General features: G+C 56.7%; 50 protein-coding genes and 4 pseudogenes (2 of these 54 only partly in view). 39 read left to right on the top strand and 15 right to left on the bottom strand.

Annotated features, from left to right (window positions below):
• Together GOW16_RS14205 and GOW16_RS14200 are read left to right on the top strand one after the other, a co-directional pair.
• Positions 1 to 584: the 3' portion of an EamA family transporter gene (locus tag GOW16_RS14205; protein WP_170416099.1), read on the top strand. It extends 304 nt beyond the left edge of the window; 584 of the gene's 888 nt are visible here — the last part of the coding sequence; the start codon falls outside the window, past its left edge; its stop codon occupies positions 582 to 584.
• 12 nt (positions 585 to 596) lie between these two features.
• A complete protein-coding gene (locus tag GOW16_RS14200) occupies positions 597 to 1,238 on the top strand; it encodes an NAD(P)-dependent oxidoreductase (protein WP_170416097.1) in 642 nt (213 codons plus the stop codon).
• Positions 1,239 to 1,528: 290 nt separating this feature from the next.
• Here the strand turns inward: GOW16_RS14200 and GOW16_RS14195 are convergent, their stop codons facing one another.
• Entirely contained in the window at positions 1,529 to 2,443 is a 915-nt protein-coding gene (locus GOW16_RS14195) for a substrate-binding domain-containing protein (RefSeq protein ID WP_170416095.1), read from the bottom strand.
• Positions 2,444 to 3,198: 755 nt separating this feature from the next.
• On the opposite strand from GOW16_RS14195, the gene GOW16_RS14190 reads away from it, so the two are divergent.
• From GOW16_RS14190 to GOW16_RS14175, 4 genes and pseudogenes are all read left to right on the top strand, one after another.
• Positions 3,199 to 3,381 carry a hypothetical protein gene (locus GOW16_RS14190; RefSeq protein WP_170416093.1) on the top strand — a complete coding sequence of 61 codons (183 nt, stop codon included), beginning with the start codon at positions 3,199 to 3,201 and terminating at the stop codon, positions 3,379 to 3,381.
• A gap of 15 nt (positions 3,382 to 3,396) precedes the next feature.
• A pseudogene (locus GOW16_RS14185) lies at positions 3,397 to 3,819 on the top strand (PfkB family carbohydrate kinase); the annotation flags it as partial.
• 3 nt (positions 3,820 to 3,822) lie between these two features.
• Positions 3,823 to 4,890 carry a methylglyoxal synthase gene (locus GOW16_RS14180; RefSeq protein ID WP_170416089.1) on the top strand — a complete coding sequence of 356 codons (1,068 nt, stop codon included), beginning with the start codon at positions 3,823 to 3,825 and terminating at the stop codon, positions 4,888 to 4,890.
• Between the two features lie 220 nt (positions 4,891 to 5,110).
• A complete protein-coding gene (locus GOW16_RS14175; RefSeq protein ID WP_170416087.1) occupies positions 5,111 to 5,281 on the top strand; it encodes a hypothetical protein in 171 nt (56 codons plus the stop codon).
• Positions 5,282 to 5,514: 233 nt separating this feature from the next.
• Here GOW16_RS14175 and GOW16_RS14170 read toward each other — a convergent pair whose 3' ends face one another.
• The 4 genes and pseudogenes from GOW16_RS14170 to GOW16_RS22995 form a co-directional block, all read right to left on the bottom strand.
• On the bottom strand, positions 5,515 to 5,868 hold the full coding sequence (locus GOW16_RS14170) for a VOC family protein (protein ID WP_170416085.1): 354 nt from the start codon (positions 5,866 to 5,868) through the stop codon (positions 5,515 to 5,517).
• A 279-nt stretch (positions 5,869 to 6,147) separates the two neighbouring features.
• Entirely contained in the window at positions 6,148 to 6,903 is a 756-nt protein-coding gene (locus GOW16_RS14165; RefSeq protein ID WP_170416083.1) for a truncated hemoglobin, read from the bottom strand.
• A 55-nt stretch (positions 6,904 to 6,958) separates the two neighbouring features.
• The gene (locus GOW16_RS14160) at positions 6,959 to 7,924 is read right to left on the bottom strand and encodes an NAD(P)/FAD-dependent oxidoreductase (protein WP_368039911.1); all 966 of its coding nucleotides are present in this window, start codon (positions 7,922 to 7,924) and stop codon (positions 6,959 to 6,961) included.
• Positions 7,901 to 8,050, bottom strand: a pseudogene (locus tag GOW16_RS22995) (FAD-dependent oxidoreductase); the annotation flags it as partial. The pseudogene GOW16_RS22995 and the gene GOW16_RS14160, both read right to left, overlap by 24 nt.
• Before the next feature lie 71 nt (positions 8,051 to 8,121).
• On the opposite strand from GOW16_RS22995, the gene GOW16_RS14155 reads away from it, so the two are divergent.
• Positions 8,122 to 8,457: a winged helix-turn-helix transcriptional regulator gene (locus tag GOW16_RS14155; protein WP_170416079.1), complete on the top strand. Its 336-nt coding sequence runs from the start codon at positions 8,122 to 8,124 to the stop codon at positions 8,455 to 8,457.
• Positions 8,458 to 8,692: 235 nt separating this feature from the next.
• Here GOW16_RS14155 and GOW16_RS14150 read toward each other — a convergent pair whose 3' ends face one another.
• Both GOW16_RS14150 and GOW16_RS14145 read right to left on the bottom strand, forming a co-directional pair.
• Positions 8,693 to 10,363, bottom strand: a complete 1,671-nt coding sequence (locus tag GOW16_RS14150) for a hypothetical protein (protein WP_170416077.1) — start codon at positions 10,361 to 10,363, stop codon at positions 8,693 to 8,695.
• Between the two features lie 534 nt (positions 10,364 to 10,897).
• Entirely contained in the window at positions 10,898 to 11,842 is a 945-nt protein-coding gene (locus GOW16_RS14145) for a LysR family transcriptional regulator (RefSeq protein WP_170416075.1), read from the bottom strand.
• A gap of 56 nt (positions 11,843 to 11,898) precedes the next feature.
• Here GOW16_RS14145 and GOW16_RS14140 point away from each other — a divergent pair, with 56 nt between their 5' ends.
• The 7 genes from GOW16_RS14140 (at position 11,899) to GOW16_RS14110 (ending at position 17,841) form a co-directional block, all read left to right on the top strand.
• A complete protein-coding gene (locus tag GOW16_RS14140) occupies positions 11,899 to 12,627 on the top strand; it encodes a TSUP family transporter (RefSeq protein ID WP_170416073.1) in 729 nt (242 codons plus the stop codon).
• Between the two features lie 6 nt (positions 12,628 to 12,633).
• Positions 12,634 to 13,656, top strand: coding sequence for a D-cysteine desulfhydrase family protein (locus GOW16_RS14135; RefSeq protein ID WP_170416071.1), 1,023 nt, complete (start codon positions 12,634 to 12,636; stop codon positions 13,654 to 13,656).
• A gap of 68 nt (positions 13,657 to 13,724) precedes the next feature.
• A complete protein-coding gene (locus tag GOW16_RS14130; RefSeq protein ID WP_170416069.1) occupies positions 13,725 to 14,687 on the top strand; it encodes a TAXI family TRAP transporter solute-binding subunit in 963 nt (320 codons plus the stop codon).
• 340 nt (positions 14,688 to 15,027) lie between these two features.
• The gene (locus GOW16_RS14125) at positions 15,028 to 15,354 is read left to right on the top strand and encodes a hypothetical protein (protein WP_170416067.1); all 327 of its coding nucleotides are present in this window, start codon (positions 15,028 to 15,030) and stop codon (positions 15,352 to 15,354) included.
• A gap of 243 nt (positions 15,355 to 15,597) precedes the next feature.
• A complete protein-coding gene (locus GOW16_RS14120) occupies positions 15,598 to 16,464 on the top strand; it encodes an alpha/beta fold hydrolase (RefSeq protein ID WP_170416065.1) in 867 nt (288 codons plus the stop codon).
• An 847-nt stretch (positions 16,465 to 17,311) separates the two neighbouring features.
• Positions 17,312 to 17,542, top strand: coding sequence for a type II toxin-antitoxin system CcdA family antitoxin (locus GOW16_RS14115; RefSeq protein ID WP_170416063.1), 231 nt, complete (start codon positions 17,312 to 17,314; stop codon positions 17,540 to 17,542).
• Positions 17,542 to 17,841, top strand: a complete 300-nt coding sequence (locus GOW16_RS14110) for a CcdB family protein (RefSeq protein ID WP_170416061.1) — start codon at positions 17,542 to 17,544, stop codon at positions 17,839 to 17,841. The genes GOW16_RS14115 and GOW16_RS14110 overlap by 1 nt, the downstream gene beginning before the upstream one ends.
• A 472-nt stretch (positions 17,842 to 18,313) precedes the next feature.
• On the opposite strand, the gene GOW16_RS14105 is transcribed toward GOW16_RS14110, so the two are convergent.
• The 4 genes and pseudogenes from GOW16_RS14105 to GOW16_RS14090 all read right to left on the bottom strand — a co-directional run bounded on the left by GOW16_RS14105 (position 18,314) and on the right by GOW16_RS14090 (position 22,160).
• Positions 18,314 to 18,892: a hypothetical protein gene (locus GOW16_RS14105; RefSeq protein WP_170416058.1), complete on the bottom strand. Its 579-nt coding sequence runs from the start codon at positions 18,890 to 18,892 to the stop codon at positions 18,314 to 18,316.
• A 291-nt stretch (positions 18,893 to 19,183) separates the two neighbouring features.
• A complete protein-coding gene (locus tag GOW16_RS14100; RefSeq protein WP_170416056.1) occupies positions 19,184 to 20,737 on the bottom strand; it encodes a zinc ribbon domain-containing protein in 1,554 nt (517 codons plus the stop codon).
• Between the two features lie 414 nt (positions 20,738 to 21,151).
• A pseudogene (locus tag GOW16_RS14095) lies at positions 21,152 to 21,265 on the bottom strand (IS5/IS1182 family transposase); the annotation flags it as partial.
• Positions 21,266 to 21,293: 28 nt separating this feature from the next.
• Positions 21,294 to 22,160, bottom strand: a complete 867-nt coding sequence (locus GOW16_RS14090) for a LysR substrate-binding domain-containing protein (protein ID WP_170416054.1) — start codon at positions 22,158 to 22,160, stop codon at positions 21,294 to 21,296.
• Between the two features lie 107 nt (positions 22,161 to 22,267).
• Between GOW16_RS14090 and GOW16_RS14085 the strand changes: the two genes are divergently transcribed.
• The 6 genes from GOW16_RS14085 to tcuA are packed head-to-tail and all read left to right on the top strand — an operon-like array spanning position 22,268 to position 33,090.
• A complete protein-coding gene (locus GOW16_RS14085; protein ID WP_170416052.1) occupies positions 22,268 to 23,809 on the top strand; it encodes a trimethylamine methyltransferase family protein in 1,542 nt (513 codons plus the stop codon).
• Entirely contained in the window at positions 23,806 to 25,095 is a 1,290-nt protein-coding gene (locus tag GOW16_RS14080) for an aspartate aminotransferase family protein (RefSeq protein WP_170416050.1), read from the top strand. Before GOW16_RS14085 ends, GOW16_RS14080 begins: the two co-directional genes overlap by 4 nt.
• Positions 25,092 to 27,488: a GcvT family protein gene (locus tag GOW16_RS14075; RefSeq protein ID WP_170416048.1), complete on the top strand. Its 2,397-nt coding sequence runs from the start codon at positions 25,092 to 25,094 to the stop codon at positions 27,486 to 27,488. Before GOW16_RS14080 ends, GOW16_RS14075 begins: the two co-directional genes overlap by 4 nt.
• Positions 27,488 to 29,899 carry an FAD-dependent oxidoreductase gene (locus GOW16_RS14070; protein WP_170416046.1) on the top strand — a complete coding sequence of 804 codons (2,412 nt, stop codon included), beginning with the start codon at positions 27,488 to 27,490 and terminating at the stop codon, positions 29,897 to 29,899. Before GOW16_RS14075 ends, GOW16_RS14070 begins: the two co-directional genes overlap by 1 nt.
• A gap of 40 nt (positions 29,900 to 29,939) precedes the next feature.
• The gene (locus GOW16_RS14065; RefSeq protein WP_170416044.1) at positions 29,940 to 31,610 is read left to right on the top strand and encodes a thiamine pyrophosphate-binding protein; all 1,671 of its coding nucleotides are present in this window, start codon (positions 29,940 to 29,942) and stop codon (positions 31,608 to 31,610) included.
• A gap of 4 nt (positions 31,611 to 31,614) precedes the next feature.
• Positions 31,615 to 33,090, top strand: coding sequence for an FAD-dependent tricarballylate dehydrogenase TcuA (gene tcuA / locus GOW16_RS14060; RefSeq protein ID WP_170416042.1), 1,476 nt, complete (start codon positions 31,615 to 31,617; stop codon positions 33,088 to 33,090).
• A 1,054-nt stretch (positions 33,091 to 34,144) separates the two neighbouring features.
• Here the strand turns inward: tcuA and GOW16_RS14055 are convergent.
• Positions 34,145 to 34,573 (bottom strand): Rrf2 family transcriptional regulator, encoded by a 429-nt coding sequence (locus tag GOW16_RS14055; protein WP_170416041.1) that lies wholly within the window; start codon positions 34,571 to 34,573, stop codon positions 34,145 to 34,147.
• A gap of 212 nt (positions 34,574 to 34,785) precedes the next feature.
• Here GOW16_RS14055 and GOW16_RS14050 point away from each other — a divergent pair, with 212 nt between their 5' ends.
• From GOW16_RS14050 to GOW16_RS22805, 19 genes and pseudogenes are all read left to right on the top strand, one after another.
• Positions 34,786 to 35,322, top strand: coding sequence for a DUF2478 domain-containing protein (locus GOW16_RS14050; RefSeq protein ID WP_170416040.1), 537 nt, complete (start codon positions 34,786 to 34,788; stop codon positions 35,320 to 35,322).
• Positions 35,323 to 35,799: a hemerythrin domain-containing protein gene (locus tag GOW16_RS14045; RefSeq protein ID WP_170416038.1), complete on the top strand. Its 477-nt coding sequence runs from the start codon at positions 35,323 to 35,325 to the stop codon at positions 35,797 to 35,799.
• A 197-nt stretch (positions 35,800 to 35,996) separates the two neighbouring features.
• Positions 35,997 to 36,506 carry a ubiquinone anaerobic biosynthesis accessory factor UbiT gene (gene ubiT / locus GOW16_RS14040; protein WP_170416036.1) on the top strand — a complete coding sequence of 170 codons (510 nt, stop codon included), beginning with the start codon at positions 35,997 to 35,999 and terminating at the stop codon, positions 36,504 to 36,506.
• A 17-nt stretch (positions 36,507 to 36,523) separates the two neighbouring features.
• Complete coding sequence (ubiU, locus tag GOW16_RS14035; RefSeq protein WP_170416034.1) at positions 36,524 to 37,522, top strand: ubiquinone anaerobic biosynthesis protein UbiU; 999 nt, start codon at positions 36,524 to 36,526, stop codon at positions 37,520 to 37,522.
• A 5-nt stretch (positions 37,523 to 37,527) separates the two neighbouring features.
• Positions 37,528 to 38,439, top strand: coding sequence for a ubiquinone anaerobic biosynthesis protein UbiV (gene ubiV, locus GOW16_RS14030; RefSeq protein ID WP_254429776.1), 912 nt, complete (start codon positions 37,528 to 37,530; stop codon positions 38,437 to 38,439).
• A gap of 20 nt (positions 38,440 to 38,459) precedes the next feature.
• On the top strand, positions 38,460 to 39,770 hold the full coding sequence (locus tag GOW16_RS14025) for an NnrS family protein (RefSeq protein ID WP_170416030.1): 1,311 nt from the start codon (positions 38,460 to 38,462) through the stop codon (positions 39,768 to 39,770).
• Between the two features lie 368 nt (positions 39,771 to 40,138).
• Positions 40,139 to 40,348, top strand: coding sequence for a DUF1127 domain-containing protein (locus tag GOW16_RS22990; RefSeq protein WP_170416028.1), 210 nt, complete (start codon positions 40,139 to 40,141; stop codon positions 40,346 to 40,348).
• A 114-nt stretch (positions 40,349 to 40,462) separates the two neighbouring features.
• Positions 40,463 to 40,678: a hypothetical protein gene (locus tag GOW16_RS14015; protein ID WP_170416026.1), complete on the top strand. Its 216-nt coding sequence runs from the start codon at positions 40,463 to 40,465 to the stop codon at positions 40,676 to 40,678.
• A gap of 1,098 nt (positions 40,679 to 41,776) precedes the next feature.
• Positions 41,777 to 42,793: a substrate-binding domain-containing protein gene (locus GOW16_RS14010; protein ID WP_170416024.1), complete on the top strand. Its 1,017-nt coding sequence runs from the start codon at positions 41,777 to 41,779 to the stop codon at positions 42,791 to 42,793.
• A 74-nt stretch (positions 42,794 to 42,867) separates the two neighbouring features.
• Positions 42,868 to 44,388: a sugar ABC transporter ATP-binding protein gene (locus GOW16_RS14005; protein ID WP_170416022.1), complete on the top strand. Its 1,521-nt coding sequence runs from the start codon at positions 42,868 to 42,870 to the stop codon at positions 44,386 to 44,388.
• A 14-nt stretch (positions 44,389 to 44,402) separates the two neighbouring features.
• Positions 44,403 to 45,398 carry an ABC transporter permease gene (locus tag GOW16_RS14000; protein ID WP_170416020.1) on the top strand — a complete coding sequence of 332 codons (996 nt, stop codon included), beginning with the start codon at positions 44,403 to 44,405 and terminating at the stop codon, positions 45,396 to 45,398.
• A 3-nt stretch (positions 45,399 to 45,401) separates the two neighbouring features.
• Positions 45,402 to 46,382, top strand: coding sequence for a sugar-binding transcriptional regulator (locus GOW16_RS13995; RefSeq protein ID WP_170416017.1), 981 nt, complete (start codon positions 45,402 to 45,404; stop codon positions 46,380 to 46,382).
• Positions 46,372 to 47,367 carry an aldo/keto reductase gene (locus tag GOW16_RS13990; protein WP_170416015.1) on the top strand — a complete coding sequence of 332 codons (996 nt, stop codon included), beginning with the start codon at positions 46,372 to 46,374 and terminating at the stop codon, positions 47,365 to 47,367. Before GOW16_RS13995 ends, GOW16_RS13990 begins: the two co-directional genes overlap by 11 nt.
• A 61-nt stretch (positions 47,368 to 47,428) precedes the next feature.
• Positions 47,429 to 49,168, top strand: a complete 1,740-nt coding sequence (locus GOW16_RS13985) for a glycerol-3-phosphate dehydrogenase/oxidase (protein ID WP_170416013.1) — start codon at positions 47,429 to 47,431, stop codon at positions 49,166 to 49,168.
• Complete coding sequence (locus tag GOW16_RS13980) at positions 49,141 to 49,983, top strand: class I fructose-bisphosphate aldolase (protein ID WP_170416011.1); 843 nt, start codon at positions 49,141 to 49,143, stop codon at positions 49,981 to 49,983. The genes GOW16_RS13985 and GOW16_RS13980 overlap by 28 nt, the downstream gene beginning before the upstream one ends.
• Positions 49,976 to 51,493, top strand: a complete 1,518-nt coding sequence (locus GOW16_RS13975; protein ID WP_170416009.1) for an FGGY-family carbohydrate kinase — start codon at positions 49,976 to 49,978, stop codon at positions 51,491 to 51,493. The genes GOW16_RS13980 and GOW16_RS13975 overlap by 8 nt, the downstream gene beginning before the upstream one ends.
• Positions 51,494 to 51,540: 47 nt before the next feature.
• On the top strand, positions 51,541 to 53,166 hold the full coding sequence (locus tag GOW16_RS13970; RefSeq protein ID WP_170416007.1) for a GMC family oxidoreductase: 1,626 nt from the start codon (positions 51,541 to 51,543) through the stop codon (positions 53,164 to 53,166).
• A gap of 131 nt (positions 53,167 to 53,297) precedes the next feature.
• Positions 53,298 to 53,940 (top strand): annotated as a pseudogene (locus GOW16_RS13965) (IS6 family transposase).
• A 281-nt stretch (positions 53,941 to 54,221) separates the two neighbouring features.
• The gene (locus GOW16_RS22805; protein WP_368039907.1) at positions 54,222 to 54,623 is read left to right on the top strand and encodes an AAA family ATPase; all 402 of its coding nucleotides are present in this window, start codon (positions 54,222 to 54,224) and stop codon (positions 54,621 to 54,623) included.
• A gap of 495 nt (positions 54,624 to 55,118) precedes the next feature.
• On the opposite strand, the gene GOW16_RS13955 is transcribed toward GOW16_RS22805, so the two are convergent.
• The 3 genes in view from GOW16_RS13955 to GOW16_RS13945 are tightly spaced (each overlapping or abutting the next) and all read right to left on the bottom strand, a layout consistent with a single transcriptional unit that may run on beyond the window.
• On the bottom strand, positions 55,119 to 56,060 hold the full coding sequence (locus GOW16_RS13955; protein WP_170416005.1) for an ABC transporter permease: 942 nt from the start codon (positions 56,058 to 56,060) through the stop codon (positions 55,119 to 55,121).
• A complete protein-coding gene (locus GOW16_RS13950) occupies positions 56,057 to 57,100 on the bottom strand; it encodes an ABC transporter permease (RefSeq protein WP_170416003.1) in 1,044 nt (347 codons plus the stop codon). The genes GOW16_RS13955 and GOW16_RS13950 overlap by 4 nt, the downstream gene beginning before the upstream one ends.
• Positions 57,090 to 57,671: the final stretch of an ABC transporter ATP-binding protein gene (locus GOW16_RS13945; protein WP_170416001.1), read on the bottom strand. The gene runs 939 nt beyond the window's last position; the window shows 582 of its 1,521 coding nt (coding positions 940–1,521); its start codon lies off the right edge, out of view — the gene reads right to left on this strand; its stop codon occupies positions 57,090 to 57,092. Before GOW16_RS13945 ends, GOW16_RS13950 begins: the two co-directional genes overlap by 11 nt.

Genomic DNA, 57,671 nt, shown 5'->3' with positions numbered 1-57,671 from the left:
TATTCCTCGCCGCACTGCTGCTCGGCACTGCAATCCGAGGCGCATCCGTGCTGGCCGCCCTGATCGGTATCCTTGGTGTCGGGCTGCTCGTCTTGGGGTCAGGCATATCGCTTGATCCGGTCGGCATGATTGCGGGGGTAGGTGGTGCAGCTTCGATGGCGGCAGGCACAGTCCTGACCCGGAAATGGCACCCTCCTGTGCCGCTTCTGACCTTCACCGCCTGGCAACTGACTGCTGGCGGTCTGTTGCTGGTACTTTTGGCCATCCTCATCGAACCTCCGCTTCCGCCATTGGATGCACGAAACCTCTCCGGCATCCTTTACCTTGCTCTCATCGGGGCTGCGCTCACCTATATCCTGTGGTTCCGCGGCATCTCTCGGATAGAGCCAGGTGCCGTCTCGGCGCTTGGTTTTCTGAGCCCGCTCTCCGCCGTCCTGATCGGCTGGGCATTGCTGGGTCAGGCGCTGACACAGATGCAGATCACTGGGGCCGCGCTTGTTTTTGCGGCAATCTGGCTTGGTCAAAGGGCCGGGCGCGCCCGTGCGCCCAACCTTCCGAAACATCCCATCCGCAATCCAGCATAAAGGAGAACTCCAATGAAACTCATTGTATTTGGTGCCACCGGCGATGTCGGTTCTCGCGTCGTAACAGAAGCGCTCGCACGCGGGCATCACGTAACCGCAGCCGTCCGAAACGAAGCAGCGCTTGCCAAATTGCCGGAGGGAGTCAGACCAGTCATCGCAGACGCGACAGACCCAGCAGCTCTCGCCGCCGCAATGGAATCGCAGGACCTGGCGATCAGCGCATTGCGCTCTCCGCCCGGGCTCGAAGGCGAGATCGTCGCTCTGACACGTTCGATCCTCAATGCTGCGTCACGCACGGGCATTCGGGTGATCATCGTTGGCGGCGCCGCGCGACTCCATCTGCCAAACGGCAGTCCACATACGGTTTTGTCAGACCCCGATTTCTTACCAGAAAACATCGTTCCGATTGCCCGCGCATCGATGGCGCAATGGGAACTCTGCGCCTCTGAAACATCGGCAAACTGGACCTATGCTAGCCCGTCCGCCCTCTTGCAGCCCGGCCCCCGCCAAGGCGCGTTCAGAACCGGTACGGACACGCTGCTCGTTGATGAAGCTGGAAAATCGGAGATATCGATGGAGGACTTTGCTGTTGCGCTGGTAGATGAAGCACAAACAGCCAAGTTCCCGCGCGCCGCATTCACGGTCGGTTACTAACACTCGTCTCAGACCGCTATGGAAAGGATGTTGAGCTAGCTGACTAGCAGGCCGGGCGTTGCCTCAAGGACTAATCCACCGACCCAAGGCATGGGTCACTGCAAGGCCGACGCAGCTTCTTTCGCGACGCGGTCCTGCGCCTGGCCTAAATTCCGCTCTCAGGTGTAAAACGTCCGTTTTGAGGAAGCTGCACTGCAGAGTTGTGCAGATTGATGGATGTCTCCTTCGGGCCGTCTTCAGTTTTCTTTTAATGGGGCAGGGCCTGGTCGCGTATGACTGATGATTGACAATCAACCTTTGAAGGCTTCGGCTGTGACAAGTTTTGCCGGTACGTATATTGTTTGTTGTCGTGGGGTTTCACCCGCCAGCAACCGAGCTACCACATCTGCGGTTTTCTTCCCCATCACCTTAAAATTCTGCTCTACAGTTGCCTCGAAGTTACTTCCTTTGGCGATCGCTTGACGAGCTTGCGGGTTCGCATCAATGCCAGTGATCACGATACCCTCGTTGCTGCGGCCAGCCGCCTCGATTGCCTCTAGTGCGCCTAAGGCTGGCTGATCCCACGCTGCCCAAACGGCTGAAACACTGCCCAGCTCTGGATTCGCAGCAAGTACAGTCGCCATTTTTGCACGGCTATCTGTAATGGCCCCATCACTGATATCCGGCGTGATCCGTTCGATAACGTCAATATCCGGGTAATTGTCAAAGACGGCGTCGGCGATTACGCCCCGAACCTGTACGGGTGGAAACTGATCGTAGGTAAACATGACCACGTTGCCTGTACCTTCAATTCTGCTGGCGATATATGCAGCGGTCTCCGCGGCCATTGAGTAACCATTGGATGTGATATTGGCTGCTATGAGCGGATGGCTCCCTGCATCCATGCCGACAACGGGTATTTTCGCCTCTGACGCTTTGCGCAGCCCTGGGCCGACCTGCGACGGATCGACATTTATGACAATTGCATCAACATCCTGCTCAACTGCGTTTTCCATTTCGTGGATGACACCCGCGACATCTCCGTCAGTGTGTACCACGTCAACATCCCACCCAAACCCATCGGCACGTGTATTGAAACTGTCAACATAGGACTGTGTTCCCGGCTGAGAGAGGTAGGGTGTAATCAGGGCAATGTTCTGCCCATAAGCTGGTGAAAAGACGCAGAGCGCCATTGATGCGCCAACCAAACTGCTTCGAAAAGCCATAGAATTACCCCGCACTGCAAAGGACAACCAGAAAACTCAAAAATGTTACCTGTCTGAGGGCGCTAAAGGTTTCGTGGGAGTCAGACGCTAGTTTGATTTCACACTCTAAGTTTAGAACCTGGTCGCGAAGGCGCGAACAAAATCACTCTTTGAAACACCTACTGGCTTAAAAATGTCTACTGATTGAAAGGCCATGATAGTCACTCTCTGCAAGTCATCAAAACTGAATTAAAGATAGACCCCGGCACGGTGATTATGGTTTCGGGCACATTAAATTGCTTTAATCATATTCTAGGTAAACGGTGATCTAATTCCGCGGTTTGGAACCGCTGATTACACATGATGCTGAAGGTTCGCTTTTCGGTAGCAGCTATGTCGCAACCATGGCCCTGCTAACGATTGCTTTGAGAAAGCCGCACCACTGAAATGAGGGAGGGCGTTCCAAGTCTGATTTGGGCCACAGCTCTGTTGCTTTTGTTATTTTGCCGCAGACGCACGCTGCATCGCATTTGACGTTATTTCCAAGTTAAGGCTGACTGGTATCAACCCCATCGGCGACAGCGAGGAAAGAACGTGGCGCGCATCATGATCCTATCTAGCTTCGTGACCATCGGTCACGTTGGCTTGTCTGCAGGACAGCCCGTGTGTCAAAGATTGGGCGTGGACGTCACCGCTGTGCCTACGGTTATTCTGTCAAATCACCCCGGCTGGCCGGACGTGGCGCGTGCTCCAGTCGCGGCGGAGCATATAGTGCCATGGCCGAAGCGCTGAGTTCGAACGGTTGGCTCGCTGATCACCAGGCGGTGCTGGTGGGGTATATGCCCACCATCGAGCATGTTGATGCAGCAGCGGCTTTGGTAAAACGGATTCGCGCGGGTGCGGATAAACCCCGTATCGTGGTTGATCCCATTCTGGGAGATTGGCCAAAGGGCCTTTAAGTATCGGAAGACGTCGCGCAGGCGGTTCGGGACAGGCTTGTGCCGCTGGCAGATACGGTGACACCCAATCTGTTTGAGCTCGAATGGCTGTCGCAGCGGAAATGCAGGACCGTCGACGACGCGAAAAGGGCTGTTCAGGCCTTGGGCGTTCAAACGGTTCATGTCACCTCGGCCCCACTGGGGTCGGAAAAAACGGGTGTCCTGTCATTGTCCGATGGAGACATTCACGAGTATTGCACGCCCCGATATCCGGACGTGCCGCATGGCGTTGGTGATGTCTTGGCTGCCCTGATTGCAGCGGATGTGCCGGTTGGGCAGGCACTGGGCCATGTGCACGCCCTTGCACGATTTTCCCAAGGTCAGGAACACTTGAATATCGTTGGCGCGTCTGCAGATTGGGTATTTGCACCGGCAATAGCTGCATCAAGGAAGGACTAGGTAATGGCGTTCAACTTCATCCTGATGCTGACCGAGAACGACCGCACCATTCCGGACGCCCACATGCGTCTGGAACAAGCGCTGGAAGGGGGCGCACGCCATATCGGGTTCAAGGATGTGGGTCTGCCGCTAGAAGATTTGCGTGGGTTGGCGCAGACCATTCGTGCAGCAGGCGGAAGGTCCTATCTTGAAGTCGTCAGCCTTGACGAAGAAAGTGAACTGGCGTCGGCCCGCGCCGCCGTGAGATTGGACGTCGATTGTCTTCTCGGAGGGACAAGGGCATCGGCGGTCACGGAAGTGACCCGCGATCACCCTCTGCGCTACTACCCGTTTCCCGGGCGGATCACGGGTCATCCCAGTGTGCTTGAAGGTCCCGTAAGTGACATCGTTGCATCCGCCCGCGCGTTGGCCGATCTCGAGCATGTGCACGGGCTGGATCTGCTGGCCTATCGGTTTTCTGGTGATGTCCCTGCCCTGATGCGGCAAGTGGTACAGGCCGTTGCCAAGCCAGTGATTGTGGCCGGTAGCATTGATAGCGAGGCCAAGATCGGTGCAGTCGCGGAATCCGGTGCGCAAGGTTTCACGGTCGGCACGGCAGCTTTCGCCGGCGCTTTTCAGACCGATGCAAGCTTTGTCGATCAGGTCCGTTCGATCCTCGCCATAACCACAAGTGCTCAGGCGTTCTCGACGGCTCCGCGCAGATTTGCACTGGTGGCCCATGATGACCGGAAGTCACATCTTCGCGCTTGGGTGCTGCGCCACAGAACGGCTTTGGCAGGGCACCGACTGATTTGCACTGGCGATACCGGCGCGCTTATTGCCAACACCTGCCCGGAATTGAACGTCCGACGCCTGCAGCGCGGATCCAGAGGGGGTGACCAGCAACTTGGGGCACTCGTCGCGACCGGAGAGCTGGACGCGGTGATTTTCTTTGCCGACCCAATGGCGCCTCATGGCTATGATGTTGACCTGCAAGCTTTGACCCGGCTTACCATAATGCATGACATCCCAATGGCACTGAGCGCTGCGGCGGCAGATCTTCTTGTTATAGCTTTTCTTGCTCACAGCTGAAAATTCAGAATTCGGATTGGACAGGTCAGGGACGGCTTGCGAAACTGTTAAGGCACCTGTTTCCCGCAAACCCGGTGCGGGTATTCTCAGATCAAACTCCTGTTTGGGATGCTGCGGTGGTCCGTCCGACCAGATTTACATTAAGCAAACTTAATTCCAGCACAGTATTTGCTGCCAAGAACCAACCCCACATGGGGCTCACCTAATAGGAGTGAGTACCATGAAACATGCTGCTGCACTGGGTATCGTTGCCCTGAACTTAGCTTTTCTAAGCGGTCCGGCTTTCGCGGACTGCTATTTCGGGACCGACGCACTGACGGGAATGGATACAATCATCTGTGAGACAGAAGGCGGCCTGTCCAGCTGGGGTACCATGATCGCCGAAGCCTGATGTTGGTTCCGGGAGCGGCATTGGCCGAACCTGACCAAAGTACGAGCTCCTTCAATAGAGCCACTTTGGTAACAAGCTTCTGTTCCATTTAGGTGGTTCAACACGCTCTGGGCAAAGCAGGTCAGTGGGTTCAAGCGAAACTCTTTAACAGTCTGCAAAATGAATGGAAGGACTGATCCCTTTTGAGACATTCGCGCGCTTGCTAGTATTTGGAAGCAGCAGGAGTGAACTGTTTACGCATCAGCACCGAAACAGAGGACGTTGTCGTCGGGATCCGTAACCTCAAATTCACGCATCTCGTAGACAGTCGTCCATACGTCTTTCGACAAAGTGCCGCCAGAATTGCGGATTTCCTGAGATAGGCTGTCGATATCATCCACATGGAAGTAAGCACGCCAATGATCGTACTGGGTATCAGCCCCTTTGTGACCATTGACGAAAATGACAGCCCCATCGCGCTTGAAGATTCCAAATTTGGCAGGTTCACCGCCCTCTTCAACACAGGTGAACCCAAGTACTTCGGTGTAGAATGCATGGGCCCTCGGATAGTTTCCGGTCCGCACGACCGGTGTTGCTGAACGGATCATGGCACATTTCCTTTTTTCAGAGTATGCACGTGGGCGATACGTCGATAGTGCCCTGAATGGATATTCTAATGAAATCGTTGATTCGGTTTCAGTGTTGGGTTGGTTGGGTGGACTCCGTAGTAACATTCAGTGAATGTGATCCGAAGCACCGACAGCAAATTTGTCCGCTACTGCCGTCAGTATCCCCAGTTGAAATGCTGCACCGCGCACGAAGATCGGCAATGCGGGCGCAACCGCAGCATCAGTTGGCAAAGCTCAAGGACCGGTTAGGGACCGATATCACATCATCAGCGCCTTGCCGACAAGCGCTTGCTTGTCCGGGTATTGCGAGACGTCGACGCCACGCTCTGCCAGCGCATCGCTCAGTTCTTGCTCGCTCAAACCTTCGATTGCTTCAGTCGTCATCTTCATGAAGTTGATCCGGCGCTTCAGCGGGCCGTTCGTTTCACCAAAGATGTGCCGATCTTCGAAAGCGAACTCAACGGCGTACTTGGTCATGAAAAAGGCGAGGAACGTGTTAAGGCTCGTCCGCACGCGCGGATCATCCGTCATCAGATCCGCAGAAGCATCCAACGTCAGGCGCATCAGGCTGACCCATCGCTCCGCACCCTTGTCGTTCATCAAAGCCATGGCGTTGTGCGTGTGATGAAAGCTCAATCGAAGCTCGGCACCATGGTAGTAGGGGCCGCCGCCCATGACGTCGATCCACATTGAGGCTTGGGTCGCAACATGATGGTTCAGCCCACCGACCCGTTCGAAGACAGATGCGAACCAAGGCTCATCTGCAAAGACCCGTTCATAGAAACGAGCGACGATGCCGACAATGGCGTCTTGTCCGAGGATCGAGAAAAGCTGCCAAAACTGGATTGGCTTTGAAGTGTCACCTGATGCGGTCAGCGAAACGACTTCTGCCATGCGGTGTGCTTCGGACGGCAGCAGTCCTTTTTCGATCGCCGATTTGATATAGACCTGCTGAATGCGCTCGCTCATAAAGCCGTGGCGCGTCGGAAATTTGGGAAGATCAACGCGTGTCATTGGATGATGTCCTCAATCGCTCTCACTGCGGTTGGATTGGTTCCGGCCAATTTGCCTAGCGCCCGAACGCCTTGCGGTATTTCGGAATGAAGAGGTTCTTTCCCTTCATCTGGCGGGTGACCCAATCGCCAACCGTCGCAAACAGCCAACTGTTTCCGTTTTTTGGACCTAAGGGGAGAAGGATCGGGGCCTTCTTCCAAGGCGTATAAGGCTTTTGTTCTTCGATTGCATGCCCGCTCAACGCCCTTTTCAAGGTCTTGATCAGCCACGGGTTCTGCCGGGAGATGGCGACAATAGTCATACCATCGCCGACGTCTGCAATGTCACCTGCGATGAAAACGTTCGGATGCTCGGAGGGGCGCAGCCACTTGTCTGTTTTGATCCGACCAGTGGGTGCAATGGTCACCCTAGGCAACGTTCTCGCCAGAGCTGCATTTGGCCTGGATCCGATCACGGGGAAAACCAGATCGGCATTAATAACCCGGCCATCGGTCAATTGGACTGATCCGGCATAGGGCATATCCAACTTTTGCAGGTTCTCCGCCCGTTGACCCAGCACGACGTTCACACCAGCACGTTCAAGCTTGCGTTTCAGCTGCGCGCCCAGCTTGTCAGGATACATTGGAAACAGTGACATGTCAGACGACACCAACGTGATGATCTTGTCAGGCTGTGCCGCGGCGATTTCGCCAGCCAGCTCGGTGCCAACAGCGCCCGCCCCTACGATCAACACTGATTTGGCGGTGGCCAGTTTTGCACTGACGTCCGCGTTGATCTTGCGAAAGTCCTCAATGCTGTCGCCAGCCGGTTTGAACGGCGCCGAATGGGACGATCCAGTAGCCAGTACGATGTAGTCGGCGGGATAGACGGTGCCGTCCTCCAGCGTGACCTCGGACTGGGTCACCGCCGTTGCGCGGCCACGAACGACCCGGCCATGCGCCAGCAAACGGTCGTATGGCAGGATGATCTGATCCAGCAGATCAGGCTGCAACAGCGCGCGAATGGCCGCTGGTGGCTGCACGAAAGCTTCGCGCTGTTCGATTAGCGTGATATCAGCGTGTTCATCCAATGCCTTGGCGACCTCAAATCCGACATATCCTCCGCCTACAATTACGACTTTCTTCTGGGTCATCCTGTTCCTCGTTGCATTCCGTTGGTCTGAGCCGTAGTTAGAAGCACAAGATCAAGACAACAAGTACGGTCACTTAGGATACTGTAATGGCGCCACTCGAACCGGATGAAAACTGCCTGATTGAGCCATTGATCGAGGCGATCTCAGGCAAGTGGAAACTGCTAATCATCTATTGGCTGGCGCAGGAAACATCTCGATTCAATCAGCTCCAGCGCAACCTTGGCAGCATCACGCACCGCACACTGACCCGCCAACTTACCGAGTTGCAAGACGCGGGCTTTGTGTCACGCAAAGACTTCAAGACCATCCCGCCGCATGTGGAATACAGCCTGACCGCATTGGGGCAAAGCCTGATCCCGGTGTTGCAGAAGATGCATGAATGGGCGGCAGAGAATGCGGACAAGCTAGCCCAACAGAACTGACGGCATTGTGAGTCATTGAATGCATGCGCCCTTAATGGTTGGGCGTTCTGTTCGTCCAACCGACGTCGCACCGACTGGATAGGGGTACTTACACGATCGTCCGCTTTCGTGATGTTGCATCGCGGCGTTAACGGCTTTGGCCGAAGGCAGCTAAGGGCCGGAACAGAATACGAATATTAACGAAGGGGCTCATCAGTTTGACCCGCTGACGGCGTAAGAGGCCCGGTCCAGGACTTCATACAGTGTCAACGTTGCCTTCCTCCTCGATCTGCCAGCTCAAACGTTGGAACGCGCGCCGCGCTTTTGCGATCTGTTCTTCAGTTCCCATCTCCTCGTAGATCCTGATCGCGGTTTGCATGGTTTTCACGGCCTCTTTGAAACCGGCAATTCGATCTTCTTCCCTATTGTGGATCACCTGATCCGCTCGGATTTCGCCGATCAGCAGTGTTGCCTCGGCCCATCCCAGGGGATCCGCTTCTACAGCGCGCAATTCAATTACGCTGTTTGCAAAGGCCATCGCCGAATTAAGCAGTTCAGCACCCCCCGTGCCAAGCCTGTAAATCGCTTCGTTCCAGAGAAGCTTTGCCGCGAGATAGCGCGCGCGGGCCAGTTCGGCGGGATGATCGCCCATTACGAGTTGTTCTTCACTTTCAGCGACCAGGTCGATCGCCTTCTGGCACATCGTCGCCCGTTCGGTGTGGTCTGCGCGAACGGATTTTCGGTCCAGCAGATCGGCAAGGTCCAGCTTCACCAGCGCCAACTCGAACTGGGCATCCAACTGTTCATAGAGCTTGCGAGCAATCGAGAGGAGTTCTTCGGCCTGTTGCAGAAAGGGATCGGCGTCGGCATCAAGGGTGAACTGAGCGGCCTGCAGATTGAGCCATCCCGCCGTCGCCCGCGCCGTTGCCGCGCTGTGAAAATCGGACAACACGTCCGCAGCAATGATCTGAGCGGAAATCAGGTCTTCTTCTGCTGCCTTGAATTGATCTTGCCCGTCCAAATGCCCCAGGGCCGCATAGAATTTAGCGTGTATCGTGCCCCGATGCAGGAAAAGACGGGCGGTAACGTCGGCCGGCAGTTCGGCTGCCGCTTCACTGAGCAAAGGGTCGATGATGCGCGTCCCGTAGAGGTACCCGTCGGTGCCGTAACGATCGCCATAAGCCATAAGCGCAAGTGCATAATTCGAGCGCCTCATGGCGGCGTCATGTTCATCAACCATCGCCATGCCATTTGCGGTGCTTTCGAAAAGTCGGAACGCCTCCTGCGGTTGAGAGTTCAGGAGATGCACCATCGCTTCGGGCTCCGCAATGTTGGCGCGGAATTCCAGGGTTTTGCGCAGAGAGTTGTCTTCAAGCACTTTCCTTGCCTCTCTCAAAAGAAAAAGCGCCGCGGAAAGATTCATCTGACTCAACGCGGTCTGGGCGTGCTCCAGATAGGATTGCACGACCGGATCGGTATCATCGACGTCATCTAGTGTCGCCTGAACCTGATCGCACTCCTGGGCTTTGTGGATGATATCCGCGATAAGCTTACTGCGCGGGGCGGTGTCCGCGTCGGGCAGCTTGAAAGCCGCCGCCAGAATTCGAAATTCGGCGTCGGCGGCATTTTTGACCGTGTCGACGACAGCGTCGAGGCTGCCATGTTTCCGAACAAGCTCAGCCAGGTCGCGTTGAATGGCCTGTGTGCCTGACAACATTTGGGCGTAGATCGCGGGTTTAATCTGTTCGACAAAATCCGGATCGGCGAGAAGTGGTTTTAACGCCGCCGAGGTCAGCAGAACAAAGAGATCGCGCATGGATTTGTGTTCGGGATCCTCAAGTTGCTCGACCATGTGCAAGGCTAGAGTATCGGCGTTAAGGGCGCTGCCAGAGATATCCGTAGCTTTCGGAGCGGAAAGCTCGAGCATCTGGGCATATAGGACTGCCGCGTCAGGCGGCGCATCGGCCGCAAATCCTTCCAACGCGCTTTCCGCACTTGAGATCATCTTGTCCGTAAAGTTCTTGAGCGTCGTTTTGTCGGCCCTTGTCAGCGAAGCCTTGACGTCGTTGATCTCAAACCCGAGCTTAACCGCGCCGCCAACTGACGGTGCAACCAAAAACCCTGCGCAAAGAGCGAGCGCATTGTAGGCAGTCTCGATATCTTTGGACCGAAGTGACAGCAAATATTTGTCTTTCTGTACCTCTGTTCGCTTGGACGACTGTGAGTGAGAGAGTTTGGTTCGATGCTATCATATAATGGTCGTTGCACTATGCGGAATCCCTTGGGATATGTTGCTATGAGAATCTGCTTCAGCCGCGCTGATCTAAACCGCCGGACAAACAAATGCCGGACCTGGGTTCTGCAAATCTGCGCAACTTTCGAACGGCAGCTAAGCAGATGCCACGCCGCAGCGACCGCACGGTTGGTCAGTGTCCAGTTAGGGCCGTCTTTACTCCTGTAGTTAATGGGACTGACCCCGGTGCTCTTTCAGTTCATTCGTAAATCTCTGCAATCCAGGAATGTCATTTGATGCGGAAAAGGTGATCATTCGGACCGGCCAACTAAGGTCCGAAGTTAAAGGCACGACGGAAACATCGTCTGCTTGCAACGCAGCCAAAATATCTTTGTCGACGATTGCGCGGCCTGCGCCCTGAGCGACCATGCGCACCAAAGCAGATTGCGTCTGAACTTCGGCTCTTACCTGAAACGAAACCTCACAGCTATCGAACATTATCTCCACTGCGCGGCGAAACGGGCTACGAGGCGTCAGCATGATTTGAGGAACCTCGGCGAGTTCGGCAGCCGACATTCTACGCGCATCGGCCAGCGGGTCATCGCGGGGAACAATCACCACGGGTTGCAGGTCGGCCAGCCGCGTGCAAGCCAGATTTGGGTCGCCGGGGTCAGACGATACAATGGCGCAATCCACCCGTCCTTCGTGCAACGCGGCCATCCCGGCCCTCTCGTCCAGGACATCGACATCCACCCTTAGGGCCGCGAGTTCCGCCATGAGTTTGCCGGCCGCAACCGCAACGCGGGTATCGGCCACCGCCGGAACGGTTGCCACACGCAAATGCCCTCCTGTGCCAGAGGCGATCTGAATTGCGGCCTCCCGGATACGTCCCAAACCCTGATAGTGTTTCAGAACTGTCTGCTGCAGACTGTGCGCCGCAGAGGTTGGCTCGAACTTACGTCCCGATCGATCGAACAGGGGCACGCCCATTTCTGCCTCAAGTTCAGCGACCACACGGCTTACGGCGGGCTGAGATATGTGCAGGGCATTAGCCGCCTTTCGCGTGGACCGGTGTCGGTAGGCCATCTGAAAAAGCTCAATTTGTCGGGCAGTTATACGCATATAGGTCGATAACATATACGTATCAACAAATACAATAAGATGATTTTTCATTAAGATTGTCTGGCGTTACCGTTCCGTGCATGAACTGCCAAGTAATGGATCGAAACGTGCCTGCTGACTTACTGATCTTGCTGCTTGCCATTTTAACAGGTGCGGCGATTCAGGTTGGGGTCGGGATTGGGTTCAGCATCGTCGCAGCGCCTGTGATGATGGTGTTGCTGGGGACGACCACAGCTGTTCCGGTTTTGCTCATGTTGAACACGCTCGTTTCGCTTGTCGCGTCGAATAGGCGGGTGTGGGTGAAGAATAAGGCACTGATCCGGAATGCGGTGATTGGGTGCCTGGCGGGCATAGCTCTCGGTCTCTTGATTTACCCCTATCTGTCGGAACGCTTGGTTTTGGTCCTGACCGGCGTTCTTTTACTTGTCGGAGTTGCGACTTCGTTGTTGCCGCAGGAAAACAGGGTCGGCCCACAGGGGTTTCAGGCAATTTCGGGCCTGTCTGGCCTTGCCACCGTATGGGCCGCGACCCCCGGTCCTTTGATGATTCTGGGCTTTCTGGCATTGGGCCGAACCCCGCACGAAGCGCGTAGGTTGGTACAGCCTGTGGCATTGATCGCATATGGTTCAGCCTTTGCGTTGCACTGCCTGTCGGACTGGGCGGCCTTTGCCAGCGCTCCGTGGCTTTGGCCGTTTGTTGCGGCCACGATTGCGGGCAGTCTGCTGGGGCACCTGATCGGCCCGCTGCTGCCACAGCAGGCCATTACCCACGCCATTCGGTTGATCTCGATTCTCGCGTGCGCGGCCCTGTTCCGCCGTGCCTATTTGGTTGGATGACAAGTGATGACTGAACAAAAGAAACTCGACCGGAAGCTGTCTAAGTTCCCGCGCGCCCGATTGATGACTGAAGTCACGCCGGTCGAAAGGTTGGATCGCCTGTCAGACCGCCTTGGTATTGACCTCTGGCTTAAGCGCGACGACCTGACCGGGCTTAGCTTTGGCGGCAACAAGACGCGTCAGTTGGAGTTCTATTTTGGCGAAGCGGTACAACAACGGGCTGATACCGTTCTGATAACCGGAGCAGTACAATCAAACTTTGTGCGCACAGCGGCCGCGGCGGCCGCCCGTCTCGGGATGAAGTCTGTTCTGCAGTTGGAAGAGCGGGTGCCGGGGATGGGAGAGCAATATTACCATTCAGGTAATGTCCTGCTGGCCAAAATTCTGGGCGCAGAACACATGCGCTTTCCGGTAGGCGAAGATGAAGTCGGTGCGGACAATGCCCTGCATGAGAGGGCGGCTCAGTTGGTTGCTGCCGGCCACCGGCCTTATGTCATCCATCTTGGTATCGACCACCCGCCCTTGGGGGCATTGGGCTATGTGCAGGGGGGTGCGGAACTGAGCGCGCAAATCAGCGACTTTGATGCCGCAGTCGTGCCTTCGGGCAGCGGCTCAACCCATGGCGGGTTTCTCACGGGCCTACGGCTGTCCGGGATGCCCGCGCCCGTCTATGGAATCTGTGTGCGTCGCAATCAAAAACAACAAAACGCGCGCATGGAGAAAGTCCTCAGTAAACTGGCTGACTTGATGGGATTCGACCCGGCGATTGTCATGAACGACATCGATGTCTGGGATGGTGCGCTCGCGCCGGGGTACGGACGGGTCGGGGAAGGAACGCGTGATGCCCTGAACCTCATGGCGCGTACCGAAGGCATATTTTTGGACCCGGTCTACTCGGCCAAGACCTTTGCCGGCCTCATTGGGCTGCTAGACGTGGGCGTGATCCGAAAGGGCCAAAAGGTCGTCATGCTGCACACTGGTGGGCTTCCGGCGCTGTTTGGATATCAGGAAGTTATTGGGTCGGTCTGAAGAAGCTGGATGTGATGAAATCACACTAGTCACTAAACGAATAAATGTACTTTAGAAGGGAGGAAACGATGAAAAAGAATATGATCTTAGCTTCCGCTGCCGCACTGGCACTCGGAGTTGCTGCGGCGCAGGCAGAAGAGTTTGTCACAATCGGCACAGGTGGTGTGACCGGGGTTTACTATCCCACCGGCGGATCAATCTGTCGTCTGATGAACAAAAACCGCAAGGAAACCGGCGTACGTTGCACGGTCGAATCCACTGGCGGTTCGGTCTATAACATCAACACGATCCGTGAAGGTGAGCTGGAATTCGGCGTTGCCCAGTCCGATTGGCAGTTTCACGCATTGAATGGCACCTCTAAGTTTGAAGAATCCGGGCCTTTCGAAGACCTGCGTGCAGTGTTTTCCGTCCACGCGGAACCGTTCAACGTGATGGTCCGCGCGGACTCGGGGATTGAACATTTTGACGATCTGGCGGGCAAGCGGGTCAACATCGGCAATCCCGGCTCTGGCCAGCGTGGCACCATGGAGGTGCTTATGGACGCCAAAGGCTGGACAAAGGACACGTTCGCCCTTGCCGCCGAGTTGAAGTCAGCCGAGCAATCCAGCGCTTTGTGCGACAACCAGATCGACGCGTTCATTATCACGGCTGGCCATCCCTCGGGTAATCTGACCGAGGCCGCCACCACATGCGATGCGAAGCTGGTGCCAGTGACGGGTGAAGCAGTAACGGGCTTGATCGACAACAACGCCTATTATCGTTCGGCCACAATACCCGGCGGCATGTATCGTGGCACCGATAACAACGTCGAGACCTTTGGGGTCGGTGCAACACTCGTGACGTCAGCCGACGTATCTGATGCGGCGGTCTATGCATTGGTGTCAGCCATCTTCGAGAATTTCGACGATTTTCGCACCTTTCATCCGGCCTTTGCCAACCTGACCAAAGAAGAAATGGTCACGGCTGGTCTTTCAGCGCCAATCCATCCCGGCGCGCTGAAATACTATCAGGAAAAAGGGCTGTTGGAATAAGCAGGGATATCTTCGGCAACTGTTGCCCAATCCATGTCGGGGCCGCGTTGATGCAGCGTTGGTCAAGTGGCCCCACATAGACAACGTCATTCCCAAAAAGAGGAATGATTTGGGTGCAAACGCAGCCAAAGCGGCCGAAGCAATCAAGAAAGCAAAAAAAAACGCTGCGAGTGCCAATAAGGCTTCATTGACGATGCAGAAAACGAAAGAGCAGACTTCCATCTGTCCCCAACACTTTGGCGACGGACATGAGGGCAACACGGCGGATTCTTCTCCTCCGACACTCACGAGCAAAGGTGGCCCACAACCAGTTTACCTATCAAACAGAAGGATCAACACGATGAAATCTCTAATCTCTGCGGCACTGGCTTTTGCGGCATTGGCCATTCATTCACCGGCTCAGGCGGAAGATCTGGAATTCCTGCTCTACAACGACAGCAGTGCCGACCTGGTAGAATTCAACGTCTCCCCCGCATCGTCCGACGATTGGGAAGCAAACCTTTTGGCGGGTGGCTATCTCGCCCCTGGATATGAAATTGGCGTGGATATCGCAGACGGGCTGACGACCTGTGTCTATGATATCCGTGGCGTCTTTGCCGATGGTTCCGAAGCCGAAGATTATTCGCTGAACCTATGTGATCTGGGTGAGTATACATTCTCCGACTAGGTGTGAATGCAAACATAACGGCGAAAGCTCCAAGAAGTTGGAGCTTTCGATAAGCTCTTGATCAGATTGTCACCAATCAGGTTGTCCAATCTGGATTGAGCCCAAACTGACCTCCGCGTTTCACTATGTGGACCAAAGAATAAGGTACCTAATAAATTAGAACGGTTCGCGCACCTGAATCTAATCTTTGCCAGCACTCCAATGAACTCACAACCCAAAGTTATTTCGTATTAGGAGAACAACGTGACCAAACACATAACTCTCAGAGATGGTAGAACGCTCGCATTCAGCACTTACGGCGACCCAGACGGAACACCAGTGATTTTTAGCCATGGGTTTTCCGACTCTCACGTCATTCGTCAACCCGACGACAACCTGACCGCTTCGCTTGGTGTGCGCTGGATTGCAGCAGACCAGCCCGGTGTCGGAGGGTCGAGTCCGAAGAAGGATCGGAAAATGGTCGACTGGGGCGCCGATATGGAGGACCTGGCTGACCATCTTGGCCTCGAGACATTTAACGTAGCCGGCCATTCCGGAGGCGGACCCCACGCATTGGCGGTGGCATTTCACATGCCCGAACGGGTGCGCAAGGTCGCGCTCGCTTCTCCTGTGGCGCCATTCGATGAGCCCGGCGTTACCAAAATGCTGGTACTGAAGGATCTGAAGACCATCGCGAAACTGCGCTATCTGACCTTATTGATACGATGGGCAGAGCGTATGGGCGCCAAAAGTGCTTTGAAGGATATCCCATCGTATGTGGAGTCTGTTGTTGATCAAATGCCCAACGAGGCAAAGACAATACTCCGCAATCCTGAGCAGCAAGCCTTGTTCGAAGAAAACTTTCGCCTTGGTTATCTGCAACACGAGGAAGGAGTTTTCGAAATGACAATGGCTCTGTGGGACTGGGGATTTTCGCCAAGGGAGATCCAGCAACCCGTGGAGATGTTTTATGGGACTGCGGACGATATCATCTCACCGGAAATGCCACGACACCTTTGCTCTGAGCTTCCCAGCTGTACAGCGCACGAGTGGGAGGGCGCAGGACATTATGGGTTTGTGGATCGCGAGCGGTGGACCGAATTTGTCGGCGCGGTTGCCAGTTTGTCTTAACAAGTTGAAGGCAGCAATGTCCGCGTCATGTTTGTCTGACAAGGGTGCGGCGAAAGAGCGGTTTCGGTCCTGGCCAAAGTACGGCTGGTGAATGACCGGATTGGCGGCACAGGCCGCACAGCAACGGCGATCGTGCCACAACTGCGAGTAAATGCTACGTCAGCGAATTTGCAAAAACAAATGTCGGGAAAGTCCGCACATTAGACATTCGTCACGATTGAACGAACCTAACCAGCGTCAATGTCAAAAGTTTGCAACAGAACCTTCGGCACATGTGCGGATTCAAATCTTTCGTATCCACGCCCCCGATACTGGACGGCATTGTGGCCGTGAACATGATCCGAAAACAGCAACTCGATTTGCCTTGGACCTCTGGGATTCGCCAATCTGCTGAAATCGCCGGAAAGGTGTGTCCAACGAGTGGTTGTTCCCGTTCTCTCCAAAATTACGCGACACAACCATCGGTTCGGCAGCAGCTGGAGTCTAAAACCCATTTCTTTAATAGAAAGCTACGTAATTTTCCCATTTACTTCCAGTGATGTGCGGGCGTTTCAGTTGCAAATTGGCGCACCCCAGGTAATCTGGTTAGAGGCGGGGTTCTACTTATAGGGGAATTACGCTGCTTAGGCTTTCACATCTGAGAGTCAGTCCGGTGTCAGGCAATTTCGAGCCGTTCCTCGGAACAATCACCTTCGATCCATTACGCCAACTGGAAAATGATAACTCCAATCGGGCGTTGCAGCTGGCCGGCCTCCACGAAGCATGCCCTACACTCTTACTTTATGCATGCGCATATTTGACGCGCATATCTTATGGCGGTATCCTGCGTGCATAGGGAAAGTAAAAAATGAACGCTCAAACGCGAAAACCCACAAACTTGTCACTCGATAGCGCATTGCTGTCCGAGGCCAAAGCGCTCAAGGTGAACCTGTCTCGCGCGGCCGAAGAGGGCGTGCGTGCGGCGGTCACAGCGGCAAAGTCTGAGCGCTGGAAAGCAGAAAACGCCTCTGCACTCAGAAGCTCCAATTCTTATGTCGAGCGGCATGGTCTTCCACTGGAACGCTTCAGGCAGTTCTAATGCCAAAATACGACGTCTTCCCAAACCCATCCGGCGCAGGCTTTCTTCTGGATGTCCAGACTGATCTCCTGAGCGATCTGAATACGCGTGTTGTTGTACCGCTGCTGCCGAAATCGAGGGCACCAAAACCGGCGGCACGTCTTAACCCGGTTTTTAACATCGACGGTGAACCGGTCGTCATGGTCACCCAGTTTATGGCGGCAGTTCCCGTTGGAATTCTCAAGTCGCAGGTTTCCAATTTGGGTGATGATTTTGATCGGATCACTGTTGCGGTCGACATGCTGATGCAAGGGTTCTAGAGAAACCGACCCGTATCATTTTGTAACTTCTTCAGCCAAGGTCGTATTTTGGATCGTACGAAATTTGCTTACCAACCGTTCACCATTTCGATTTTAAGTGACTGATACGCGGACATGGGCTGCAATTCAGCGATGGTCGTGCTGCAAGAGCAAATGAATGTTGCGTCAGCAATAGCCGCACCTGCACAAGTCCGCTCTGTCCGCGTCTCGTTCATTACCTGACAAAACCTCGCTGCGTCTGGCGCGAATGGCCGTTCCTTACACCGAATTGCCGTGCTCAAGATGATGCACCTGCAGAAAAATCGGCGCGGTGTGCGCTCGCAGTGCAAAATTCCGAGGTCTCCTGAGGGCTCAGTGCGGGCATTGACGGAACACCTACTTGAGCCTTTCCTTCACATCGCCGACGACTGCGAGGCTCTGAGGTGCCCTCAGAGCTGCTTTGGTATTCCAGCCCGTACACGGAACCGAGCATTCAGTCCGCCGCTGCAAACAAAATGTCTGGCAAAGGCCAAACACTTCCGTCTTCAACAAATGTAATAGTCTGGCCGGAAATTCCCTTTCCTAACCGCATTGTTACGTCAGAGGAACTACCAGCACCGCCTTCCGTGTCCAGCGCCTCAACAAATTCCAACAGGTTGTTGCCAATCGCCCTCCACTTCTTTTGCGATTCAACAAAATCCAACTCAGTTTTGTCGTCTGTTGACCCGTTTTCTATCTTATCTAGTAGCTCCAGCCGACGAGCATCTTCTTCGCTAAAAAGTACCAAGAGCGAAAGAAGCCGGTTTTTCTTGGACAAGAATTTGATTTCCTTGCTTTGCGCCTCACTAACCTTAGCGAGCGACTCCAGTTCGGCATTAACTTCACTTATTTGGCCGTTCAATTCGCGGTAATCGAACGCTGCTTGTTGGTCTTTTACCCAGTAGCCGAAATACCAAGCGCCACAAACTACCGCCGCGAAGGATACTATCGAACCCCACAACTGAGTAGGCTTCATCGCCTGAATGAGATCAGCTAATGACAATTCGCCAGGTTGAAGACCGTTAGTCGACATTTGAATTCCTATTTGGCAACTGAATATTAGAATGCGGAAAACTTAAACGACTCAAGCTGACAAGTCGAATTTGACGTCGACACCTTCAGCTCCTACTGCGAGAATCTACGCTAGCTCCTCAGAACTGCTAGGTATAACTCCAGCGGTTCGAACAGCCCCAACCCCTGCTCTTGAAACTCTGGTCGGCAGTTAATCACATCTATGACCGCTACACGCTGTTTGCAACTTGCCACAAGTGCAATACTCAGGCCACCAATGAAGGTCAGCTCAGGGCTCCTTCGAACCAAGTCGCTATTGGTCAATCACATGGCCACACATGCTACAAAAGCGGGCATCAGGAGGCAGATTCTGCTCTCCACAAATGTCGCAGGTTAACTCCACCTTCGATCCTACAAAACCCTCTTCTAGGTCCTGCACAAAAAAGCCTCTGACAGCAGGTATAATAAGGCCTAAGACAACAGACGGTACTTGTTGCGTTATCGGTAGACGTGTTTCTATGAATTGTTCGGGTAAAGAAAGGTATGGGGCCACAATTGCGAGTCCAACGGAAGCTCCTAAGTAGACGAACTCACGCCATGAACGTGTATGCAAGATGAAAAGAAACCAAGATGCGGCGAGTAGGATGCATACAGAAACAAACGCTGCTTCGGCTTGTTCGAGCAAAGGTAATTCAAGCGGAGATTGCGTTCTAAACGAATAGAACATTTCGGGAATTGGGTAGCCACCAAAACTCCCGAAAACTATGACGTAAGCCTGAAAAAAAAGCCAACCTACTGAATAGGCTACAGGCAGAAGCAAATTCACGGATACTATCGAAACCGCGGAAGTTTGCATTGCCATACGGCGCACAAAGCGCAGTTCAGCGGCTTGCACTCGCTTACCGGTCAGCATCGAAGCTGACACTACCGGCAAGTATATTGCCAGACTCAAAAATACAAAAACAAGAGATGAACTCGAATAGCTGTACAACCAATACACCAAGACTGAGATAGCTATCGCCGAGCTAGCCATCACATCGTATTGTCGCACGAGAAGGTATTCAATAAATCCTATTAAGTTATAAACACGCAATTTTTTTCGGGGATAGCTTCTTCGAATTGGAAGATTAAGTATTGTCGGGCTCAGGAACCAATGTGTGATCGTGGACCCCAAAAAGTACTGCGCGGGAATACTAATCACAACGACAACAAGTCCGAAAAGCAAGCGCTCAAATGAGCCCAACATGCTGAGCCAAGACCAGCTATTGGCGGACCACATATTCAGCCCAACGAGCGTGAAAACGGAAAAACCAATCAAAAAAAACTCAAGAAAAGGAATCTTTCCGCCAACAGCTCTAGAGCCTGCCGCCATCAGAATCAGGATGGAGAAGAAGAGCGTTGGCACATATGCCACCCTGAACTGTCCCTCCAAAAAGTAGTCGGCCGACGCGAGAATGGCGACCATGAGTGGCGCAAAAAGAGCCACGACGACGCCACGAGATGCTATTCCGTGCACGTTCTGTCTGTGCAAAACACCCCAAGAAACGTGAACCCCCATTGAAACGGATTTCTCTAGGTCCACTCGAATTCGTCTTATGAACGGAGTCGTGAGGCACAAAGCGCCGATCAGGAGAGTACCCGCTATTAATATCCCCACCGCTTTAGGCGGAATCGTCAACGCTGTGCGATGCAGAACCCATAGGAGTGCGAGTGGCAAAAAACTCAAAACAGGGAAAATACAAAGTTGTTTCAAGGAGCCTGGACCTCTAAAGAGGTTTATTTGACTTGAAACCTGAAAGATATCTTCATGCTTTTTCATTCGCTTATAGAGTTTCTGCTTTCTGTCTGGTTTAATCACAATTGCCATTGGAGGGCTTGAACTGAGCGGCTGGGTGTAATTGTTATTGCAAAGTTGACGTTTGGTACACCACAGCGATTACTCCCTCTGAAATTTCTTAGCGATCATTAACGACTCGCCGGAAATTGGCGGCAGTGAACTCAATATGCTTAGTGCTATGTCACACATCCATGACTGCTTTGCTCCAGAACCCTGCCGGATGCGCTCGCCATGCTCAACTACCCAAGAATGACCGTTATGGGCTCTACGCACCAGTTCGGGCACGTCGTAGAGAAAGTCGGCAGTGAGCCCACAGCGGAAGGCTCAGATTTTGCGCTGCGTGCGCACGCAGCATGAAACTCGTTGCATCTGCTTGCTTCACAATGCTGCGCAGCGGCGGAGAAACTGGCCATCCTAGGCCATTGGACCATATTTCTTTCTAGGTTACGCCAACAAATGGCGCATCCAGATGCGGATTGATGCGATGTCGACGAAGCCGAGGTAGCTTTCTGCGGTTTCGTCATAACGACTGGCGACATGGCGGGGATTCTTCCGCTTTACGACAGTGCCAACACAAGCTTGCCTTTCATGCACCGCCCGTCAGCCATTCAACAACTCGACGCACTTCTGCTCGGTGCGCAAGGCCACCGCGCATTTCGACAAAATATCCATGAGTCGGGGAGATGTCCTCGTCAAAGAGGCGGACAACACGACCGTCAGCAAGATCCTGGTCAATAAGAGGCAGCCAGCCGATCACCACGCCCTGTCCATCAGCGGCACCTCTCAGCAAGGTGTTGGCGTCCTGAAAAATTGGCCCCCGCAGAGGCGAGTCGACAGCGACATTCATCGCCGTAAACCAATCCAGCCACCCCCAGTGATTTCTTTGATGCAGCAATGGCAAACGCTTCAGATCGTCTGGGTGGCAAATGGCGGGATGCGTTTCGATGAAAGCCTTAGAGGCAATGGCCGCAGGGCTGAGTTCGAGCAGTTTGATTGCCTTGGGGTCCGATCCTTCAATGCGGTCCCAACGTATGACGATGTCGATGGTTTCATTGGCATAAGCACCCGGTTCGAAGGATGGGAGAAATTCGAGTTCGATATTCGGGTGAGCTTGCCAGAATTCGCTTATCCGCGGCATCAACCAACGTGCCGTGAAAATTGGGCCCACAGCCAGGCGCACAACCTTGCGTGAATCACGGTGGAGCGTTCGAACAGCATCATCAAGTATCCCAAATGCCTGGACTGTGGCCTCTGACAGTCTTGCGCCGTCTTCGGTCAGGACGACATCCCGTCCACTGCGAACGAAGAGCTTCGTGCCCAGCTGATCCTCAAGACCGCGTACATGATGGCTGATCGCGGTCGCCGTCACCGACAGGTGTTCAGCCGCTGCTCGAAAACTGCCGTGCTGAGCAGCGGCGTCAAAGGCGCGGAGAGCTGGTAACGAAGGTTTCATGACAATCATTCATTAGTTTTACTCATCTTTTGATGAAAAAGGTGCCTTTGTAAACTGGCCTTCTAGTTGCGAATGTTCAGCCAAGGAAACACAATACTCATGAGTTCATGGTTGAAGCCCGCCGCCGAGGTCGCAAAGATCGCTTAAAGCAACCCACCGGGGACGAGGTGGTTCACCCCGTGTGGCCCGGTGTCCTTGGTGGACGCCTAAAACCGTTGTTGCCCGATGAGGTGAAGCTGGTTGAAGAAGCGGCGTTTTCGCTACTGGCGACGCTGGGCCTGAGCCAGGCCATTCCGTCGATGATCGAAAAAGTCACCGAAGCCGGTGGTTCCTACACCAAGGAAGGGCGGTTGCTCTTTCCTGAAAAGCTCGTCCGATGGGCGATTGATGGGGCTCGGCGTGGATTTACGCTTTGTGGTCAGACACCCGACCGCGATCTGAAAATCGAAGGGGCTCGGGTCCATATGTCGACGGGTGGCGCGGCCCCCGGCGTGTTTGATCTGGACACGCATGCTTACCGCGACAGCACTTTGCAAGACCTTTACGATGCCGCCCGCATCGTGGACCGGATGGACAATATCCATCATTTCAGCCGGTCCGTTGTTGCGCGTGACATTGAAGATAACGCGGTGATGGATCTCAACACGGCTTACGCCTGTTTGGCTGGGACGACCAAACATGTCTCGATCTCGATCACCGAGCCGCAGAATGTGCAGGCTATCGCAGACCTCTGCTATGCCATCGCCGGAAGCGAACAAGCCTTCCGCGACCGCCCCTTTATGACGGTCATGGTCTGTCATGTAGTGCCACCGATGCGCTTTGCCGAAGAAGCCTGCGAGGTGCTGGAACGTGCGGTACTGGCAGGCTTTCCCGTGCAACTCATCAGCGCGGGTCAGGCTGGTGCGACAAGCCCTGCCACAGTCGCCGGTTCGCTCGTGCAGGCTGTGGCCGAGACGTTGGCGGGACTGGTCTTTGCGCGGTTGGTGGCTCCGGATGTCAATGCGATCTTTGCCCCTAAGCCGCTCGTCGCAGATTTACGCACGGGCTCCATGAGCGGTGGCGGCGGTGAACAAGCGATTCTGATGGCAGGCGCGGCGCAGGTGGGGCGGCATTGGGATTTACCTACCAGTTCGATTGCCGGGATCACCGATGCCAAGTGCCTTGATGCGCAATACGGGGCCGAGAAATCCCTAGCGGTGTCGATGGCGGCCCATGCCGGGTCTAATATCGTCACTCAGGCGGCGGGTATGATGTCGAGCCTGCTGGGCGTCAGCCACGCTGCCTATGTTAGTGACAACGATCTTCTGGGAAATATCCTGCGGACCATTCGCGGGATTGAGGCAACACCGGAAAACATCGCAGCGGATGTCATAAAGACCGTTTGCGAAGGGCCGGGGCATTACCTGGGTGAACATCACACCTTTGGACGGATGAAATCAGACTATTTCTACCCCGAGATCGGTGACCGCCGGACCCCCCGCGAATGGGAGGAGGATGGCGCCAAGCCCATCGGGGATGTTGCGCGCGAGAAGACCCGCGAGATTCTGCGCAGTCACTTTCCGAAACATATCTCTGATACATTGGACAATAAATTGCGTGCGAGCTTTGACATCCGCCTGACGCGAGCCGGATCTGGACGGTCAGAATGAGCAATCTCCGCCTTAGCGAACAGGCCCGCGCGGCCCTCCCCGGTGGGGTAAGCCACGAACTGCGCTATCGAGCCCCGCATCCGATTTACATCGACAAGGCGCGTGGCGCCGAAAAGTGGGATATCAAAGGGCGCCGCTACATTGACTTCAAGATGGGTTCGGCCGCCCAAATGCTGGGCCACAGCCACCCTGCTGTGGTCGAGGCGCTGCAAAAGCAAGCCGAACGCTCGATCTTTGCCGCTGATTGCCATGCGTTCGAGATCGAGTGGGCTGACTGGATCAACCGGCTTTACCCCTCGGCCGAACGCACACGCTTTACCGCCTCGGGAAGCGAGGCCACGATGCTGGCATTGCGCTTGGGGCGCGCCTACTCGGGCAAGGATCATGTGCTGCGGATTGATGGCCATTACCACGGCTGGCATGACCACGCGCTAAAGGGAACCAAACCGGGCAGCAACGCGCCGCCGTCACTGGGTGTGCCGCTACCCGTCACCGACCTGGTGCAGGTCTGCGCCGCCGATCCCGATGCGATGGCCAAAGCACTGGAAGATGACCGGATTGGCACGGTTATCTTTGAGGCATCCGGGGCGAACTACGGCTCCGTCCCACTCGCCACCGAAACTCTGCGGGCGTTGCACGATGTGGCCCGTGCCGCGGGCGTGGTGCTGATCTTTGACGAAATCATCACCGGGTTCCGTTGGTCCCCTGGCGGGAGGCAGGCGCGGGACGGGATCGTGCCCGATCTGACCACGCTGGCCAAGATTGCTACGGGCGGTCTGCCCGGTGGCGCGGTCTGTGGTCGTGCCGACATCATGGAATTGATGAACAACACCACCGAACGCGACGGGATTGCACCGGCGGTCAGCCACAAGGGCACGTTCAACGCCTCTCCCCTGATCGCAGCGGCTGCGTGTGCAGCCATGCCTTACCTCGCCGATGGAGCGGCGCAGGACCACGCGGATGCGATGGCCAAGCGCATGCGCGACGGGATGAACGCCCGGATGGGCGAACAGGGCGTCAAGGGGCTGGCCTATGGCGATAGCTCGATCATCCATGTCTATTTCGGGCAGGACACGCTTGACGGGCTCAGCCCCATGCAAATCCGAGGCCTGCCCAAAGCGGTGGTCAACGGCTATCGGGACGGCATGCTTTCCCATGGGGTGGACATTATGTCCTACACCTCGGGCCTGACATCGACCGCTCATACACCGGACCTGATTGACGAAGCGCTTGAGGCCTTTGCCAAGACCCTCACGGACATGAAACGCGGGGGAATACTGACATGAGCCTCCCCTCTCAGGCGCGCACCGTAATCATCGGCGGTGGTGTGATCGGCTGCTCGATTGCCTATCATCTGGCCCGCGAAGGTCGGAAAGACATCGTACTGCTGGAACGCTCCAAGCTGACCTCGGGCACCACTTGGCATGCGGCGGGTCTGGTGCGACGGCTGCGGCCTTCGGCGACGCTGACCAAGCTGATTAATTATTCCATCGACCTTTATGGAGAGTTGGAAGTTGAGACGGGACAGGCCACCGGCTGGATACAGACAGGGTCGCTGACGCTGGCCACCAATCCCGACCGCCTGACGAACATCAAACGCCAGGTCTCATTGGGTCGGGCCTTTGGACTTGAGGCCGAAGTGATTGATGCTGCCCGCGCGAAAGAGCTTTGGCCGCTGATTGAGGTCGATGATGTGATCGGCGCGGTCTGGTCCCCGGCGGATGGCCGCGTGAACCCGTCAGACGTGGCTTTGGCCCTTTCCAAGGGCGCCCGCGCCCGGGGAGTGAAGATATGGGAGGATACGCGCGTCACGGGCCTGCAAAAGAAAGGCGGGCGCATTTCGGGTGTCGAAATCGGGGAGCATGTGATTGAGGCCGACGAGGTGGTGATCGCCTCTGGCCTCTGGTCGCGCGAGGTGGCGGCGATGGCGGGCGCACATATGCCGCTTTATGCCTGCGAACATTTCTACATCCTGACCAAACCTTTGGAAGAGGTGCAGGCGCTTGGCAAAGGCGCGCATCTGCCCACGCTGAACGATCAGGACGCCTATCTTTACGCTCGCGATGATGTCGAAGGGCTGCTGGTCGGCTCATTTGAACCGCATGCCAAGGGCATCTCGACCAAGGACCTGCCGGCCGATTTCTCGTTCGATCTGCTGGACGAGGATTGGGATCATTTCATGCCCATGATGGAAAACGCCCTGCGGCGCATCCCGGCGCTGGAAAAGGCCGAAGTGCGGATGCTGCTGAACGGGCCAGAAAGCTTCACGCTCGACAGTCAGTTCATGTTGGGTGAAAGCCCCGAAGTGCCCGGGCTGTTCCTGATGGGCGGCATGAACTCCACCGGGATCGCACTTGCGGGCGGCGCGGGCAAGGCGATGGCCGAATGGATCATCGCCGGCGAACCGACGATGGAACTGAACGAGGCTGACATCCGGCGCTTTAGTCCTGAGATGAACGTGCTTGGTGCGTTAGAAGCGCGTATTCCAGAGGTGTTGGGCCGCCATTACGACAATCCCTATCAGGGGCGTTCGATGAACACCGCGCGGGGCCATCGTCGGTCGCCGATCCATGCCGGTCTGGTGGCCGCAGGTGCGCAGTTCGAAGGGCGCGGTGGCTGGGAACGTCCAGTGCACTTTGGTGGAGAGGCCGCACATCTGCCACTGACGTTCGGCGCGCCGCAATGGCGTGGTCAGGTGGGTCAGGAGGTTGATGCCTGCCGGACCGGGGCGGCCATTCTGGATCAGTCTGCCTTTGGCAAAATCATGGTGCAGGGGCCGGATGCTTGCGCCTTCCTGAACCACCTTTGCACCGCGCAAATGGACATCGCCGAGGGGCGCATTGCCTACACCCAAATCCTGAATGCGCGCGGTGGTGTGGAAAGCGACCTGACCGTTCAGCGTCATGGGCCTGAGACCTATTTGGCGATCGTCGGCGCAGGCGAGGTTGTGCGCGACATGAAGCGGATGCGCGACACCAAGGGCGAATTCCTAGTTGAGTTCACAGATGTCACCAGCGGCTATGCCATCATTGGGTTGGCCGGGGCAAAGGCTCGGGAGGTCTTGCAGGCCACCAGCAGTAGCCCTCTGCCCGCCATCAAACGCTTTGGCTTTGCGCCGGTTGAGATTGGCCTTGCCCGTGGGTGGGCTGGCCGGCTGAGCTTTACCGGTGAGGAAGGCTACGAACTCTACGTTCCCGCCGACATGGCCATGGCCGCGCATGAAGCGTTGGTCGCCGCCGGGGCCACCCATGCCGGACTTTACGCCAGCGGTTCACTGCGCATCGAGAGCGGCTTCCGTGCCTTTGGCCACGAATTGACCCCCGGCACCACACCGCATGAAGCCGGACTGGGCGCGTTCTGTGCCACGGGCACCGGGTTTGTCGGGGAAGAGGCGCTTAGGGATCACGTGCCAGACCGGCGCATTGTGTCCCTGCTTTTTGACGATCCAAATGCGATCCCGATCCATGATGAGCCGATCTACTTTGACGGCAAGGTCGTTGGGCAAATCACCTCCGCCGCATGGAACTATCGCTTTGGCCGCTCTGTCGCGCTCGCGATGATCAACGCGCCGCTGGACCGGCTCGCCACCGAAGACATTGTTCCCGGCTTCGAGGTCGAAATCGCCTGCGACCGCTTCACTGCTCAAGTTTCCCTCAAACCCGCGAAGGAGGCGTTCTGATGTCAGACACGCTCCGCACCACCCGCGTTGCCATCATCGGTGGCGGGATCATGGGTGTTGCCGCCCAATACCAGCTTGCCGAGGCGGGTTGGACCGACACGATCCTGTTTGAAAAGGCGGAATTAACCAGCGGTTCAACATGGCATGCGGCCGGGCAGATCGCCCATGCGGTGGGCAGCCGGGTTATGGGCTGGGTCAACAAGACGTCGATCGAGACTTATAAGAAGGTCGAGAAGGAAACCGGCCAAAGTATCGGCTGGCACGAGGTTGGCGGCTTCCGCATCGCGACCACGGATGATGAGGTTGACTGGATGAAGTCGATCATGGGCGTTGGCAAATTGCTCGACCTGCCGATGGAACTGGTCGGGCCCGAGGCCGTGGCCAAGGGCAATCCGTTCTACAAGGTCGACGACGTCAAGGTCGCGATCCAGACCTTTGAAGACGGGCATATCGATCCCTCCAGCGTGACCATGGCACTGGCCGCCGCAACCCGCGCGCGGGGGGCCAAGATCGAACGCCACAACCAAGTGCTTGGGGCCAGTCGCAAGGGCGACATGTGGCTGCTGCGTACGGAAAAGGGGGACGTGCTGGCCGAACATGTGGTCATCGCTGCGGGGTCCTATGCCAATCAGGTGGGGGAATGGTTCGGGCTGACAATCCCCTCGGTCAGTTGCTTGCACCATTATCTTGTCACCGACACGGTGCCGGAATTTCTCGACCGCCCCGAACTGCCCGTGATGCGGGACAACGCCTTTGGCGGGTATATCCGGCAGGAACAGAAATCCGGCCTGATCGGTATCTACGAAGGCCATGTCTGCCCAACTGTTTGGGAAATGCCCGAAGGTGCGCCCTGGGCGGCAGAGAATGAACTCTTTGAAGCGGACTACGATTCCATCGGCGATTTCCTGATGGTCGCGTTCGACAAAATGCCGATCCTTGCCGAGCTTGGCATCAAGCGCGTCGTGCGCGGGGCGATCACCCACACGCCTGATGGCGGAATGCTTGTCGGGCCGTCCGGGGCACCGAATGTCTGGCTCTCCTGCGGGTCCTCCATCGGGCTCGCGTGGGGTGGTGGTGCGGGCAAGGTGCTGGCCGACTGGATGGTGCATGGCGAGAGCGAGATCAACACACGCGGTTTTGACCCACGCCGCTATGGCAACTTCGCGGACGGCAATTTCATCGTGGAACGCACCAAGGACGAGTTCATGCGCCGCCACGACACCCCTTGCCCGGGCAAACAATTCCACAGCCTGCGTCCCCTGAACCGACACGCTCTTTACGACCGGCTGGCCGCCAAGGGCGCAGTCTTTGGTGAGATCGCAGGCTGGGAACGCCCACGCTATTTCGGTGAGGTGGGTGAGGTCGAACAGATCGGCTGGGGCCCCCAGAACTGGCACGAGAATGCCATCCGCGAAGCCAAAGCCACGCGGGAAGCGGCGGGTGTAATCGACCTTTGCGCCTTTGCCCAGTTCGAGATTACTGGCAAGGACGCGGGCGCGCTGCTAAACCGTCTGTCCGCTAACAAAATCCCGGCGCGTGACGGGCGGATGAGCCTGAACCACCTGCTGACAGAACAGGGCCGGTTCGAGACTGAGATCACGATCTGGCGCATCGCCGAAAACCGCTTTTTCACCGGCTCGCCCATCGCCCGGTCCAACCCGGATTTTGACTGGATTAAAAGCCATGTCCGCCAGGGCGAAGACGTTCAGATGATCAACCGCTCGCAGGATTGGGGCATGCTGGCACTATCTGGTCCGGCCTCGCGCAAGATCATGGTCAAGCTGACGGATGTGGATCTGTCAAACGCAAATTTCCCGTGGCTCTCGGGCAAAGAGGCCACGATTGCAGGCGTGCCCTGCTACATGCTGCGGGTGTCCTTTGTTGGTGAACTTGGTTGGGAATTGCACGCGCCGTTGGATCAGATCGGGGCGATCTATGATGCCCTGTTTGAAGCGGGCGAAAAGCATGGGCTGGTCGATCTGGGCAGCTACGCATTCAACGGGATGCGCATGGAAAAAGCCTATCGTGCGAGCGGTGAGCTAACGACGGACATCGGCCCTTTCGATGTCGGGCTGGAACGTTTTGTCGCGACCGAGAACCGCGACTTCGTGGGCCGCGCGGCGCTGATGGAGCGCGATCCAACGTGGGAATTGCTCTATGCAGAATTGCATTCCGATGACATCGACATCCACGGCGGTGAACCCGTCCTGCTGGATGGCAAACCCGTAGGCCTGACTACTTCCGGTGGCTATGGCTACAGCATCGGCAAATCGCTGGGATGGCTTTTTGTCCGCAAGGGTACGCCGCACGACGGGCTCAAGGTTCAGATCCTGAATCGCGAAATTGCGACGACCGTGCATCCCAATGCGCTGTTCGACCCACAGAACCTGCGCCCGAGATCGGAGGCCTAATGATCCCCATGCGCAGATATCCGCTTTCAGGAGAACAGACATGACCACGATCAATGGCGGCGAAGCCGTTTATCGCGTTTTGAAAGCCAACGGCATCGACACGGTGTTCGGCCTCTTGGGCGGCTCGATGCTCGAGCTTTACGACGCGATGTATGAAGGCGGCGAGATTGCCTATGTCGGTGCCCGCGACGAACGCGCGGCTGGTCATATGGCCGACGCCTGGGCCCGTATGACCGGCAAGCCGGGCGTCGTTTTGGGCGCGCAGGCCGGACCCGGCGTGGTCAATATCGTGACAGCGGTGGCCGAGGCGCAACTGGCCTATTCGCCGCTTGTGGTGATCGCCGGGGCCATCACCCGCGCCGATCAGGCCAAGGATACGTTCCAGGAGGTAGATCAGGTCGCCCTTTTCGCCCCGATCTCCAAACGCTCGGTCATGGTCACCGATCCATCGCGGTTGGCACCTATGTTGGAGGATGCGTTCCGACTGGCAAACACGGGTCGACGCGGCCCTGTTGTTCTGCACGTGCCCCGCGATCTGTTTTCCGCGGATGTCCCGGCCATCAACCCTAAGCCGTTGCAGATTGCACGCCCAGGCCCCGCTGCGGCTGACGATGTGGCCGCGATTGCCAAGCTCGTGTCAAACGCCGAACGCCCGGTCATCTTTGCAGGCGGCGGTTTCAAATGGGGCGCAGGACGCGACGCGCTGACGGCCTTGGCCGAAACGCTGGAAATCCCCGTCGTCGCCTCGACTGGCCATGCGGATGTGATGCGCCACCGCCATCCGTGGTTCGCGGGTCAGGCCGGTCCGCGTGGCAACCGCGTCGCTTCACGCCTGACGAAAGAGGCGGACGTGATGGTCGTACTAGGCGCGCGCCTTGGCTTTAACTCCACCTTCCACAGCAACGATTATGTGGGGGCAGAGACCCGCATCGCCCATGTCGATATCGAAGGTTCTGCCGTGGGTCGCTATTTCCCGGCTGAGATCGCCGCGCAAGGTGATGCCCGCCTGACCGCCGAAGCCTTGGCCGCTGCCGCCCAGAAACCCAATTGCGACGCGTGGCGCGACGGCTTCCGGGCAGATATAGACAGCCTTTGGGCTGAGAGGGCCGAGGAAGCCGCGATTGAGACGCTGCCGATGCACCCCCGCCGCGCGCTGGCCGAAATCCGCGGTGCCCTGCCCGATAATGCCATTGTCACACTCGACACCGGCAATACCTGTTTGCAGGCCGCCGACCGGCTGGCGCATTACGCGCCGATGTCGCTGATCACACCGCTTGATTTTGGGTTGGTGGGCTTTGGCATGTCTGCCGCAATCGGCGCCAAGGCAGCGGCCCCCGACCGCCCGGTTGTGGCCGTGATGGGCGATGGTGCGGTCGGCTACACTATGATCGAAATCCAGACTGCGGTTGCCCACAACTTGCCCTTTGTGTTGATCGTCCTCGACAACGGAGCCTGGGGCGCGGAAAAGGCCTATCAGCAGGAATTCTACGGTGGCCGTCTGCTGGGCGCGGAAATCCAATCTCCGCGCTATGACAAATTCGCCGAACTCTGCGGCGGCAAGGGCATTTGGGTTGATGGCCCCGGCGGCATGGGACCGGCGTTGAAAGAAGCGCTCGCAAGCGGTGAGACCACGGTCATCCAAGCCAAAATTGACCCCGGCGCACTGATGACCCTGCGCAAGGATCTGTTCAAAGCTCCAAAGGAGGATTGATCCTATGACGACTTGGGACACTGTGATCATCGGTGCCGGAAATGCGGCCTTTTGCGCCGCACATGCGGCTCGGGAAAAAGGCGCAAGCGTTCTGATGCTGGAATGCGCCTCAAAAGCGGAGAATGGTGGCAACTCTCGATACACCGCCGGTGCGATCCGCTTTGCCTATGACGGGGTTGAAGACATCCGCGCCCTTTGCCCTGACCTGAGCGAAGATCAGATCGCCATCACCGATTTTGGCACCTATACAGAAGAACAATTTTTCGACGACATGTTTCGCGTCACGCGTTTCCGCACCGACCCTGCCCTGTGCGAGCGTTTGGTCCGGTCATCACGGGAGACCATGCACTGGATGCGCGGCAAGGGCATCCGGTTTCTACCCATCTATGGGCGTCAGGCTTTTAAGGTGGACGGACGGTTCAAGTTCTGGGGCGGGCTGACGCTGGAAAGCTGGGGTGGTGGTCCGGGCCTGGTTGATGCCCATACAGAGATCGCCAAAGCCTCTGGCATTGAAATCCGGTATGATACCCGCGCCGTGGAACTCCTGACAGACGGTCATGCGGTCACCGGCGTCAAGGTCCGCCATAAGGGTCAACTTGAGGATGTCAGTGCCAAATCCGTTGTCGTGGCAGCGGGTGGCTTTCAATCCAGCCCCGAGATGCGCACCCGCTATCTGGGTCCCGGATGGGAGATGGCACGCGTGCGAGGTTCCCGCTTTAACACCGGCGAAGGCATCAAGATGGCGATGGATATCGGCGCCTCGACCTATGGGAACTGGTCCGGCTGCCATGCCGTTGGCTGGGATTACAACGCACCCGAGTTCGGGGATCTTGATGTCGGCGACGGCTTCCAGAAACACTCCTATCCTTGGGGAATTATGGTCAATGCCACGGGGCGCCGTTTCGTCGATGAAGGTGCGGATTTCCGCAACTACACCTACGCCAAATACGGACGAGTGATCCTCAATCAACCCGATCAATTCGCCTGGCAGATATTCGACGCCAAAGTCACACATTTGCTGCGCGACGAATACCGCATCAAACGCGTGACCAAAGTGACCGCGCCGACACTCGAAGGGCTGGCAGAGAAGCTTGAGGGTGTCGATCCAAAGGGATTTCTGGAAGAGATCAGGGCCTATAACGCCGCAGTCAATACCGACACGCCGTTTGATCCGAACGTCAAGGACGGGCGTGCGACGACAGGCCTGGACGTGCAGAAATCGAACTGGGCCAACACAATCGACGAGGGACCGTTCGAGGCCTATCAGGTCGGTTGCGGCATCACCTTCACCTTCGGAGGGCTGCGGATTGATCCTGACACAGCCCAGGTGCTTGACAACGATCTCTCCCCCATTCCTGGCCTCTTTGCCGCAGGCGAATTGGTCGGGGGCGTGTTTTTCTTCAATTATCCAGGGGGAACCGGCCTGATCAATGGATCGGTCTTTGGCCGGTTGGCAGGGACGCATGCAGGAACAAGTTGAGCTGCATCGCGTTAGAATAGATCGGGATCGTGAAGGTTTGGTTCGATGCAGGACAATTTAACGCCAGCGCATGACCGGTCTGGCGACACCGTATTCGGTGCAGCGCGAAGTGCGCTGCAATCGCGAACTAATGCTGCGTCGGCGAAGGTCGAAAATCCAAGGTCGGCAAAGTCCAGCTGCCCTGCCACCTGAGAAGCGCTTAGGAATATCCGGTTTGCGCGGATTGCGACGTGCCACACATGCGAAAGGCGAAAGCTTTGCCGACGGCAGCAATGGGCTCTTATTGAAGGTGGTCAGAAAAAAACTGCCTCTTCGTCGGTGTAGGAGATACTGTAGTCATCATAGCGAGCGGGATATTTTTTTTGCGATAGTTCGAAAAAATCTTCTTGTTGATCGACTTCATGTTCTTGCCAAGAATTCTTGTTTCAGCTTCCACCTCAAACGGTTAGCCGAAGCAGATACTCGCTCATGCTCAACAGCGGTCCGTGATGCAAGCTGCTATTCAAGCACAACGCATTAACCCATAATTTGGGCTCACAGTGGCCACCATCGTCGGTGCGCTTCGACTGGCGGTAACCACCCAGATGCAACCGCTGCAGTGCATGGAAGCCGCGCCAACCAACAACGTCTATCCATCTGGCCATTGAACCCCAAATGTCGGCACGATGCTGATGTCCGGGCGTGGAGGGAAGATTGGACGGTATGTCGCGCCACCAGTCCAACTACCCGCAGTCCCTCTGAAACGAAGGCTAAGTATAGCTGCGCATACGGATATTCATCGGACCCCAAGGGATGCGAGGCGGGTCACACTGAATTCGGCCCCAGTGCAAGGCCCATGCAAGCAACTTCCGGCGAAAGGGCGCTGCGCCCACGCAAAACCCGACAGTCTGTCCACGGACACCTATGCATAACTCCTTCAGTTTCATGTCATCACGTTTCCTGGTCGATCAGTCTGATGTGATTAGTCCGTTTTTGTCAGTTAATTTGAAGGCGGCTGTGCTGAGGGTTTGATCAGAGCCAATCAGAACGGCAAGGGAAGTTCTCTTATCAACGATCACTGATCTGGAGGGTCAGACGGCTTTGGGTGATAGACGCAATCGGCCAATGTGCTGCGGTTGAGGTCAGCGATGAAGGACGCTTCGGCCTGGGCCAACCGGTTCTTCAAACGGCAGTGCGGCGTCAGGGTGCAGGCAGCGCCGCCAGGTGAAAAGCACTCGACCAATACCTGGCCGGTTTCGAGAAAGGCAATCACGTCGCCAAGCCGTATCTTTTCTGGTGGGCGGGCCAGCATGGCACCGCCGCCACCGCCGCGCCGGGTCTCGATATAGCTTGCTCCGGCGAGGGCAGAGATCACTTTGGCAAGGTGGTTGCGCGAAACCTGGAATTCGGCGGCGAGCTCAACGGTAGTCATGGCGCGGTCAGGTGTTCCGGCCAAGCGCATCAAAACGCGCAGCCCGTAATCTGTGAATGAAGTGAGGCGCAAGGTCGCGATCCCGATTTGGTATTTGCAATGCGTATTAACGCGAAGTATTCGGCAAATCAAATACCAATTTGATTCTGCCCAGCTGAAACACGGCAGAGAGGACCAGACTTGAAGGATGATCTAGCCACCTCTGTTCACAAGGAATCCGACACATTGTGGCGGCCTTGCAATACGGTTGCTGCTGCCGAAGCGGGTTGGGAAGAGCCGGGGCGATGAAGCAGTTGGCGAATGTTTCGGCTGAGGGTCGAGGTGCTACAGATCAGTTACTTTCTGCAGTGGTGGCTCGTTTGCAGACTGACGGAGTCCGGGTTGGTGGCGCCCTACGCCAGCAAAAACCATCGGGAGGGGCTTCTGATTGCAACAGCAATTTGTGGCTTTTGCCTGATGGACCGAACGCCCGGATCACGCAAGATCTTGGAACTGGTTCCACATCTTGCCGGATGGATGCAGGAGCACTTGAAAAGGCGGCCGCCACGGCGACCGCACGGCTGATTGCGGGCGAGGTCGAATTGGTAGTGCTGAACAAGTTCGGGGTCAGCGAGACGGAGGGGCGCGGATTTCGCGCTCTGATCGCCGAGGCCCTGTCGCACAACGTGCCGGTTCTGATCGGCGTTTCCGATGCGCACCGGGCGGCCTTCGAACATTTCGCGGGCGGCATGGCGACGACGCTAACACCTGAAGAGAATGAAGTTTTGGTCTGGTGCCAAACAGCAATCAAGCCCACTACGACACTTGCCGAGGAGGCCTGAATGTACGATCCGACAACTCAGATGCCGACCGTCGCGCTGATCAATCACATCTGGAACCGCTACCATGACACTCACCGGCGGGAGATGCCTGGGCTGATCGCGCTGGCCAACAAAGTCGAGACAGTCCACGCGACCGATCCAAACACACCGCACGGTTTGACCGATGCGCTGAAGGTAATGTTCGCAGAACTCGAGGATCACATGCGCGACGAAGAGGAAACTGTATTTACTGCATTGCAGACCGAGCGCCCGGCCAGCGCAGTCAGTGCCGTCCCAAGCCTACGCGAGGCTCATGACGGTCACGAGGCTGCGCTGAATCGCATCGCCGCGATCACCCACGGCTTCCGGCTTCCGCACCACGCCTGCCAAAGCTGGCGGCGCCTCTATGTCGGGCTCGGCAAGCTGGTCGAGGATCTCGACGAGCACATGTATCTCGAAAACGAAGTGCTTTTTCCGCGCATCGAGATGAGAGCATGAGAGATAAGACCACAATTCCCTCGTAGCCCGAAATTGAACAACCGATGTCTCACACCACGCCGACACCTCGCATAATGCCGATTTGTACTGCGCTTGCCACAGCGAGCTTGCCGATCAAATTTTGGCAACCCCAAGACAGCCCGATGGTCTTGTCCTAGCCAAAAACCGACCTGTGCACAGCAAGAGAGACCTGAGAAATGACCGCCAACACCGACCCCATTCATCGCCCGCGCTTGCTGGGACAGCGCTCGGTAGCGCGGCTGTCGGCTGCAATTGTACAGCCGATCCTGTCGCGGATCGTGCGGCGCGTTGCGGAACGCCACCCGTCGCTCTTTGCCCGACTTGGACCGCATCAGACAACAGATTACATCATCGACCCAATTGAGCTGCCTTTTTCGCTGCATCTACGCCCTGATCCGCAAGCGCTGATCTTCCGCGCCGTGCCGCGCGATATAGCGCCCGTTGCCGGGGCGGCAATCCGTGGCCGATTCATGCTGTTGCTGGAACTAATCGATTCAGAAGAGGATGGTGATGCGGCCTTCTTCTCGCGTGATCTCGAGGTGACCGGCGATACCGAAGCTGTAGTACGACTGAGAAACGCGCTTGACGATGTCGACGGCTCCATCGCCGAAGAAACCGCCGACATGTTCGGCGCACCGGGCCGCGCGATCCTGGCGCGACTGCGCCGTTCATACCCGACAACCTGAAAGGATACAGGCCAATCATGAGCCTTGCCGAACTGATTTGCCCTGCTGGCACGCCCGCTGCCTTGCGTACCGCCGTCGATGCTGGCGCCGACGCCGTCTATTGCGGCTTCCAGGACGCCACCAACGCCCGCAACTTTCCGGGCCTGAATTTCACACCGGATGAGTTGGCCGCATCTGTCGCCTATGCCCATGAGAAGGGCACCAAGGTTCTGCTAGCGCTCAACACCTATCCGCCTGCTGGTAAGGTCGACCTTTGGCGGCAGGCCGCCGATACCGGTGCACGGTTTGGCGTCGACGCATTCATCGTTGCCGATATGGGCGTCGCCGACTACATCGCCCGCACACATCCCGGCATCCGGCTACATCTGTCTGTGCAGGCTGCCGCCTCCAGCCCCGAGGCCATCCGCTACTATTGTGAGAATTTCGGGGTGAAACGCGTGGTCCTGCCGCGCATCCTGACGATCCCCGAGATCCGCCAGATCCGCGAGGAAATCCCCTGCGAGATCGAAACCTTCATCTTCGGAAACCACGGGCTGATGGTGGAAGGACGGTGCAGCCTGACCAACTACCTGACCGGGCAATCGACCAACATGGACGGAGTCTGTTCCCCGGCCTCGGACGTCGAGTATGTCCGGCACGATGACGGGTCGATGTCCTCGCAAATTGCAGGCTTCACCATCGACTGTTTCGGTTCGGACGAAAAGGCCGGCTATCCCACGATCTGCAAAGGTCGCTATACCGCGCCGCACCGACCCGAGGGCTATTACGCCTTTGAGGAGCCCATCAGCCTCAATCTCTCACGGCTGCTGCCTGAGCTGATCGAGGCGGGCGTTCATGCCTTCAAGATCGAAGGTCGGCAGCGGTCGAAAAGCTATGTGCGCAATGTTGTAAGGGCCTTTCGCGCGGCGGTGGATGACATCCGTGCGGGGCGAGAGGCGAATATCGCTGACCTCGTCGCATTGACCGAAGGGCAGAAACAGACACAGGGCGCGTTCGAGACAAAGAAATGGCGGTGACGAACATGGCAAAACTGACATTGGGCCCGATAGCTTATCATTGGTCTGCCGAGCGGCGGCGCGATTTCTACGCCTGCATCGCGGATGAAGCACCTGTTGATGAGGTGTATCTGGGTGAAGTGATTTGTTCCAAGCGTGCACCTTTCCAGGAGGCTGAACTGCCAACAATCATCGAGCGGCTGGAACGCGCGGGCAAACAGGTTGTCTTGTCCTCGCTTGCCGAAGTGATGCTGAAGCGCGAGCGCAAAGCGACCGAGGATCTGGCCGCGATAGACAGTCACGAGATCGAGATTAATAACGCCGCAGGGCTATATGCGTGCGGGAAACGCCCCCATCGTATCGGCCCCTTCATGAATGCCTATAACGAGGCCACGATCAAATGGATGGCCCATCAAGGGGCGACCCATGTCGTGCTGCCAACCGAGCTTCCCGCCCCCGCCATTGCAGTAGCGACGCGGGCTGCCCGCGATCTGGGACTAGGCGTCGAGGTACAGGTTTTCGGCCGTGCCTCGCTGGCCGTTTCGGCGCGCTGCTACCACGCCCGCGCGCATGGTCGCACCAAGGACAATTGCCAGTTCGTCTGCGAAGACGATACCGACGGAATGCCGCTGATCACCCGTGACGATCGGCCAATCTTGCGGGTGAACGGTATCCAGACCCAATCAGAAAGCTATATCGACCTCATGCCGGAAGTGAAACGCTTGGCGGGAGACGGTGTCACCCATTTGCGCCTGATGCCGCAGGCGGTGGATATGGTAGCCGTCGCGCAGGTCTACCGGCGCGCACTGGAGCGCAGACTCGATCTGTCGGAGGCGGAAGCGGTGTTGCGTGAGATCTGCGGCGGGGCTCCGTTCAGCAACGGCTTCTTCCACGGCGAGGCCGGATATCGCCGCATCGCCAATGCCAATCCGGTGTGACCGCGCAGCGGGAACATCCAATGGCGGCACCGTATCGGCCCATGTTTCTGGCTGGCGCGACCTGGGCAATTGTCGGGGTTGGCCTGGTCGGCTGGGACACAGGGTTTGACTTGACATATTCGCCGTTTGGTAATCGGTGGGCCTGGCACGGGCATGAGATGGTGTTTGGCTTCGCCGCAACCATGTTTGCGGGCTACGCGCTGACCGCGATGCCAAGCTGGTCCAATGGTGCTCGTATGTCTCGCCGAGCTGTGGTTCTCCTGGTGGCGCTTTGGCTCCTGGCCCGTTTGACCGCAGTAGGTGTACTTGGAACCGATCCTGCTCTGGTCACAGTGGGAACTGCGGCTTTTATGGGCTTTGTGGCGCTGACCCTTGCGCGCGCGGCCTTGCGATCCCCATCCACGAAAGGCGTGGGATTTGCGCTGTTTGCGATGACGATGACCGGCGTGCAGATCGTCGTGCTGTGGGGGGGGACTATGCCGTTCATCTCGGTTCTGGGCTTTGCGGCCCTGCTGTCGATCGTGGGCGGTCGCATGGTTGCTGGTTTCACCTGGAACAGGTTGAGCAGCCCTACGTCGCATGAGAAGCGCTTCAGGTTGGCGCGGCTTTACGGTTACCCCTCTGTCATAGCCATCCTCGTGGCGCTCTTGCTGGAAACGCTTGGGGCCACATCCAAATGGATCTTCGCAAGTCTGGCGGTTGCGGCTGCAGCCGAAGCGATTCGACTGTCTCTCTGGCTGTCGAAAGATACGTTCAAAGACAGTTTGTTGAGTATGCTGATTCTGGCCTACATTTGGTTGCCTTTGGGGCTCTTTCTAGTAGCGCTCAGCAAAGCGCATGTGTGGATGCTGCTCAACAGCGCCGCCCTGCATTCGCTTACCGCTGGGGCAATGGCGTGTTCGATCTATGCCGTCGCCTCGCGCGCAGTGGCCCGCCGCGCTGATCGACTACGACCGGCCATGATCGATCAGGTCGGCTTCGCGCTTTTGTGGATGGTTGCAGTTCTGCGCGTATTCGTCTCGGTCGACACGATAGGGCACTCCACAGCGCCCCTGATCTGGTGCATGGCCTGGGCTTCTTTTCTGGTGCGACACGGCGCGGCCTTGTTCCGTCCAACACCCCGACCGATATTCAGTGGTCCGAAACGGCCCGCCGGTCGCCAACCAGATGTCGACCATCCAAAATTGCGGCTGGCGGATCATCGCGCAGCGTTATCAACAAGTGCCTCTTCCCCGTACGCGGAAGAGGCACCTGTTGCGCGTCTTGCTTGTCTGACCGATCTGCGGCGAAGGTACGGTCTCGTTTCCGGTCAAAACAACGCAAACGAATGACCGGTCTGGAGACCTCTGCCGCGAAGCAGCGATCAAGGTGCAGCACCCGCGAGCAGTTTCTGCGTCAGCATTAGCAGCACTGGCAAAAGGCAGCCATGTCCCGCGTCACCGCTATCTACGTGCGACTCAGAGAATGTCCGGTTTACGTGGTTCGCGACCTGTCGCATGAGCGAAAGACCGAGGTGTGATCAAGGTCCGGTAAGGGCTCTCACTCACCTCCCCGCAAGCAGTATCCCAGCGCGTAATTGTCGTTGAGACCCAAGCATTTTTCCAAGCTAAACCAAAGTTAATGTCTTCCTCAGGAATGATTCTACTCTGCCGCCCACCTACCAGTTCATGAAGACATTTTCAGTGAGGAGGAGATGCAAGTGGCTTATGCTGATACAACGATCCAAGGTGGCTTTTTTTCGCGGTTTTTTTCCACTCCAGAGGAAAGAAGAGCCAAACGGGCCAAGCGCGCAGAGTACAATAGGCAACGACGTGAATTGATGCGGATGACGGATCGGGAATTGCTTGATCTCGGTTACTGCCGAATCGACTTGGAACAAAAGTTGCATCGTCACCATTTTGGCGACTGATAAAGTGCTGAAACGGCGCTCATGTAGGTCGCCACATCCATTTAATATTTATCAACAATAACTGTGGTTCATATTGCTGGAGCATTGTGTGCCAGCTCGGGAAGGAAGATCGAAATGACACAGATCCTTTCACACATGCCGCTCTTATCCAGAGGCCTTTCGGCGCTACGTTCATCCTGCGAAGAGTATCGAGATGGAGTGGCCCTTCGGTCGCTGCACGCCAGAACGCTGGAAAAATTCAATGGCTTGGACAAGCGGGAGCTCGAAGATATCGGAGTAAGTCATGAAGACTTGGTCAAAATGAATCAAAAACGTGCCTTCGGTCATTAGGTCCAAACAATCCCGGCGGAATCCGCCATTCGTAGCCGATGCCACGTATCGGTTGAGGTCTGCATTGGGCTGTAAACAGCCCAATGCACCCGCAGTTATCAGATCACTTGGCAATGACCGGTAGGGGCTCATTCCAGTCATTCGCCACGGTATTCGGGAACGTCTGCATTAGTGATTGATCGGAGAATGTGGCTAGATCTTTTGTATTTAACATAATTTAGCTTACTCCCGGATATCTCTCACACTGGGGCTCATTCTAAACTGGGTTGCGACAAATCCCCCATCTTGCTGAAAAGCAAGGAGAATGGAAATTGGCGCACACGGAACCGGATCCGTGCGAGCGGGGCAAAACTAAGAAAATGTTGAACGCAATAGTGCCGGTAAGCAAGATCGTGGCCGAGATTGGCATGCATCGGTCAACCGTCTATCGGGAAATCAATTGGAACTGATACAAGGACGATGAACTGCTGCATCTAAGTGGTTAATATGGTGTCCAAGCACAACGAACCTCGAATTCCGGGCGGGCTTGTCGCCGGAATTTGATCCGGCTGGATGGTCTGCGCGCGCACGTCATCAACTGTTTGATTGAAGGTTGGACGCCGGAACAGATCGCGGATCGCCTTGACAACGACAATCGGACTGTCCGGGGCAGCCGCGAGACGATTTACGCCTATGTCTGCAGCCCGCAAGGTCAATAAGTACGACTGGCGCGGCACCTGCCAAACCGTCGCCAGAAACGCCGGCCTCATTGGATTGCATCAAGGTCGCCTACATGATCCAGAAACAGCAGTTCACAGGTGTTGCGACGTCGGGCTTTCGGATGTTTGCTGAGATTGCAGGATAACGGTGTCCCGTAACACGCCTGGATTGGTTTTTTTAAAGGTTGCGACACAACCGATAGCCGGCGGCACTGCACCGGCTTCAGTGAAATTTTTTTCAAGTAACGAGAGTTTTCCTAAACTTCGTTGACCAGGCGTACTCTCCACCTATGAATAAAGCTGCGCAACAAAATGCGCGCATTGAAATTTCTTGCGTTCCTGATGCTGTGGAGGAAAACTATTTCAGGAACGACGAGCAATCGACCTAGGGAGGAATTCCATGAACTATAAGAAACTCAAGACAGTTCTTGCGTCAACTGCACTCGTCGGCAGCATCTCGACCGCAGCTCCGGCGGCGGCTGAGGGGATCATGTGCGAACCCGGTGAGACCTATATCATGAACGTCATGGTCTCTGGCCACCCCTACTGGGTGCCAGTCTACCAGGGCTTCAAACAGGCGGCCGAGGCATTCGGCTGCGAGACTGTATTCTCGGGCACACCGGATTACGACATCACCAAACAAATCGCCTCGTTCGAACAGGATCTGGTCAAGACCCCCGCCGGTATCCTGTTGCACCCGATGCAGTCGGACCCGTTCATCGAGCCGATCAACCGGGCTATCGGCAACGGTACCGAAATCGTGACTTTCGCGGCCGACAGCCCGAACTCGGACCGGACCGCCTATATTACGTCGGACAATCTTGCCGAGGCGAAATTTGCTGCTGAAGAGATCGTCAAGCAAGTGGGTGACAGCGCGGAATATGCGGTGCTGGAAAATCCCGGCCAGTCCAACCACGACCTGCGCGTGACGGCCCTGATCGCATACATGGAAGAGAACTATCCGAATATGAAACTGGTCGGTCGTCAGGCCACCAATCAAGATAGCAACGCCGCCTATCGCGCCACCGCGTCGATCATTCAAGCCAACCCGAATGTGGCCGCGATCTGGATCCCTGAGGCGGGTTCAGCCGAAGGCGCGGTTGCGGCCAAGCTCGAAGCGAACTCGGACCTGTTGATCATGCATGCGGATGTGACGCCCACAACGCTGGAACACATTAAGGCGGGCAACATTCACATGTCGCTGAACCCAAACCAGGGTGTGCAGGGCTTCATGGGCTTCATGGCAGTACATCTGGCCAATCGTGCGGATATCTTTGACCCGTTCAACGACTGGCAAACCAGTGGTTTCAACCCGGTTCAGATCCCGTTCATGGATAATGGCTTTGCTGTCATCACCAAGGACAATGCCGACAGCTTTGACCTGAACGTCTATATGGAAGGCCGCGATCCGGCCTGATCCCCGAAAAGGGCGCTGTCTTGCAATCGCGTTGGCAGCGCCCACCACTAACAGAATCCGGGCGCGATGGTGTCATGCAAGACGATGTGATCCTGAAAATCTCGAACCTCAGCAAGTCCTTTGGCCCGGTCAAAGCCTTGTGCGGCGTCGATTTTGAGCTGCGCAAAGGTGAGATTCATGCCATCGCAGGCGAGAATGGGGCAGGGAAGTCGACCCTGATGAACGTGATCGATGGCATCCTGCAACCTGATGACGGTCAAATCATGTTGGATGGCAAGCCGATCAAGATCACCTCGCCGACAATGGCGCAGCGGCTGGGTATCGGGTTTGTCCATCAGGAAATCGCCCTGTGCCCGGACGTGTCGGTTGCCGAGAACATCTTTATGGCCAAGACCAATGTCAGCAGGTCCTGGCTGATGGACTACAAAAAGCTGGAGCATGAGGCCCGCGACGTCTTTCGCCAGCTCAGCAATATTGATCCGGCCGTTTTGGTCAAGAACCTGTCGATCTCGAACCAGCAGCTGGTCGAGATTGCAAAGGCGTTGACCCTTGATTGCCGCATCCTGATCCTTGACGAACCCACGGCCGCACTGACCGAGGCCGAGGCCCAAACCCTGTTCGGGATTATGCGTGATCTGGCGGATCGGGGGATTTCAATCATCTATATCTCACACCGCATGGTCGAGATATTCGACAATTGCGACCGGGTGTCCGTGTTCCGGGATGGCCAACATATCGTGACGCAGAATGTGGCCGAGATTCAGCCCTCGGACGTGGTCAACGCCATGGTCGGTCGGGTGATCGACAATTTGTATCCTGAGAAACAGACCGAAGACGAGAAATCGGACGATATCTTGCTGGATGTGCGCAACCTGACCGAGGCGACGCGGTTCCGCAATGTATCTTTCAGTCTGAAAAAGGGTGAGATTCTGGGTATCGCTGGACTAATCGGCGCAGGCCGCAGCGAGATCGCCAAGGGTATCTGCCGCCTGGAAGGCGACGTGTCGGGCGAGGTCTGGCTGAACGGTAAAAAGCTTACCCTGCGCAGCTATCAGGACAGTATCGCCGAAGGCATGGTCTACCTGTCCGAGGATCGCAAAGGCGATGGCGTGTTTCTGGACCTGCCAATCTCGGCCAATATTTCGGCCCTGAAGCCGGATCAGGTGGCCAACGGGCTGGGGTTGATTCAGTCGGCCTCGGAAGAGGCGCAGGCCGAAGCGCTGGGTCGAAAACTGAACCTGAAATACGGGTCCCTGTCCGATCCGGTGTCGTCCCTGTCAGGGGGCAATCAGCAGAAGGTGGCTCTGGCAAAAATGTTGTCGGTGAACCCGCGGCTGATCTTTCTGGATGAACCGACCCGCGGGGTCGATGTGGGCGCAAAAGCGGAAATCCACCGCATTCTACGGGACCTGGCGCGGGATGGCGTCGGGATCGTGGTGATCTCCTCGGAACTGCCGGAACTGATCGGTGTCTGTGACCGGGTGTTGGTGGTGCGCGAAGGGCATATCAGCGGTCAAGTCACGGGTGAGGACATGACGGAAGAAAACATCATGCATCTGGCCTCGGTCATGGATGCGCAGGCCACGGTCGCATGAGCGGAGAATACAAGATGGACAACACAGTGAACATGGCCCAGGCAAACCCGAGCGACAGCACCTCGCCGCTGAAACGGCTGTTTCGGATGCGCGAAACCGGGCTGATCGTGATCATTCTGGCACTGTTCCTGATCATGTCTTTTGCCTCGCCCTATTTTCTGACCTGGGCGAATATGCGTGCTATGTCGATGGCCTTTGCGGTCGATGGCATTCTGGTGATCGGGATGACGATCCTGTTGATTTCAGGCGGGATCGACCTGTCGGTCGGGTCGGTCACGGCCTTGGCAATGGTGATCGCGGGCTGGCTGTTTCTCAGCGGAGTAGACCCCTGGATTGCCTCGGCAATGTCCATTGCTCTGTGTACAGGGATCGGAGCCTTCATGGGGTTCTTTGTGACCCGCGTGGGGCTGCACCATTTCATCGTGTCGCTGGCCATCATGGTCATCGCGCGCGGCGCCTGCCTGTTGTTTACCGGAGGGCGACCCCTGGGACTCTATACCCTACCGCCGGAGTTTAAGTTCATCGGGCAAGGCAGCATCGGACCAGTCCCGATTGTAATCATCATCTTTCTGGTCTTTGTGATCGCCTTTGATTTCATGCTGCGTCGGACGACCATGTTCCGCAAGGTGTTCTACACCGGCAGCAACGAAAAGGCCGCCGCGTATTCCGGCATTCGGACCAAAAAGGTCATCTTCCTGACCACCACCCTGTGTTCGACCCTGTGCGGGATCGCCGGGATCATCTACATGGCGCGGTTCGGCTCGGCCCAGCCCACATTTGGTCTGGGACTTGAGCTGACGATTATCGCCGCCGCCGTGATTGGCGGGGCCAGCCTGAATGGCGGCTCGGGCTCGATCCTCGGTGCGATCTTGGGGGTGATCCTGCTATCGCTGGTGTCCAGCTCGCTCGCTCTGCTGGATGTGTCGGTCTACTGGCAGGATATCATCCGCGGTTCGATCCTGCTGAGCGCGGTGACCATCGATCATTACCTCAACAAACGGCGGGGGTAGACCATGACGGATAAACAAAAGGACTTTGAACTGATCCGACAGATCCACACGGTGCTGATCCTGCATTTCATCGAAGGTCAGAAACAGTCGGACATCGCCAAGGCGCTGAACCTGTCGACGTCCAAGGTAAACCGGCTGATCACGCAGGGCCGCCGCATGGGTATGGTGAAAATCGACATCGAAACCCCGTTCCAGACGTTGATGGATCTGGAGCGCGAACTGGCACAGACCACCGGTCTGAACGATGCAGTGGTGACGCCCTCGGTGTCGGGCAGTGTCGAGACGACGTTGCAACAGGTGGGACGCGCCGCTGCGGGTCGTCTGGTCGAGACCTTGCGCGACGGTGACGTGATTGCGATTACCGGCGGCAAGGCCGTAAGCGCCGTGGTGGAAAGCCTGGCCCCCGAGCACTCCTTCGACGTGACCGTTGTGCCGCTGACCGGCGGAGTTCAGGGCAAGTACTATACGGACGTCAACCATCTGGCGACGCAGATGGCGGAACGTCTGGGAGGCCAGACAATGCTGATGCACGCACCGCTGTTTGCCGAAAGCCAGCAGCAGCGGGACATGTTGATGGACGTTGCCTCGATCCGCGACGTTCTCAATCTGGCACGACGTGCGAATGTTGCGCTGGTTGGGATCGGTTCGATCGAACCGGAATGTTCAAGCTATTACGACCTGCATCCCGTACCGGATGCGGATCGCAAGATGCTGATCGGGATGGGTGTCGTCGGCGAGTTTCTGGCGCATCTGATCCACAGCAACGGCGCTGTATCGAACTATGCTCTGAACTCGCGTCTGGTCGCATTGCCGCCCGGTGATCTGGCCGAATGCACAAGGGTGATCGGTGTGACCGCAGGCCCGCTTAAGGTGCAGCCGATCACGGCGGCGCTGAACGGTAAATTTTTGGATTCACTGATTGTCGATGAAGAGACCGCCAAGGCGGTTCTGGAAGAAATGGAAGGAACGCAGAATGTCGCATGACATGCTGACACGTGAAATCGGCACGTCCGGGATCGAGGCCTCGGCCATCGGGCTCGGCACCTGGGCCATAGGCGGCTGGATGTGGGGTGGCACGGATGAGGCCAAATCCATCGCCGCAATTCAGGCTTCGGTCGATGCTGGCGTGACCCTGATCGATACCGCCCCGGCCTATGGACAAGGCGTGGCCGAGGACATCGTGGGCAAGGCACTGAAGGGCCGTCGTGATCAGGTGGTGCTGGCCACCAAATGCGGGTTGGTCTGGCACACTCAGAAGGGCAGCCACTTCTTCGACTATGACGGCCGACCGGTGCACCGCTATCTGGGCAAGGATGCGATCATTCATGAGGTCGAACAAAGCCTGACCCGTCTGGGGACCGACTATATCGACCACTACATCACCCATTGGCAGGACACGACGACACCAGTGGCCGAGACGATGGAGGCGCTAGAGACGCTAAAACAGCAGGGCAAAATCCGCTCTATCGGGGCAAGCAACACTTCGGCGGACGACATTCGCGCCTATGTCGCCGCCGGTCAGCTGGACGCCATTCAGGAAGAATACTCGATGGTCAAACGTGACATCGAAAGCAGCCTTCTACCCGTCTGCCGCGAGAACGGGGTTTCGGTGCTGAGCTATTCCTCGCTGGCGCTTGGCCTGTTGACGGGCAAGGTCGGCCCCGACCGGGTCTTTACCGGCGATGATCAGCGCAAGGACAACCCGCGCTTTTCGCAGGGCAACCGGGAAAAGGTGGCCGAGTTGATGAAAACCATAACGCCGATTGCCGAGGCGCACGGCGCGACGCCAGCCCAGACGGTCATCGCCTGGACAGTTCAGCAGCCGGGCATCACCTTTTCACTGTGTGGGGCGCGGGATGCGACGCAAGCGGCTGAAAACGCACGGGCAGGCCAATTGCGCCTGTCGGCTGAGGATATTGCGACAATCGATCAACAAGCAAAACACCACCTGAGCGATCTGGACGCCTGATCCCGGATCAAAACCAAAACACAAAGACCATTGAAACACCGTTTCAATGAACAGGAGAGTCATGTCCGATCAACGGGAACAGAACCTGGCCAGCCTGCGCAGCGATGCGGCCTTTGACGTGGTCGTTATCGGCGGCGGCGTGAACGGCATCGGCGTCTATCGCGATCTGTCCCTGCAGGGTTTGCGCGTTCTGTTGGTAGAACGGAACGACTTTTGTTCAGGCTGCAGCGCCGCGCCGTCCCGGATGATCCATGGCGGGCTGCGCTATCTGGAAAACGGTGAGTTCGATCTGGTGCGCGAGTCCTTACGCGAACGCGATGCGCTGCTTGAAAACGCGCCGCATCTGGTGCGTCCGCTGCCCACGATGATCCCGATCACCTCTCGGTTTTCCGGAATGCTGAATGCGGCAGCCAGCTTTGTCGGCTGGAAGGGAAAACCTGCCAGCCGGGGCGCGGTTCCGATCAAGCTGGGGCTGTCGCTGTACGACTGGGTAACCCGCACCCGGCGGGTTTTGCCGCGCCATCGGTTCAACTCTGCTGCGCAAACGCGGCAGGCCTGGCCCGATCTGACGCCCAATGCCACACGGTCTGCGGTCTATCACGACGCGTGGATCAGCCACCCAGAACGCCTGTGCATCGAAATGCTGCGCGACACCGCACGGGCCAATCGCGCCTCTGTCGCGCTGAACTATACCGAGCTGGACCTGCGGGACGGCACCTATCACGTGCGGGATGTGCGCACGGGTGTGGCGCTCCCGGTTCGACCAAAGGTCATTGTCAACGCCACCGGCGCGTGGCTGGACGACACAATCCGCACCTTGGGCAATGGGCTAGACAAGCCGCTGGTGTCTGGCACCAAGGGCTCGCACCTGATCATCGACAACCCTGACCTACTGAAGGCGCTTGGCGGGCATATGGTGTATTTTGAGAACACCGATGGCCGGGTGTGCATCGTGTTTCCCTATCTGGGCAAGGTTCTGGCCGGATCGACAGATATCCGGGTTGAACGCGCCCGGCGGGTGCGCTGCGAAGATGAGGAACGGGACTACATCCTCGGATCTCTGCGTCTTGTGTTCCCTGACCTGACGTTTTCATCCGACGACGTTGTGTTCAGCTACAGCGGCATCCGTCCCCTGCCTCACAGTGAGCATGATTTCACCGGGCGGATTTCTCGTGGTCACTACACCAAACGTATGGACGGTCTCGTGCCGCATTTTTGCATGATCGGTGGCAAATGGACCACCTTCCGTGCCTTCGCAGAACAAACAGCCGATGAGGTGCTGGCCGAACTGGGCAAATCCCGTCGCCAATCCACATTTGGCAGTGCCATAGGTGGCGGGGTCAAGTTTCCTTCGCAACCGTCACTTCTGGAAGAGGAATTGGTACGGCACCACCAGCTCAGCGCCGAACGTGCCGCGCATTTAACAGCTCATTATGGCACGCAAGCAAGGCAGGTCGCCGAAGCCTGCCGAGCTGTAACCGACACGCCCCTGGCCCCCGGTTGCCCATACACCCACGCAGAAATCTGTCTGTTGCTGCGCGAGGAATATATCCAAACGCTCTCGGACGTCGTGCTGCGCCGGACATTGCTGGCCATCACCGGTGGCATATCTATGCAGGTGATCGACACTCTGGCCGATCTGCTGAAGCAGGAGCGAAACCTGTCCGAACAAGACCTCAATCATCAGCGCAAAGTGTTGATCAATGAATTGGCAGAGTTTCATGGCGTTTCCGCCGAAACCCTGATCGCCAGAAACATCAAACGGAGTGAAGAATGCGTATTAGCAGCAAAGCCCGCATGAACCGGATGTTCACCAATGGTGGATGTCTGGACGTTGCAGTTGATCACGGGGTCTGTAACGAGCCCAGCTTTATGGTCGGCCTGGAAGACATGCCTGCCGTCATGAACACGCTGATCCAGGCCAAACCGGATGCGATCCAATGCGCCTATGGGCAGGCCGATCTGTTGCAGAGCCGCCCCGAAAAGGACAAGCCCGCGCTGGTCATGCGGATCGACATGGGAAACCCCTACAACGATCAACGCCACCGGGTGATGTGGTCAATGCTGCAAAACGCTGATGAACCTATCATCGGCGCTCTGGAAATGGATGCGGCGGCAGTTGTTGTGAACCTGTTCATGCTGCCGGATGAGCCGGAATTGTTTCGCCAATGTGTCGAAAACATCTCACGCGTTCGGGCTGCCTGCGACAAGTACGGGATGCCGTTGATGATTGAACCTCTGGTCATGCTGCCAAATGACATTCGCGGCGGCTATCAGGTGGACGGAAACGCGGAAAAGATTGTGACTCTGGTGCGCCTTGCCTCGGAAATGGGCGCGGATATCATCAAGGCCGATCCAACCGAAAACGCGCAGGATTTTCACCGAGTGATTGAGGCGGCCAGGGTCCCGGTTCTGGTTCGCGGCGGAGGAAAAGAGGATCTGAAGACCGTACTGACGAAATCGGCAGCCTTGATGGCGCAAGGCGCGCAGGGCATGGTCTACGGGCGCAACATCTATCAGCATGACAACCCAAAGGCGGTTGTGTCGGCCCTGATGGCAATGATCCACAATGGCGCAAACGGCGAGGAAGCCTGGGATATCTACAACCGTGGCTGAAAAGAGCATTTATTTTCTGGGGCTGGATGCGGGGAACACCGTGATCAAGGCCGTCCTGTTTGATCAGGACGGACATCAGGTTGCGGTTCAAGCGCTGGGCGGGCAGTCCTCGACGCCCGAGCCGGGGTTTGTGGAACGTGACCTGAATGAACTTTGGGCCAACGCGCGTGACGCCATTGGCGGCTGTATCGCGAAGGCCGGCATTCAGGCGGATCAGATTGCCGGTGTCGGATGCGCGGGGCATGGCAACGGGCTGTATCTGCTGGATCAGGCAGGGAGTCCGCTGATCGGTATTCAGTCACTGGACACCCGTGCCGCTGATCTGGCGGCAGAACTTTCCGCGGCCAACGGGGATAGGTTGCACGAGATTTGCCTGCAATACCCCTGGCCCTCGCAAACTCCGGTTTTGCTGGCCTGGATCAAGCGGCACCGGCCCGAGATTTACGACCGCACACGGACCGTGATGCTATGCAAGGACTTCATCACTTTTAAACTAACAGGAGAGAGGGTCAGCGATCTGTCAGATATGTCCGGCTGCGGTCTGGCCCGAATGCCGGACTGTGTCTACGACGACGAGCTGCTTGCACTCTACGGCCTTTCGGATGCGCGCGAATTCCTGCCGCGTCTCATCGACCCTGGAGAGATTGCCGGTGCCGTGACCGCTGATGCCGCCGCTGCAACCGGTCTGGCACCCGGAACCCCGGTGATCGGCGGGTATTTCGACGTGATCTCAAGCGCCATGGGGTCGGGCGTAGTCGCTGCGGGCGAGGCTTCGATCATCGCCGGAACCTGGAGCATCAATCAGGTGTTCTCAGCAGCGCCGGTCAACGATCGGAACGTCTTTATGGCCTCGTGCTTTGGCCAGGATCGTTTCGTCAATATCGAATCCAGCGCGACATCGGCTGCCAATCTGGAATGGTACGTGCGCGAGCTGGTTGAACGCGGCGGGCACCATGATGATCCATTTGGCTATTGCAACGCGCAGGTAGGGCGGGTGACACCACGGGCAGATGATCCTTTCTTTCACCCTTTTCTCTATGGCTCAGGTCAGGGCGCATCGTTCCGCGCTGGGTTTTACGGGCTGGCCGGCTGGCATGGCGAGGGCCATATGCTGCGCGCCCTGTTCGAAGGCGTGATGTTCGAACACCGCCGCCATATCGGGGTACTGGAACAAGCGGGCGTTCCGCTTGATCGCGCCATCCTTTCGGGTGGTGGTTCGCGCAGTCCGCATTGGCCGCAGATGTTTGCCGATTGTCTGGGCGTCCCGATCACCGTGGCCGAAGCCCGCGAAACGGGCGCTCTGGGCGCGGCTATTGGCGCGGCCTGTGCTGTAGGCGAGGTCGAGGCTTATGAGGAAGGGATCGCCCGGATGACACGCGTTAAACAGGTTTTTGAACCCGACCCGGGCATGCACACCCACTATGGCGAACGGTATGACACTTATCTGGATCTGATCGAAACGATGCAGGACTTCTGGTCGCGCGCGCACATGCGGCAAGACCGTGCCTGAATCTACGCTATGATCGGCACACAAATGACAGGCAATCGAGATTGACCATGAAACAGGCGACGCGCCTTGATGGCGACTATGACTATATCATCGTCGGGGCCGGAACCGCGGGATGCGTGCTGGCAAACCGGCTGACCGAAGACCCCGACACGCGCGTATTGCTGCTAGAGGCCGGAAAATCCGACAGTTACCACTGGGTGCATATACCGGTGGGCTACCTCTATTGCATCGGCAACCCCCGCACCGACTGGATGATGAAAACCGCGCCCGAGCCCGGCCTGAACGGGCGATCTCTGGTCTATCCGCGTGGTAAGGTGCTGGGGGGCTGCTCGTCGGTCAACGGCATGATCTATATGCGCGGGCAAGCGGCGGATTACGATCACTGGCGACAGATGGGCAACACAGGCTGGGGCTGGGATGACGTTCTGCCCTATTTCCTGAAATCCGAGGACCACCACGGCGGCGACACCGACATGCATCGCAGGGGAGGTGAGTGGAAGGTTCAGAAACAAAGGCTCAGCTGGGACATCCTGAATGCAGTGCAAGAGGGCGCAAAGGAATTTGGAATCGAGCCGCGCGACGATTTCAATAATGGCAACAACGAAGGGTCGGGCTTTTTCGAAGTGAACCAGAAAAACGGTGTGCGCTGGAACACTGCCAAAGCCTTTCTGCGCCCGGCCATGAACCGACCGAACTTGCGGGTGATGACTGAGGCCACCACCGACCGCCTGATCTTGGAAGGCAAGTCCGTGCATGGTGTCCGGTTTCGCCACAAGGGGCAGTTGTTGAAGGCTTTTGCAGGGCATGAGGTGCTGCTGGCCGCCGGTGCGATAAACTCACCAAAAATATTGGAGCTTTCCGGGATCGGACGCGGCGATGTGCTCAATGCTCGGGGCATCGACCTTCTGCACGAATGCAACGGCGTCGGAGAGAACTTGCAGGACCATCTGCAGATCCGAACCGTGTACAAAGTGAAGAACGCTAAAACGCTGAACACGATGGCGAATTCCATCTTGGGCAAAGCTCGGATCGCTTTGCAATACGGGTTGACTCAATCAGGCCCAATGTCGATGGCACCCAGCCAATTCGGGATGTTCACCAAATCCAATCCCGCGCTGGAAACGCCGGATCTGGAATATCACGTCCAGCCTTTATCGACCGACAAGTTGGGCGATCCGCTGCATCCCTTTCCCGCCATCACCGTGTCGGTCTGCAACCTGCGTCCCGAAAGTATCGGCAGCAGCCATATCCAGAGCCGCGACCTGGATCAGCAACCCGATATCCGGCTGAACTATCTGTCCGCAGAACGGGATCGATCAGTTGCGGTCAAATCGGTCCAACAGACCCGCCGGATTATGACCGCCAAAGCGCTTGAACCTTACCAGCCGCAGGAGATTCTGCCCGGCCCAACTGTTCAGGATGAGCCGGACCTGGTGAATGCCATCGGAGACATCGCAACAACAATCTTTCACCCGGTTGGTACGTGCAGAATGGGACAGGACGATATGGCAGTCGTTGATCCGCAATTGCGTGTCGTGGGTTTGACGGGTCTGCGCGTCGTAGATGCGTCGATCATGCCAAAGATCGTGTCAGGAAATACCGCCTCTCCGGTCATTATGATCGCCGAGAAAGCAGCTGACCTCATCAGGAAATCCAGAGTAAAACTAGTTTAGTTTTGGAAAGGGCTCTCTCGCAAACTCTGTAGTCTGTCTGTCGATCTGATCGATGGTCTGGTAGAGTATTGCCCAAAACAGAGGGCGGCAGCTCGTGACAATTTCATTTTAAGGCGCATTTTCCAAAGGACGTGATCTTGCACGCGGTGTTTTTCTATCTGAGTTACGGTGTGCCATATCGCGATCTTGAATATATTATGGCCAAGCGCGGCGTAACGGTCGATCATGCCACATTGAGCCGCTGGATCATCAAATTCGCGCCTCTGGTCGCGGAACGAGCACGATGTCAGAAGCAGGACTGCGATCGATCTTGGTGAATGGACGAAACTACGTGCGCGTCAAAGGGAAATGGGTCTATCTGTACGGCGCAGTCGACAAAGCAGGAAAGACACTTGATTTCATGCTGTCCAAGCGCCGAAACAAAGCTGCGGCGACCAAGTTCTTGATCGCGCATTCGAAGTGAACGAGCTCCCACGCAAGATCGTCATTGACAAGAGTGGCGCAAACACAGCTGGCTTCAAAGCAATCAATACCATGTTGAAGCGCTTTGGCTGTCCCATCCCGGTTGAAATGGTGAGGCGCAAGTGCCTCGATAACATCGTGGAACAAGAGCGCCGTTTCATCAAACGCCGGATTCGCCCAATGTTGGGATTCAAAGCTCTCACTTCAGCGGAGTCCACGTTGGCGGGTTTCGAAACAATTAGCATGATCCAAAAGGGCCAACCCACGCCAGGAATCTCTCCCTACCAGCAGTTTGTTCAATTGGCAGGATAGTCAATCCGAGCGCTGGTCCTTCTTAACGGTGCTCAGAGTTTGCGACAGTTCCCTTTTGTCATCAACGATTTGTATTCAAAGGATTTAATCCTGAATACTGAAACAAACTATGAAAAACGTACACCTGTTCTATCGATCCAGCTTCAGTCAGCCTTTCAATCTACCGGATTAGTAATTTCAATTGGTCGTATGAGTACTTTCAATTGGTCGAAATGCGGTGGCGCAATCATTTACCCAAGATTTTCTAGAACAAAAAATAGAAGAAGCACTGTCGGACACACGTGTTGTATTTATCTCCGGGCCCCCCCGTCAGCCCGGAAAACAACGCTGCGACAGAAATCGCCTCCGATAAAGTTCCTTTTCTAACACTGGACGATGCGACTGTCTTGCAATCAGCTGTCGACGATCCGGTCGGTTTTGTTCGCGGATTGGATAGGGCCGTGATTGATGAAATCCAGCGGGCACCTGACCTACTTCTGGCCATTAAGAAAACGGTGGATGATGACCAAAGGGCAGGGAGGTTTCTGCTAACCGGTTCCGCAAACCTAATGACAATTCCAAAGATCGCGGACTCTCTTGCCGGGCGAATGGAAACTGTCCGCCTCTTACCTCTCAGCCAGACAGAAACGAGGTGGACATCGTTCTCGAAAACAGGCGTGGCGAAATCGTCGGGATCGAGGTGAAGTCGTCCGCGACGGTTAACTCCAGCGACTTTTCTGGAATGCGTAAATTGGCAGACGCGTGTGGTGACAAATTTATCCAGGGGCTTGTTCTTTACGACCACGATCAAGTTGTACCCTTCGCGGGCAACATGTTTGCAGCTCCAATTTCCAGCTTGTGGGCAGCGACTTGATGGACGCGCAAAGCCAAAAAAGGGCAGGGGGCTCAAACCACCGAGTCTCTGTTCTCGGCAGGTGGTATTCAGCACAAAGGGCAGGAATCTGACGCTGCGTGCGTGAGCCTGTCAGATCAAACAGTCGAAAGCAGACATTCAAGTGACCTTGAGACCGGATTTCAATCTGCGCGACTGAATGACGTCGGAGAACATAAAGTAGATACTACGCAGAGTTTTCCGGATTGTGGTTGCGGTTCCGTGCCAGCACTCGAATGTCCTGATAGAGTAGATGTTTTTCTGATGATTTCATCGTTTCCTGACCAATGTGCTCGAACATATGCCATTAACGTTCTCCGCGCCGGTAGGGTGCCATCAACGCCGCAGGTACTTCGGCTCTGCGGGCGACAAGGACGAGCGCGACGATGGAAAGAACATAGGGTGCCATCAGGAAGAGCTGATAGGGTACGCCTTCAACCGCCGTCTGTAACCGCAGCTGGTATGCATCGAAGAACGCAAATAACAGCGCGCCAATCAGAGCCTTACCCGGCCGCCAGCTGGCAAAAACAACCAACGCAATGCAGATCCAGCCGCGCCCCTGCACCATGCCCGGGAAAAAGCTGTTGAACGCCGTTGTGGTCAGGAAGGCTCCGCCCACCGCCATCAAAGCAGACCCAACAACAACTGCGCCGATACGGATACGGATCGGGTTCAGCCCCTGCGCCTCAACCGCATGAGGGTTTTCACCGGTCATACGAATTGCCAACCCCAACGGTGTGCGGGCGAGAACATAGGCCATCACAGCCACCGCAGTGAGCGCCAGATAGGTCGGCAAAGCCTGGGAAAACAGGATCGGTCCCAAAACGGGAATATCTGACAGGACCGGAATATCGAGCGGCTTAAAAGCCTCAATCGTAGGGGGAAGATCTCCCACCTCAACAAGCAACCTGTACAGATAATAGGCCAAAGCGGATGCAAACAGCGTAATGCCCAGCCCTGAGACGTGTTGCGAAAGTCCAAGTGGAACTGTCAGTATGGCATGAAGCAATCCCATCATCGCGCCGCAAAGCGCTGCAAAAATGAGGCCTACAAGCAAGGGTGCGCCCATGTAAACAACAAGCCAACCGCTCATCGCGCCCATGGTCATGATCCCCTCGATTCCCAGATTGAGCACGCCCGAACGTTCGCAAAGCAACGCACCAAGAACACCAAATATGAGCGGTGTCGCAATACGCAGCACGGACGCCCAAAGACTGGTGTTCAGCAGCAGATCAATTGCATCACTCATCGGCGCATCCGGTAGGTTGTGAAAAGGAGTGCCACGATCATGGTGAGCAGGCAAAGCGCCACGATCACATCGGCAATGAAACTGGGAACCCCCGTCGCACGGCTCATGGCGTCGGCCCCGACAAAGACGGTGGCGACGAAAACAGCGGCAGCGACCACTCCGGCCGGATGCAAAGCGGCGAGCATAGCGACGACAATGCCTGCATAGCCAAATCCGGGGCTCATAGTGGTGGTGACCCCTGCGGTGACCCCCATGACTTCGACAGACCCGGCAAGCCCTGCCAACGCGCCCGATAGCAGGGCCACGCCCATGATCGTTTGGGGCAGGGAAACTCCAGCAAAGGCGGCAGCACTAGCGTTTAAGCCTGCGGCGCGGGTTTCAGCACCAAAAACAGTACGCGCAAGGATCAGCCAAACAGCACCTGCTGCAGCGATAGCAACAAGCAGTCCGATATGAAGACGCGTTCGAGGGATCAGATCCGGCAGGTGGTATTCCCCGTCAACGGGCACAGAAGAGGGCCACCCAAAAGCCAGTGGATCGCGCATCGGACCCTCAATCATGAGGCCGACAAAAAGGATCACGATGAAGTTGAGCAGTAGGGTTGTCACCACCTCATCCACGCCGAAACGCAGGCGTAAAAAGGCAGGTCCTGCCAAAAGGGCCGCGCCCGCCGCCATGCCTGCCAACATCAAGATCGGAATACCGATCCACCCGGGAACCCCGAGTGAATGGCCGATCCAGGCGGTGATCAGCGCGCCAACAAAGAACTGTCCCTCGCCCCCGATGTTCCAAAGCCGTGCACGGAAGGCGACAGCTGCGGCAAGCCCTGTAAAAATGAGCGGGGTTGCGCGGGTGAGCATCTCGGCGATGGAAAGGCGCGAGCCAAATGCGCCATTCAACATTTCACCATAAGCAGTTAGCGGACTTACTCCTGCGGCAGCGATAAGGCCTGCAGCAAGAAGCAATGCAATAAAGATCGCGGCCAGCGGCGCAATTGCTACCAGGTGCAGCGGCACATGTGTGCGTCGTTCAAGCCGCATCATCATCTTCCTTCCAGACACCTGCCATCATCAGACCAAGGCGCTGTGGGTCGGCATCGTCGGCGGATATCGGTTCCGACAAGCGGCCTTTGACGATGGCTTGTACTCTGTCTGAAAGGGCCACGGCTTCCTCCAATTCTTCCGAGATGAGCAGGATCGCGGCACCTTCGGACCGTGCGGCCAAAAGCTCGGCATGAACCGAGGCAATTGCCCCTTCATCAAGGCCCCGCGTCGGCTGGTTGGCGAGCACAAAGCGCGGCCCGTTGGTCAGGACCCGACCAAGGATCAGCTTTTGCATATTGCCGCCGGACAGCAGCCTGGTTCGCGTGTCAGGACTGGCGCCGCGGATATCAAAACGTTCGATCAGTCCCGCAGTGTAGTCCCGGGCGGCGCGTTGCCGAACAAAGCCTCGGTGCGAAAACTCCGGTGTGCGCAAGCGCTCAAGCACCGCGTTTTCCCACAAGCTCAATTCGCCCACGACACCTTCTGCATGCCGGTCTTCAGGCACCCTGCCTGCACCTGCGCGGATCATCCCACGCGGCCCCAGATGACCGATATCTTCGTTCAGGAG

Source organism: Ruegeria atlantica (assembly GCF_013033965.1).
Classification (GTDB): Bacteria; Pseudomonadota; Alphaproteobacteria; order Rhodobacterales; family Rhodobacteraceae; genus Ruegeria; species Ruegeria atlantica_D.
Note: the sequence above shows the minus strand (reverse complement) of the source record. Positions and strands in the feature narration are given on the sequence as shown.

Excerpts from the sequence above, each read along its gene's own strand:
- GOW16_RS14200 (WP_170416097.1), top strand. The coding sequence starts at position 597 with ATGAAACTCATTGTATTTGGTGCCACCGGCGATGTCGGTTCTCGCGTC.
- GOW16_RS14195 (WP_170416095.1), bottom strand. The coding sequence starts at position 2,443 with ATGGCTTTTCGAAGCAGTTTGGTTGGCGCATCAATGGCGCTCTGCGTC.
- GOW16_RS14190 (WP_170416093.1), top strand. The coding sequence starts at position 3,199 with ATGGCCGAAGCGCTGAGTTCGAACGGTTGGCTCGCTGATCACCAGGCG.
- GOW16_RS14180 (WP_170416089.1), top strand. The coding sequence starts at position 3,823 with ATGGCGTTCAACTTCATCCTGATGCTGACCGAGAACGACCGCACCATT.
- GOW16_RS14175 (WP_170416087.1), top strand. The coding sequence starts at position 5,111 with ATGAAACATGCTGCTGCACTGGGTATCGTTGCCCTGAACTTAGCTTTT.
- GOW16_RS14170 (WP_170416085.1), bottom strand. The coding sequence starts at position 5,868 with ATGATCCGTTCAGCAACACCGGTCGTGCGGACCGGAAACTATCCGAGG.
- GOW16_RS14165 (WP_170416083.1), bottom strand. The coding sequence starts at position 6,903 with ATGACACGCGTTGATCTTCCCAAATTTCCGACGCGCCACGGCTTTATG.
- GOW16_RS14155 (WP_170416079.1), top strand. The coding sequence starts at position 8,122 with ATGGCGCCACTCGAACCGGATGAAAACTGCCTGATTGAGCCATTGATC.
- GOW16_RS14150 (WP_170416077.1), bottom strand. The coding sequence starts at position 10,363 with ATGCTCGAGCTTTCCGCTCCGAAAGCTACGGATATCTCTGGCAGCGCC.
- GOW16_RS14145 (WP_170416075.1), bottom strand. The coding sequence starts at position 11,842 with ATGAAAAATCATCTTATTGTATTTGTTGATACGTATATGTTATCGACC.
- GOW16_RS14135 (WP_170416071.1), top strand. The coding sequence starts at position 12,634 with ATGACTGAACAAAAGAAACTCGACCGGAAGCTGTCTAAGTTCCCGCGC.
- GOW16_RS14130 (WP_170416069.1), top strand. The coding sequence starts at position 13,725 with ATGAAAAAGAATATGATCTTAGCTTCCGCTGCCGCACTGGCACTCGGA.
- GOW16_RS14125 (WP_170416067.1), top strand. The coding sequence starts at position 15,028 with ATGAAATCTCTAATCTCTGCGGCACTGGCTTTTGCGGCATTGGCCATT.
- GOW16_RS14115 (WP_170416063.1), top strand. The coding sequence starts at position 17,312 with ATGAACGCTCAAACGCGAAAACCCACAAACTTGTCACTCGATAGCGCA.
- GOW16_RS14110 (WP_170416061.1), top strand. The coding sequence starts at position 17,542 with ATGCCAAAATACGACGTCTTCCCAAACCCATCCGGCGCAGGCTTTCTT.
- GOW16_RS14105 (WP_170416058.1), bottom strand. The coding sequence starts at position 18,892 with ATGTCGACTAACGGTCTTCAACCTGGCGAATTGTCATTAGCTGATCTC.
- GOW16_RS14100 (WP_170416056.1), bottom strand. The coding sequence starts at position 20,737 with ATGGCAATTGTGATTAAACCAGACAGAAAGCAGAAACTCTATAAGCGA.
- GOW16_RS14090 (WP_170416054.1), bottom strand. The coding sequence starts at position 22,160 with ATGAAACCTTCGTTACCAGCTCTCCGCGCCTTTGACGCCGCTGCTCAG.
- GOW16_RS14085 (WP_170416052.1), top strand. The coding sequence starts at position 22,268 with ATGGTTGAAGCCCGCCGCCGAGGTCGCAAAGATCGCTTAAAGCAACCC.
- GOW16_RS14080 (WP_170416050.1), top strand. The coding sequence starts at position 23,806 with ATGAGCAATCTCCGCCTTAGCGAACAGGCCCGCGCGGCCCTCCCCGGT.
- GOW16_RS14075 (WP_170416048.1), top strand. The coding sequence starts at position 25,092 with ATGAGCCTCCCCTCTCAGGCGCGCACCGTAATCATCGGCGGTGGTGTG.
- GOW16_RS14070 (WP_170416046.1), top strand. The coding sequence starts at position 27,488 with ATGTCAGACACGCTCCGCACCACCCGCGTTGCCATCATCGGTGGCGGG.
- GOW16_RS14065 (WP_170416044.1), top strand. The coding sequence starts at position 29,940 with ATGACCACGATCAATGGCGGCGAAGCCGTTTATCGCGTTTTGAAAGCC.
- tcuA (WP_170416042.1), top strand. The coding sequence starts at position 31,615 with ATGACGACTTGGGACACTGTGATCATCGGTGCCGGAAATGCGGCCTTT.
- GOW16_RS14050 (WP_170416040.1), top strand. The coding sequence starts at position 34,786 with ATGAAGCAGTTGGCGAATGTTTCGGCTGAGGGTCGAGGTGCTACAGAT.
- GOW16_RS14045 (WP_170416038.1), top strand. The coding sequence starts at position 35,323 with ATGTACGATCCGACAACTCAGATGCCGACCGTCGCGCTGATCAATCAC.
- ubiT (WP_170416036.1), top strand. The coding sequence starts at position 35,997 with ATGACCGCCAACACCGACCCCATTCATCGCCCGCGCTTGCTGGGACAG.
- ubiU (WP_170416034.1), top strand. The coding sequence starts at position 36,524 with ATGAGCCTTGCCGAACTGATTTGCCCTGCTGGCACGCCCGCTGCCTTG.
- ubiV (WP_254429776.1), top strand. The coding sequence starts at position 37,528 with ATGGCAAAACTGACATTGGGCCCGATAGCTTATCATTGGTCTGCCGAG.
- GOW16_RS14025 (WP_170416030.1), top strand. The coding sequence starts at position 38,460 with ATGGCGGCACCGTATCGGCCCATGTTTCTGGCTGGCGCGACCTGGGCA.
- GOW16_RS14015 (WP_170416026.1), top strand. The coding sequence starts at position 40,463 with ATGACACAGATCCTTTCACACATGCCGCTCTTATCCAGAGGCCTTTCG.
- GOW16_RS14010 (WP_170416024.1), top strand. The coding sequence starts at position 41,777 with ATGAACTATAAGAAACTCAAGACAGTTCTTGCGTCAACTGCACTCGTC.
- GOW16_RS14005 (WP_170416022.1), top strand. The coding sequence starts at position 42,868 with ATGCAAGACGATGTGATCCTGAAAATCTCGAACCTCAGCAAGTCCTTT.
- GOW16_RS14000 (WP_170416020.1), top strand. The coding sequence starts at position 44,403 with ATGGACAACACAGTGAACATGGCCCAGGCAAACCCGAGCGACAGCACC.
- GOW16_RS13995 (WP_170416017.1), top strand. The coding sequence starts at position 45,402 with ATGACGGATAAACAAAAGGACTTTGAACTGATCCGACAGATCCACACG.
- GOW16_RS13990 (WP_170416015.1), top strand. The coding sequence starts at position 46,372 with ATGTCGCATGACATGCTGACACGTGAAATCGGCACGTCCGGGATCGAG.
- GOW16_RS13985 (WP_170416013.1), top strand. The coding sequence starts at position 47,429 with ATGTCCGATCAACGGGAACAGAACCTGGCCAGCCTGCGCAGCGATGCG.
- GOW16_RS13980 (WP_170416011.1), top strand. The coding sequence starts at position 49,141 with ATGCGTATTAGCAGCAAAGCCCGCATGAACCGGATGTTCACCAATGGT.
- GOW16_RS13970 (WP_170416007.1), top strand. The coding sequence starts at position 51,541 with ATGAAACAGGCGACGCGCCTTGATGGCGACTATGACTATATCATCGTC.
- GOW16_RS13955 (WP_170416005.1), bottom strand. The coding sequence starts at position 56,060 with ATGAGTGATGCAATTGATCTGCTGCTGAACACCAGTCTTTGGGCGTCC.
- GOW16_RS13950 (WP_170416003.1), bottom strand. The coding sequence starts at position 57,100 with ATGCGGCTTGAACGACGCACACATGTGCCGCTGCACCTGGTAGCAATT.